The sequence below is a fragment of the Pedobacter superstes genome (assembly GCF_037622515.1).
In the GTDB taxonomy this organism is placed as follows: domain Bacteria; phylum Bacteroidota; class Bacteroidia; order Sphingobacteriales; family Sphingobacteriaceae; genus Paradesertivirga; species Paradesertivirga superstes.
Genome location: NZ_JBBJCN010000001.1, coordinates 1,211,100 through 1,268,770 on the forward strand (window position 1 = coordinate 1,211,100; position 57,671 = coordinate 1,268,770).

A 57,671-nucleotide genomic window follows, 5' to 3' on the forward strand; every position below is an offset into this window, starting at 1 on the left:
ATCCTAAAAATTTATCAGGATCTTCGGGACTGCGCATCCACGAACCCACATGAATCTCATAAACGGAGTAAGGACGGGTCAGCGAATTGTTCTCGTGACGATTTTGCATCCAATCCGCATCCGACCATTCATACCATGTATCCCAAACAATAGAGGCGGTACGAGGAGGCTCCTCCCATCTTAAAGCATATGGATCGGATTTCTCAAGCTCTTCACCTTCGTTAGAACGGATAAAAAACTTATACACTTCCCCGTTGCCAATATGTGGTATAAACCCTTCCCAAATACCGGAACTATCCCAACGGACAAATAACTGATGGGCTTCGCGGTTCCAGCCGTTAAAATTTCCTATTACAGAAACTGAGGCTGCATTTGGCGCCCACACAGCAAAATAAGTACCGGTGACACCCTCCACAACGGTGACATGAGAGCCTAATTTTTCATATAATTTATAGTGTTTCCCCGATCTGAATAAATGAATATCGAAATCCGTTAACTTAGAAAATACTACAACTTTATTTTCTAAAGGTTTATTTACTTCAACTGTCGATGATCTCACCGGCGCTGAAGAGGTCGCTTTTATTGACTTCGTTTTCTTTTTATTCTCCATTATTTCAGAACCTGAATCTCTTTAAAGTTTTTATTGGCTTTTATTACAACACGCTTAAGGTGATCAAAGTTTAAACTTTGATGATGTATTTCTTTGCCGTCAACTAAAACTTTTGATGGCTGGAATGGTAAACCTATAAATTTTAGTTCATATGTTTCGTATCTCGGAGTATATAATCCTTCGGAGCTTTGTTTTATTGTACAAGACAACGCGTCACCTTTAACCACAAATTTCTTTTCGGTATAAATATCCTGCTCGTAGGCGAATGTATCGCCATGATCTTCGTAGTAAAAAGAATTTATTTCAGATTCTGAATAGTAGATCTGGAACTTGATTTCATCAGGCTCAATCTCTCCTACGTACTGCATTAATGGCCATTCGGGAATAACCGAACCAGCTTTAACAAAAATTGGCATACTATCCAAAGGTGTTAACACCTCATGCTCTTTCCCTCCTTCTAAAGGTTCGTGCGACCAGTAATTGAACCATTTCCCTTTGGGAAGGTAAACCATTTTAGATTTCTGGCCAGGCTCGAATACGGGCGAGATAAGAATTTTATCTCCAAAAGTAAATTCATCTTCCCGGTTTCTGTTTAAAGGAACATCCTGTTCGAGCATCACCATCGGTCTCAAAATAGGAAAGCCATATTTATGATGTTCCCAATATGCCGAATAAATATAAGGCATCAGGCGGTAACGAAGTTCAATAAACTTACGGTTGATATCTTCATATTCTTTACCAAAGCTCCAGGGTTCCCGCTCACGGGTATCACCGGCAGAGTGCGCGCGCATGAAAGGTGAAAATACTCCGAGCTGAATCCAGCGGGTAAACAATTCACCATCAGGCTCACCTGTAAATCCGCCGATATCTGTCCCGCACATCGAAACACCAGAGATTGACAAGCGCTGACATTGTATGGAAGCAAGTTTTAGATGATCCCAGGAAGCCAGGTTATCGCCTGTCCATACTGAAGAATAACGTTGTACTCCAGCATATCCCGAACGGGTAATGGTAAACGGACGCTTATTCTTAAACAGTTTTTTCAAACCATCATAGGTGGCGCGTACCATTTGCATTCCGTAAATATTATGTGCCTTGCGGTGTGATCCCCTATGACCGTCATATTGGTGCCTCACATCGTTAGGAAAGGAGCCTGAACCAAATACTGCAGGTTCGTTCATATCATTCCAAACACCCGCTACACCGTCGTCGACAAGGCCCTTAAATAATGTACCCCACCACTCTCGTACTTCCGGATTCGTATAATCAGGAAACTGGCAGCGGCCGGGCCATACATGCCCTTCCATAAAGTAATCATCCGAGCGGCGGCAGAAATATTTCTTTTCTTTACCCTCCTTGAAGACCCAGTAGTTTTCGTCAACTTTAATTCCCGGGTCAATAATAACAACTGTCCTGAAACCATCATCCAGAAGCTCTTTGATCATCTTTTTTGGCTCAGGAAAATATTTTTTATTCCATGTGAAGCAGCGGTATCCGTCCATGTAATCAATGTCAAGATACAAAGCATCACAAGGAATCTTACGATCACGGAAATTCTTGGCAAGAGCTTTTAACTTGCTTTCGGGATAATAGCTCCAGCGGCATTGATGGTAACCCAAAGCCCATTGGGGAGGCATAGGATGGGTACCGGTTAAACTATGATAGCGTTTAACCACATCCATCATATGAGGGCCATGAATATAATAATACTGAAGTTCACCACCATCCGCCCAGAATGAAGTTTTATCAACATCCTGATGGGCAAAATCGAAATGAGTTTTGTACGTATTATCAAAGAAAATACCGTAGCTGACATCTTCCTTAACTCCCAGATAAAAGGGTATAGCCCTGTATAGTGGATCCTGATCCCTGGCAAATGAATACGTATCCGTTGCCCAGTTTGAAAAACGGCGCCCCCTGATATTAAATGATGTTGGCTTGTCTCCTAATCCATAAAATGATTCATCCGGACTACAATGTTTTGTACAATAGACATAATATCCACCGAAATCAACATTTTCTTCCCAATGCATAGTAGAATAATCGCTGTTGATTACCCTGCTGGCATTATCTTCGAATGAAATAAGGAAATCCTTCTTATCTATTATACAGGCTACAGTATTTGTCTCAACCCTGTAATATTCGTCAGCATCTTTAAAAGAGAAAACAGTTGCATGTTGCTCCAGTTTAGGAACAGCATACGAGAATTCGTCCAAAAATGTTCCGTGAGGAGCTAATTTAACCCGTATAATTTCATCGCTAACTACTCTTATCTCTACAACAGCGCTACCGTCAGAAAAGTAAAAATTATTGTCTTTCTGAGTGTATTCGACAACACTTTGCAAATACACTTTCTCTATAGGCTTAAGACCAATAATAGGGTTATTAACGTGTTGCACCCCTTCTTCTAACTGCTCAATACTAAATTCCGGCAACCCTGGTAACTCCGGTAAAGGCTCTTTCTCTTCTGTCATTCAATTCCAATAAACACGCTGACAATCTATAGCATCGATGATATTATCAGCATTATACATATACTCCCTTCACGAACGGCTATAGACGTTCTTAGTATAAAAGGCTAGTCAATAATATCTTGTAATTTGCAATAATACAAAATACCAACTCTAAAATAGGAAAAATGTTTAAACACCAGTTCAATAATATATAAATAAAAAAAGACATTTCCGCTATAATCAATTTGATTGACTGAAGTTTTTAACTATTATTATATTTCTATAATATGAAAATAGTTAAAGCACTGCTCAGTATAGCGTTTTCTATAACACTTTTGGTGTTGCTTAATATAAAACTGGGCTCGGTTCCTCCACTTGGAAAATTTTTAAGTCCCTTTTTTGGATTCTGGCAAAATGCGGAAAGACAAGATCTTCAGAATGCTGTTTTACACCTTAAAGAACTAAAAAGTAAGGTTCAAATTTCATATGACGAACATCAGGTTCCTCATATTTTTGCCGGTAATGAATATGATCTTTATTTCGCCCAGGGGTATGTAACTGCAAAGGACCGTTTATGGCAGCTTGATTTTCAAACACGCTTTGCGGCAGGAACATTATCAGAAGTTATAGGTAAAAAAGCTTTGGAACTGGATAAATACCAGAGGCGTTTAGGAATGGGTTACGGAGCCGAAAACATGGTAAAGGAACTGGAAAAATATCCCCGGATAAAAGCCATGACCCAGGCATATGCTGATGGCATAAACGCTTATATTTCAACTTTAAATAGTGAGAAATACCCTATAGAATTTAAGATTTTAGATTACAAGCCAATAAAATGGACAATTTTAAATACTGCATTGCTGTTAAAATTAATGTCGGCCACATTAGCAGGTGGCTCCGATGAATTTTATATGAGTAACGCCCTGAGAAAATTTGGCCCAGAGGTAATGAATGATTTGTTTCCGGATTATCCGTTTAGAGATGAAACAATTATTCCTAGAGACACAAAATGGGATTTTAAAGCTGATATCCAAGCTGAGCACTCTGCTCCTGTGCCGGCTAACACAACTATTGCTACCCCTCAGAAAAATGAAGGTATTGGAAGTAATAACTGGGCAGTTTCGGGAAGTAAAACAGCGAGCGGATATCCTTTACTTGCAAACGATCCGCATCTAAATTTAACTCTGCCGGCAATATGGTATCAAACGCAATTAATTGGCCCCGGAATAAATGTTTATGGTGTTTCAATTCCAGGAGCCCCCGGCATAGTAATCGGATTTAACCAGAAAGTAGCATGGGGAGTTACCAATGTTGGGGCCGATGTTCTGGACTGGTATCGGATAAAATTTAAAGACAAGCAGTATAAGCACTACTGGCACAACAATGAGTGGAAAACTGTTAAAAAAAGGATTGAAACCATCCACGTACGGGGACATAAAACAATATCCGATACGGTTTTATATACTCACCACGGACCGGTAGTATATCTGCACAGACCAGATTTCATCAAAGCCAATAATGTTCCCGAAGGTTATGCTCTTCGATGGATAGCGCATGATCCATCAGCAGACATTGCTACTTTTTATTATTTAAACCGTGCAGAAAATTATGAAGATTATCGTAAGGCGCTAAGTTACTATACCGCCCCTGCACAAAACTTTGTATTTGCAAGTGTCGATAACGACATATCCTTAACAGCAGCCGGTTATTTCCCCAGAAAAAACAAAGGGAATGGTAAGTTTTTATTAGATGGAACAAATGCAGGGGAAGACTGGCAGTCAAGGATTCCGTTTGAGCAAAACCCTTCGGTTAAAAATCCTACCAGAGGGTTTGTTAGCTCGGCAAATCAAAATCCGGCAAACAAATCTTATCCTTATTATTTAAACTGGGAATTTGCCGGTTATGAACGCGGGAACAGAATTAACACCCGCCTTTCTAAAATGGAAAAGGTAAATATAGATAGTATGCGAAATCTGCAGACCGACAACTACAGTGTTCTGGCAAAAGACGTTTTACCCACAATGCTGAGCCTTGTAAAGAAAGGAAGACTTAATGCGAGTGAAAGAGAGGCTTTTAATCTTATCCAAAAATGGGAATATAAATTTGATCCAAACGAAATTGCTGCGAGTATTTTTGAGATCTGGCAAAAGGATATTTATAACAAAATCTGGGCGGATGAATTCACCAATCTAAACTCTCCCATGCGGTTTCCTAACCGCGACAGAACTGTACATCTTTTTTTAGAGGAACCTGATTCAAAATGGTTCGATAATATCACCACCCCTAAAAAAGAAACTCGTGAAGATATTGTTAATGCTGCTTTTAAATTTACGATTGATAGTTTGGAAGGAAAATTTGGTCATCTTGGCAAAAGCTGGGAATGGGCAAATGTAAAACATAGCAATGTTCCTCATCTCGCCAAAATAGCGGGGTTCGGTTCCCGCCTCTTATATAATGGTGGTTCCAAAACATCTGTAAACGCATTAAATGAAAGTCACGGGCCATCCTGGCGAATGGTTGTGTCGTTAGGTAAAGTGACCAAAGGTTATGGGGTCTTTCCCGGAGGACAGTCAGGGAATCCAGGAAGTTTTTATTATGATGATCTTTTGAACACCTGGACCAGTGGTGAACTAAATGAATTACTATTTTTACGCTCTGCAACAAAAAAAAACAGTAGAATTAAAGGCCATTTAACACTTACCCATTAATAAACCAATACGGGTTTAATGGCGACCCTAAAGAATGTATGATAGTATTACCCATTTTTTTAGCCGCTTTAATATTACAGCTTTTTCTGCCCTGGTGGATAATCGGCATAGTTTCCTTTACAATTGCCGGCTGGCAGGCTAAAAATGGGAACGAAGCCTTTACAGGTGGCTTTATCGCAATTTTTCTGTTATGGATAATGATGAGTCTATGGAAGAGTCTTCCCAACGATAATATTTTGGCGAACCGGGTCGGGCAAATGTTAATGTTACCAGACTGGCCCTTTAACTGGCTAATTGTTCTGTTGTTAACTGCTATTCTCGGGGGGCTCGTTTCCGGATTCTCAGCCCTATCGGGATTTTTTGCCCGAGAAGCTTTTATAAAAAGAAGAGCCAGACACTAATCTGATTATCTTTGACTGTGACAACAATCAATCCGCAAGAAATTTTTAATATAAAATCTGAAGCAGACTTCTCGAAGCTAGCCCTCGATATCTTTCATTATCAGGCGACAGAAAATGAAGTATATTCTGAGTTTGTAAGAACTCTCAGAATTGACCACGGTAAAATTACTGAATTTAGCAATGTTCCTTTTTTACCTGTAGAGTTCTATAAATCGCATAGTATTCAATGTGGTTCGGAAAAACCTGAGATTATCTTTTCAAGCTCCGGCACCACCGGAACGATACAAAGTAAACACCCTGTAAAAGCTCTATCAATTTACGAAGGCAGTTACAGAAAAGGGTTTGATTATTTTTATGGCAATATAAGCGAATATACTTTTCTTGCCTTGCTGCCATCTTACCAGGAACGTAACGGATCTTCATTAATATATATGGTCGATGATTTGATTAAAGAAAGCCGCAATCCGGATAGCGGGTATTTTCTTTATAATCATGATGATCTGCATTCGGTTTTGCTCCGCCTAAAAGCGGAAAAGAAAAAAACCATTTTGATTGGAGTAACTTATGCCCTGCTCGATTTTATTGAAGCCCACTCCGTTGATTTTCCTGACCTGATAATAATGGAAACCGGCGGAATGAAGGGAAAACGTAAGGAAATGATCAGGGAAGAACTGCATGAAAAACTTTGTAAAGGCTTTGGAGTTCCTTTTATTCATTCAGAATATGGAATGACAGAACTTCTTTCGCAAGGATATTCAACAGGTGAAGGAAGGTTTAATTGCCCTCCATGGATGAGGGTATACATAAGAGACACAAACGACCCTTTCTCCCTATTAGAGGCCGAAAAAACCGGAGGTATTAATGTAATCGATTTAGCTAATCTTCACTCCTGCTCATTTCTTTCAACCCAGGATCTGGGTAAAAAACATAGAGATGGAAGCTTTGAGATTCTTGGGCGGTTCGATAACAGTGACATTCGCGGATGCAATCTCTTAATTCAATAGCCATTATATATTTCGCTGGGTTTTTGATTTTTCCTAATTTCAGCCCTTCATATACAGCAAATGCTTAAATTCATTAAAAACAACTCTACTAAACTGCTTCTTGCCCTTTATATTATTTTACCCTTAGCGGCAGCCCTAAAGCAGTATTTAAATGGGAGTTTTAACAATTATTTAATTTTCAAATACACGTTTATTAATACAACTAATGGACAGGGCCTTTTCCAGGAGCAGCCGCAATATTTCTTTGATTCCAATCATTACGGCCCTTTTTTCGCGTTGATTTTCGCACCATTTGCTATGCTTCCAGACTTTCTGGGGATTCCAGTATGGGCCTTATTCGTCTCATTAACGTTGTACTATGCAATCAGAAAGCTCCCGGTTTCGGAGTATCAGCAAAACCTCATTTTATTAATCTGTTCGCATGAGCTTTTAACTTCATTGTTCAATCTTCAGAGCAATGCTTTTATTGCCGCCCTGATCATACTTACGTTTGTATTCTCCCTTAAGCACAATGAAATACTATCAGGTTTATTAATCGCCATAGGGTTTTTAATTAAGCTTTATGGTATTGTTGGCTTCGCATTTATCCTCTTTGCGACAAATAAGGTAAAATACATCGCATCCTTTTTAATATTTACCGTTTTGCTGGCTTTGCTGCCAGCTTTGATCTCCTCTGTTCCCTTTCAAATCCAGGGTTACCACGACTGGTATATATCTTTAAGTACTAAGAATAGCTTAAACCTGGGATCTGTAATGCAAAACATTTCAGTAATTGGGCTTATTCAAAAAAATATAAATGCCGATGCGAGCACTCGTAATATTTTACTATGCGGATTACTGATGATGCTTGCCCAGGTTTTGGTTAACTATAAACGATTTAATAATACCCGCTTTCAACTTCTGTTATTATCTTCAGTTTTACTTTTTACGGTGTTATTTTCAACAGGCTCTGAGTCTGCTACCTATATTATTGCGTTCCCGGGAGTAGCTATCTGGTATGTAACTAAAGAAAAGAAAACCTATTGGGATCATTTTTTACTTGCATTTGCTATCATCCTTACCAGTTTTTCTCCTTCAGACTTGTTCCCCCCAGATGCCAGAACCTTTGTACGGGAATACAAGTTAAAGGCCCTACCTTGTTTTTTAATCTGGTTAGAAATTCTTCGCGAAAGTTATTTTGACAAACCTAAGGCTGCAGTTAATGACTAAAACAATCTCTGTAATAATTCCCGCCTACAATGAAGAACCAAATCTTCCTGTAGTAACAGAACGGCTCTATTCTCTATTTCAAAACTCATCATACAAATTAGAGCTTATTTTTATAAATGATGGAAGCAAGGACAATAGTCTTGAAGTTCTGAAACAACTGTCTCAGCAATATCCCGATTTTTATTTTATCGATTTTTCGCGAAATTTCGGGCAGCAGAATGCTTTACGTGCAGGTTATGATTTTGCCAGCGGCGATGCTGTAATCTGTATGGATGCAGATCTTCAGAATCCGCCGGAGGTGGTGAAAGAGCTGGTACATAAATGGGAGGAGGGCTACGAAGTGGTTATCTGCAAACGCAGGGATGCCACGCAAAACGCCGGCGTATTTAAAGAGAATACATCCAGATTATTCTACAGGATAATGAGCTTCCTTACAAATATTTCAATTGAACCGAACTCGCCCGATTTTAGATTAATTGACAAAAAGCTGGTTAATGTAATTAAAGACCTTACCGAGCAGGATATTTTTTTCAGAGGATTAATTTCATGGATGGGCTTTAGAAAAGCAGTTATTGAATACGACCATGATGTACGTTTATTTGGAGACACCAAGTATTCCTTAAAGAAGATGATTAAACTGGCTTCATCAGGACTTACCAGTTTTAGCGTGAAACCTCTGCATCTGGCAATTTACCTGGGCTTAATCATTTCGAGCCTGTCTATCTTATATATCCCTTATGCTCTATACAGCTATTACAGCGGAGCGGCGATATCAGGATGGGCTTCACTAATTGTAACTATTTCCTTTTTTGGAGGATTACAGCTCTTGATTTTAGGAGTTATCGGATTGTACCTTGGCAAACTTTTTATGCAATCGAAACAGCGGCCTGAATATATTGTAAGGGAAACAAATTTGAAATAGGATACTCGTTGAAATATTTCCCACATGGTGGCGGGAAATATTCTTTTAATCTATTCAGCAATCAGCAGGAAATAATTCTTCTTTCCTTTTTGGGCAATTAAGTATTTTTCTCTTATCAGTTTATCAGAACCTATAACAGCTGCCGGGTCGGCCAGTTTTTCGCGATTCAGCGAAACCCCGCCACCAAGTATCATTTTTTTAGCCTCTCCTTTTGAAGCAAACACCTGCGATTTATCCGCCAGCAGATCCGTCACACTCAAGCCCTGACTTAATTCGGTTTTTGATATCCGGAATTGCGACACCCCTTCAAAAACCTCCAAAACCTCATCGTCACTTAACTGATTCAGGAAATCAACCGAACCTGTTCCGAATAAAAATTCAGAGGTTTTTAAAGCGGTTTGCAAAGCTTCTTCAGAATGAGTTCGTATGGTAATCTCTTCAGCTAAAGCTTTCTGAAGAATACGTAAATGCGGGGCAGCGTTGTGCTCCACTTCTAAAGCTTCAATTTCTTGTTTTCCCTTTAAGGAAAAAATCCGGATCCAGCTTTTTGCGTCTATATCTGTAGTGTTAAGCCAAAACTGATAAAATTTATATGGCGATGTTTTTTTACTATCGAGCCAGATGGCGCCGCTTTCTGTTTTACCAAACTTTGTTCCGTCGGCCTTCTTGATGAGCTGGGTAGTTATAGCATAGGCCGTGCCTGAATCTTTACGCCGGATAAGCTCTGTACCTGTAACGATGTTCCCCCATTGATCAGATCCTCCCATTTGTATCAGGCATTTCTTGTTTTTCCAAAGCCAGTAAAAATCATAGCCCTGAACCAGCTGGTAGCTAAATTCGGTAAAAGACATACCAGTTTCTCCTTCAAGACGCTTCCTTACAGAATCTTTAGCCATCATGTAATTGACGGTAAGATGCTTTCCCACATCACGGATAAAATCAAGGAATGTGAAACTTTGAAACCAATCGTAATTGTTCACCATTTCGGCGCTGTTCTCCCCAGCTTTAAAGTTAAGGAACTTTTTCAGCTGATTCTCAAGGCAGGTTACATTATGTGCTAAAACATCCTCAGAAAGCAGGTTACGTTCGGATGATTTTCCCGACGGATCACCCACCATACCGGTTGCACCTCCTACCAGAGCATAAGGTTTATGGCCCGCACGCTGAAAATGAATGAGAGTCATGATTTGAGTTAAATGACCAACATGAAGAGAATCGGCAGTAGGATCGAACCCGATATAACCAGCAGTCATACCTTTTTTCAATTCTTCTTCAGTTCCGGGCATGATATCATGCAACATACCTCTCCAGCGTAATTCTTCTACAAAATTCATGTTAGTTGTTTAGTGCCGCAAAGATAGAAGAATTGAGAAATTAAAAACTGCCTTTAGACAGGGATGTTGTTTTACTATGCCAGAAATTGAAATCATACAAAATGATATACTCTCTGATAAGATTTACCGGTTGGAACTGATCAGGTTACAAAAAACCAAAGACGGAAAAACCGAAACCCAGGAGCGCGAAGTATATTTCCGGCCGGATAGCGCCGCGATTCTTTTATTCGACCCTGAACGAAAAACGGTTTTATTAACTAAACAGTTCCGCCTGCCTGTTCATTTGATAGGCAAAAAAGATCTTCTGGTAGAAGCATGTGCAGGAATTCTTGACCAGGGGGAGTTACCCGAACATGCAATTATAAGAGAAGTTGAAGAAGAAACAGGATACAGAATCTCTGAGATCAGAAAGATTGCTGAAGGATTTATGACACCTGCATCGGTAACGGAATATGTTTATTTTTTTACAGGGAAGTACTCTCCGGAAATGAAAGTAAGTGAAGGAGGGGGAAAAGCAGAGGAAGGGGAAGATATCCGGTTAATCGAGATTCCCGCAGCTGAAGCGAGAGAACTGGTATTGGCCGGCAAAATTTATGATGTAAAAACAATTGTGCTTCTTCAACATGCCATCATTCAAAATTTAATCTAATTCCGTATATTGTATCCCACACATTATTCTCTTGATAATGGAATAATTCAGGAGGCTTATGAATTTTTTATCGCATTTCTATTTTGACAGATTCACCTCAGACCCCCAACAGGTGATGGGAATAGTATTACCTGATTTGTTAAAGAATGCGAGAAAAGAGTGGAATATTCGTCCTGAAAAGCATGAAGAGTTTTATATTAACACTGACCTCAAAAATATTTACACCGGATGGAAGCGTCATATTCTGGTAGATAAATATTTTCATTCTTCAGAATTCTTTATTGAACATACCCACAAAATCCGAACGGCAATAGAACCTTTTCTAATAACCTCACCCGCCCGTTCTTTTTTTGTAGCCCATATAGCCCTTGAGTTAATGCTCGACAGCCTTCTGCTAAATGAAAACCTCTTGAATACCTCCAGCTTTTATTCGCATCTTGAGAATACCAATAAAGAGGCTTTATCCAGTTTCTTTCAAATTAATAATCTACTCGAAAAACAGATCTTTTTCAATTTTCTGAGTGAATTTATTGACGCAAAGTATTTAAATACTTATAGCGCACCACATAAACTGGTCTATGCTATTAACAGAATTTGTATGCGGATCTGGGACCACCCCTTTAATGAGACTCAAAAACTTCAACTGACTTCTGTATTAATCGATTATCAGGAAATATTACAGGATAAATACCTGGAAATCTTCAATGATATCGAGAAATTATTAACAGAAAGTCTGTCAACAACCTAGTTTTTTTGAAATAGTTTACTCTGTATATCTAACCTTAATCACTACCTTTTTCACAACATCATATCCATCAACTTTAATGCTTGGACGGTGAACATCCGTTGGAAAAAATATGTACATGGTTCCAGGTTCGGCAACATAGAATTTACCAGCAGCGATATAATTCGCCACATCCCTGGCGGGGTCATATGGTTTAGTAACCGTAGCTTTTGAAAGGTCTGCTACCCCCATTCTTTCTTTTCCTCTAACGATGTATTGAACATCTATCATTTTACGATGAGATTCCCAGTTAGTTTGCTCATAGGGCTTGTCCGGACCTTCGGTTACTGAAACAAAAACGCTGTCTCCTTCAATAGGATATTTACCCGGAGCTAGTTTCTCCAAATCCGTATCTTTTAAATAGGCAAAAGCTTTATCCCAACGTGCTTTATTCTTTTTGTACTGGGTTTCAAATTCGACTTTATTTATATCGCTGTATGGCATTAAATTTAAGCCATTATACCACTGGCCTTGCTTAAACCATGAAGAAGAAGATTTTCTGGAGGCGCAGCCAGCTAAGAATATAATACTGCTTAATAAAACGATGAGCTGAATTCTAAAAGAGTGTTTTAACATGATTTTAAGTTTATTTGGCAAGATAAATATTTCATCAGGAATGGCAACCCTGCAGAAGTTAAATGGCAAAAATCTTATCTTCGTTCCATGTCGCTTTTTGAAATTAAAGAACAGATGGATGCGCTGGTTAAAGAGTTAAATCAGCACAATTATAATTATTACGTATTAGCTCAGCCTACCATTACTGATTTCGAATTCGATATCAAGCTGAAAGAGCTTGAGGCGCTGGAAAAGCAATACCCCGAATTTCAGGACGAAAACTCTCCAACCCAGCTTGTAGGCGGCGATATTACCAAAAAATTTGAGACTGTAAGGCATAAGTGGCCAATGCTCTCTTTGGGTAACACCTATAATGAACAGGATCTTAGAGATTTCGATGAGCGCATCCGCAAAGCCATAGGCAACGACTTTAACTATGTATGTGAACTCAAATTTGATGGATTATCAATAAATCTCACTTACGAAAACGGAAAACTTTTACGGGCGGTGACGCGGGGAGATGGCACCAAGGGAGATGATGTAACTACAAACATCAAAACAATACAACGCATACCAAAGACCCTCAAAGGTTCTGGTTACCCGGAAAGTTTTGATATTCGCGGCGAGGTATTTATGCACCGTGCAGCTTTTGAGCGATTAAACCATGAGCGCATGGAAAAAGGCGAGGTACCGTATGCCAACCCAAGAAATTTCGCATCGGGAACTGTTAAATTACAGGATTCCGGGGAAGTTGCCAAACGTCCGCTCGACTGCTTCTTATATTTTCTATACACCGATAAAAAACTTTTTAACACGCATTGGGAAAGCCTGCAAACAGTTAGTCAATGGGGTTTTCATATTTGTGAGCATAATAAACTTGTCAAAAATATTGATGAAGTTTTGGATTTCATTCACTACTGGCAGGAAAAACGATTTGGCTTAAGCTATGATATTGATGGAATTGTAATTAAAGTAAACAACTATACCCAACAACAGGAATTGGGTTTTACCGCAAAATCACCACGCTGGGCGATTTCATACAAATACAAAGCTGAAGAAGTTGAAACGATATTAGAAAGTGTAAGTTATCAGGTAGGGAGAACCGGTGCTGTAACTCCGGTGGCAAATTTAAAACCAGTTTTATTGGCTGGCACCACTGTGAAACGCGCCACCCTGCACAATGCGAACGAAATTTCAAGGCTTGATTTGCATCAGGGAGATACCGTATTGGTTGAAAAAGGCGGAGAGATTATCCCTAAAATAATCTCTGTCAATACGATTAAAAGAGCCGGGAATGCCGAAAAGGTTGAATATATAAAGACTTGTCCTGAATGTGGAAGTGATTTGATTCGAAAAGAAGGGGAAGCCGTACATTATTGCCCCAATGATGAAAATTGCCCTCCTCAAATAGTGGGTAAGATGCAGCATTTTATAAGCCGCAAAGCGATGAATATTGACGGCCTGGGCCACGAAACCATTGAGACACTATATAGAAAGGGATTATTAGAACATATCAGCGACCTGTATATCCTGCATGAGAAAATCGATGAACTGCGACATATGGATCGTTTTGGGGAAAAGTCGATCAGTAACATGCTGGAAGGCATTGAAAGGTCAAAGCAAATGCCTTTTGACAAAGTATTATTTGGATTAGGAATTCGCTATGTAGGTGAAACCGTGGCAAGAAAGATTGCGAAACATTTCAAAAACCTTGACAGTTTAATGAGTGCTTCATATGAGGAGCTGCTTTCTGTAGAAGAAATCGGAAGCAGGATAGCGGAAAGCCTGATAGATTATTTTAAAGATCCGAGGCATCTGGACCAACTTGAAAAATTAAAGGCTGCCGGACTGCAATTTAAAACTGAAGAAAAGGAAATAAGCTTAGCCAGCAATAAACTAAGCGGAAAGACATTCATTATTTCCGGAGTTTTTGAAAAGTACAGCAGGGATGAACTTACAGAAATAATCCAGTCAAATGGAGGGAAAATACTAAGCAGCATTTCATCAAAACTGAATTATTTAGTCGCCGGAGAGAATATGGGGCCATCCAAATTGGAGAAAGCCCAGAAGTTAAATATCCCCATAATATCAGATGAGGAGCTTCTTTTACTAATAATCGAGTAATCTGAAAATTCAGTCGTGTAAATTCATAAATCCATCATAAATTAGCAGGCTATTTGGTTTCATTAAAAAGCTTAATTTAAATACATTAAAAGCTCTTTATAAACCTCCAATACAAAAAACAGAATGAATAAATTTCATGGAACAGGTGTAGCTATGGTTACTCCGTTCAACACAGACGGTTCAGTAGATTTAGAAGGGCTAAAAAGATTAATCAATTTTCAGCTTGATGGCGGTGTACAATACCTGGTATCATTGGGTACAACAGGTGAAGCATCAACGCTAAGTAAGGAAGAGAAGAAGTCTGTTTGGGAATTTACCAAAGAAACAGTAGCAGGGCGGGTGCCTTTGGTTGCCGGAATTGGAGGAAACAGTACATCAGAAGTAATTCAAGCGCTGGAAGACTTTGATAGCGCCGGATACGACGCTATTCTTTCTGTAAGTCCTTATTATAACAGACCTACTCAGGAAGGGATTTACCAGCATTATAAAGCAATCGCAGAAGCAACACCTCTTCCTGTAATTTTATATAATGTACCTGCCCGAACAGGAAGCAATATGACGGCCGAAACAACACTCAGACTCGCTCATGACTTTAAGAATTTTATCGGGGTTAAAGAAGCGGCCGGTAATTTCGACCAGTTCAATAAAATCTTAAGAGATAAACCTGAAGATTTTCTATTCATATCGGGCGACGACGGAGTTTCTTTACCTTTAATTTCTATGGGGGCTGTTGGAATAATTTCTGTTGTAGCAAACGCAATTCCTGCGATTTTTTCTAAAATGATCGGCTTGTGCCTTGAGGGGAAATTTAAGGAGGCGCAAGTTTTGCATTATAAAATTCTGGAGTTCACGAACTCCTTATTTCTGGAAGGAAATCCGGGAGGAGTTAAAGATGCACTCAAGCATCTTGGCATATGCGGAGACACGTTAAGGCTGCCTCTTGTAAATGTCGGCCAAAGCTTATCTGCAACGATAAAGCAGGAACTGGAAAAACTTAAATAAAAAAACCCCGGTTGTAAAACAGCCGGGGTTTTTACTTCTATAAAAGAACAATTACTTAGCAGTATTTTTAGATTCTTGAATCTCTAAACGGATAGCTTGAGCAAGATTTTTTATGTCTTGTAAGCCTTTTCTAACACGAGTTCCAGCAGCGCTGTTTCCTTTGTTATAGAATTTGTCTGCATCACCTTCGAGGCCAGTGATCAAGTCTTTCAGTTCGGTAAATCTTTCGAATTTTGCCATTGTTAAATAAGTTTAGTTTTAATGAGTTAATATTTTTTTATAAGCTATAAGCGAATGTAAAGGGTTTTTCCATAAAAAAAAACTATTTGAAAAATAAAAAACGCCTTTTTGAGTGTTTTTATCCACATTTTCAACATTCCTAACAGATATTCAGCCAAACTTAACTAAAATGACATAATTTATATTATAGCAACATTTCAGCTACGATGCAGATTACCGAATCGTTAAGAAAGCCCGTTTTTATCTTTGTAAAAGCCCTTTTGCAATCTCTCACCAACTTCTGTAAACGCCTCTAAAGTACGATGAACATCTTCGTGCGTGTGCATAGCAGTAGGGATAATCCGAAGCTCCATTAAACCTTTAGGAATAACAGGATAAACCACAATCGAGCAAAAGATTCCATAATTCTCACGGAGATCCATTGTAATTGCTGTAGCCTCCGGCAATTCGCCTTTCAAAAATACCGGTGTTACCATAGTATTGGTAAGCCCCAGGTTAAAACCTCGTTCGCGTAAACCATTCTGCAGAGTACGGGCGATATCCCATAATTTCTCACGTAACTCGGGCTTGGTTTTTAGCAGCTCCAAACGTTTCCGTAAACCAACAACCATCGGCATAGGCAAAGCTTTTGCAAATGTCTGCGAACGCATATTATAACGCAGGTAATTAGTTATTTCTTCTGTAGATGCAACAAAAGCTCCAATACCCGCCATGGATTTTGCAAAGGTTCCAAAATAAATATCAATTCCCTCAATGCAATCCTGTGCTTCGTGTGTTCCGGCACCGGTATTACCCATTGTACCAAATCCATGCGCATCGTCTATCAGCAATCGAAACTTAAAGTCTTTTTTTAAATCTACAATTTCTTTTAGTTTTCCCTGCGCACCCGACATTCCAAACACGCCTTCGGTAATTACAAGAATCCCTCCTCCAGTTTGTTCGACTAACTTGCTCGCTCTCTCCAATTGCTTCCTGCAGCTTTCGATGTCGTTGTGCTGGTACACATAGCGTTTACCCATGTGCAATCTCACTCCATCAATAATACAGGCATGAGATTCACCGTCATATACAATCACATCGTTCCTGTCTACCATGGTATCGATTATTGACACCATACCCTGATACCCGAAATTCAATAAAAAGGCATCCTGAAAACCCGTAAACTCGGCAAGTTCCTTTTCTAAAGCTTCATGATGATTTGAATTACCCGACATCATGCGCGCACCCATTGGATAAGCCAGGCCAAATTCTGCTGCCGCCTGCGCATCAGCTTCACGAACTTCCGGATGATTTGCTAAACCAAGATAATTGTTTAAACTCCACACCAAATGATCTTTCCCACGGAATTTCATATGAGGAGCAATTTCACCTTCCAATTTTGGAAAAGCAAAATAGCCATGCGCCATTTTCTGGTGCTGGCCCAACGGCCCCATATTTTTAGATATTTTATCAAATAAATCCAATTTATTGTGTTTTTAGTGATTTAAAATAAAGCAGCGAATTTAGCCTTTTAATAGCTTATTAGCAATTTGAATGCGACAATTCAAAATTATATCCCATAATATGTTATTCGGTCAATATAGGAGATAAAAGCAACCAGATATATGATTTGTATCCGGGCAAAAAAAAAGCCCTTATCATTTTCTGATAAAGGCTAAAATCTATTAAAAATTCCTAATCTACATTATCATGGAGAAATGAATTATTGGGTCTGATTTCTGTTATCCCCTCTTCGTTTGAAAGCGTGAAACGGGATACCTGTGATTCTGATGAATGAGGCACTTGTTGCAAGGCCATTTGTTTGCGTTTGTATGCAGGCTCATTTTCAAGTTCCTGTAAACCGTTAGCTGTACGAAGCTTCATACTCAGATCTTTCAGACGCAAGATGCGTTCTCTTGATTTACGTAACTGCTCTTCTATAGATTCATCGGTTTTATGCTCATCAGGATTATATGCCTGAGGTTCAGGCTCAGGAAGCCTGATTTCTTCTGCTGGCTTGCTCGCTTCAACTACAGGTTCATTAAAATGAAACTCCGACTCTTCTACCTTAAAACCAAACTCAAACCTTGGCTCCTCGGATACTTCAGGTTCTTCTTCCTGTAAAGTATGACGAATATATTGTGTTTCTGTAGATCTTATCTCCTCATTGGCTTTTTCCTTCTGATTGAAGAATCCTGCAAATAAGTCGGGTTGAACCTCAGCAGATTTCATTACCATTTCCTGTTCTTTCAATTCAGGCTCCTGGGGAGGAATGAAAGAGTTCACTGCATTTACCGGAGTCACCATTGGTGCATTTTCAGGTGTCAGTAAAGAAACTTTACGAACCTGGCTTTTTTCAACCGCACGTTCTTCCTGAGTTTGAAATCCTGTTGCAATTATAGTGACAGACAATTTCTCTCCAAGTTCTTCATCAACGCAATTACCCCAAATTAAATCAGCTGCAAGTCCGGCTTCCTGTTGAATATAGTCAGTAATAATACTAACCTCATCCATAGAAACCTCTTTCGAACCGGAACTGATATTTAAAAGAATATAACGCGCACCTTCTATCTCATTGTCTTTCAATAATGGAGAAGCCAATGCACCTTCAACAGCTCTGTGAGCACGATTTTCACCTTCAGCAGAATAACTCCCCATGATAGCTACACCACTGCTATTCATAACAGTGCGCACATCCTTAAAGTCAACGTTTATGTAACCCGGAATTGTAATAATTTCGGCTATTCCCTTAGCTGCTGTGGTTAAGATATTATCCGCCTGGGCAAACGCCGCGCTTAAAGTTAAGTTTCCGAAAATCTCACGTAAGCGATCGTTAGAGATGACCAGGTAAGAGTCTACATATTTTTTAAACTCTTCCAAACCATCTTCCGCTTGCATTTTTCTGCGTTTTCCTTCAAAAGAAAATGGAGTGGTAATAATTCCAACAGTTAAAATATCCAGCTCTTTTGCGGCTTTGGCAATTATCGGACTAGCGCCTGTACCCGTACCACCACCCATGCCGGCTGTAATGAACAACATTTTCGTGTTGCTGCCTAACATTCGCTTGATATCTTCAATATTTTCTATAGCGGAATTCTTTCCTACTTCAGGTATCGAACCGGCTCCCATTCCTTCTGTAAGACTTGCGCCTAATTGAACCTTATTAGGAATAGGGCTCAATTCTAATGCTTGTGCATCAGTATTACAGATAATGAAATCCACTCCTGTTATTCCCTGCCTGTACATGTGGTTAACAGCATTTCCACCGCCACCACCAACACCAATTACTTTGATAATCGATGACTTTTCTTTTAACATTTCAAACTGCATATCGCTATTAATCAGTTTAGTAGATTTTGAATTAATTAACTATTCCTTCTTGTAATATTAAATATTTTTCAACAGACGTTTTCCACAATTGTTAATTATGTGGAAAACTCGCCAATTGTTGAAAACTACTTTATATAATCTTCGTCTTTGATATCATCCTTAATAAACTTGGCCCCTGTCTGAAGCAATTTATCAAACAAGCCAAACGATTTTTTACTTTTTTCCACTAAAGGCTTCTGCGCGAGAACACCAGGCTGCTTAACGGCCTCCATCAACTCCTCCCCTTTATGAATTCCTTTTATCAATAGGCCTATACCAGTCGCATACATCGGACTTTTTAAATCGTCGTATACATTTTTAGGCAGGACTTCATTTTTGGCCAGATGTTCGTTCGGGTAACCGATACGGCAATCAAGACCTGTAACGTATTCTACCAATTGCGACAAATGTTTAAGCTGTGCGCCGCCACCTGTAATTACGATCCCTGCAATAAGCTTCTTTTCATATCCGGAAGACTTTATCTCATAATAAATATGTTCGATAATTTCTTCCATTCTTGCCTGGATAACATAGGCCAGATTTTTAACTGAAATTTCTTTCGGCTCCCTGCCGCGTAATCCCGGAACGCAAATTATTTCGTTCTCTTTATTTTCATCAGCCAGCGCAGAACCGAAACGGGTTTTTAGTAATTCTGCCTGGTTCCGCATTACGGAACAACCTTCGCGAATGTCTTCAGTAACACTATTTCCGCCAAATGGGATAACAGCTGTATGACGAATAATTCCTTCATGAAAAATTGCCAGATCAGTGGTTCCACCACCTATATCTACCAGCACTACTCCTGCCTCTTTCTCTTCGTCGCTTAAAACAGATTCTGAGGATGCCAAAGGCTCAAGAATCAATTCCTGAGTTTCCAAGTTTGCATTTCCTACACATTTAAGGATATTTTTAACAGCACTAACATGACCTGAAATAATATGGAAATTTGCTTCAAGACGTACTCCCGCCATACCGATCGGATCTTTGATACCAGGCTCATTATCTACAGTAAATTCCTGAGGAAGGACATGGATAATCTCTTCTCCAGGAGGCATAACCAGCTTGTACATATCTTCAATAAGCTTGTCAATATCCTTACGCTGGATCTCATTATTTAAGTCTTTCCGGGTTAAAATCCCACGATGCTGGAGACTTTTTATATGCTGCCCTGCTATGCCCACGTTAACAATTTTAACATCGACATTAGATTGGGAACTCGCTTCATCAACAGCAGCCAGAATTCCCTGAACTGTTTTCTGAATATTTGATACAACACCACGCGTCACACCAGCCGATTCGGCTTTCCCTATCCCTAATATTTCTATTTTACGCTGACCATTTCTGCGGCCAACAATCACGCAGATCTTTGTAGTGCCTATATCTAAGCCTACAACAATGGGTGACCCTTTTGATAATGTAGAAGTATCTTTTTCCATATTTAACGTGTTAGTATTTTACTGTATCCTGAATATTGTTAAGAGCATCATGGTTAATTTTTTGCAAAAGCCTGGTAACTGGTACAATTAAAGTGCTGTCAATTACATTCTTTACGCAAACAACCTGATTTGTATATTTAATATTTATAGTTTTATAAGTGTCCCAACCTACTGCCGGAAGCGCCGTTTTATAAAAAGCCAAAAGGTTTCCCATCTTGATTTTCAGTGAATCGGCATTACCCAGTATAATTTTATGATTTCCGACACGCGGAACCATTTCTATTTCACTTTTCTGATTGACATACAATTGCTCTATCTGTTCCCGCCATAAGGTATCACCCTCAATGTAAAGAGCTGTTTTATAAAGATCTCTGGCCAGGTTTGTCCGCAGCGTATCTACCCTATTACCAAATGGTTCCAAAATGTATCCGTTAGCAACCAGCACGTGCGCTGTAAAATTGGAAGATGTCGGCATTTTCAACCCTTTTTCATCAATGTAAAAATCCTGGCTGGTTAAGTTCAGAATCCTTAAAACGGGCTCCCGCTGACGAATCTTAATATTTATAATACCGTTCATGTCAGCAAAAACTTTTGCTTCTTCGATATAAGGATTCGCTTTCAGTGAATTCTCGATATAATGTATGTCTATTTTATGCAAACTAAATCCAAGCAAAGATCCCGGGTTCTTTGACAGCATTTCGTCAATGTCGGCCCGTTCGATAAAACTATTTACCTCGGGGATAATTACGTTTACATTAACACATTTAATCTCGCTTTTCTTAATTTCAATAAAACTCATAAGCGTTACCAGGCCCCCCAGGCTTATCAGCCAGAGAAATCCGTATAATACCGCTTTCCAATTTATTTTTTTAAGCATTAGCAAGTATATTTTTTAATGGCTGAACCAGAGTATCAATATCACCCGCACCTACGGTCAATAATAATTCAGGTTTGTCCTTCTTAATAATTTCAATGGCCTCATCCATTCCGCAAATCTGTGCAGACGAGGAAGTCATCTTCTTTAAAATAATTTCCGAACTGACGCCTTCAATTGGCAATTCCCTTGCAGGATAAATATTCAGAAGTAAAAGCTCATCAGCCATTCCAAGCACTTCAGCGAATCCGTCAGCAAAATCGCGGGTACGTGTAAAAAGATGAGGCTGAAACAGCACGGTTAGTTTCTTGTCAGGATATAAAGATTTCACCGCTGTTATGCATGCTCTCAGCTCTTCCGGATGATGAGCATAATCATCGATAAATATAGTTTTGTCGCTCTTTAAGATATACTCGAACCGGCGTTTAACTCCTGTAAATTCTTTTAAGGCGACTTTAATTTTATCGGGATTGATACCTAATAAAAGACCAGCCTGTATTGCACCTACAGCGTTTTCCACGTTATGTAATCCAGGAAGACCAAGCTCAATGTTTTTAATTTTTACATCACTTGAATTGAAATCAAAAAAGAAAGTCCCTTTTTTAATAAATACATTCTCTGCAAATACGTCTGCGTTGCCTTTAGCTGAATATGTCACCCCGCCTTCAAGTTCAAGACCTCTCTTATGAATTAACGTGCCCCCATTCTTTAGTTGCGATGCAAAGAGCTTAAATGACTCCTTAACAGACGCATCATTACCATAAATATCTAAATGGTCTGCATCCATAGAAGTAATTATTGCAATATCGGGGTGCAAGGTCAGGAAAGAGCGATCGTACTCATCCGCCTCAACTACCATTACATTATTGTCGCCAAACAATATATTGGTATTATAATTGGAGGCGATCCCGCCAAGAAAGGCTGTGCAATCGTATCCTGTATGCTTAAGAATATGAGCCACCATACTTGAAGTGGTAGTTTTACCATGTGTGCCGGCTACGGCGATAGTAAACATCTCTTTGCTGATAATACCCAGAACCTGCGACCGCTTTTTCAAATCAAAGCCTTCGTTTTTGAAGTAATTTAATATCTCAGAATCTTTAGGGATTGCAGGTGTAAAAATAACCAGAACAGCTTCGGTGTTTACACAAAAATCAGCCGGAATTTCAACGGCTTCATCTGAATAAGTTATACGGATACCTTCATCAGCAAGTGTATTTGTTAAATCGGTCTGAGTTCGATCATAGCCGGCCACATCGCATCCCCTTTTATGGAAATAACGTGCCAGGCCGCTCATGCCGATTCCTCCGATCCCTACTAAGTATACTTTTTTGATGTTAGATAATTCCATAATTGTTGAGGTTAAAGCTGAAAGCTCAAAGGTGAAAGGGATTATGCAAGCCTTAAACCTTATCGCCTTACCTTAGGCCTTTCTCCTTTCCGGCTATTTTTAAAACTTCTTTTGCTATTATTTCATCAGCATCAGGCAAAGCCATCCTGCTGATGTTATTTCCTAAATCAATTAATTTTTGATCGTTTTCTAAAAGGCTTAATGCTGCATCTACGAGTCCCCGCTCGGCATTCATATCGGCAATTAAAATTGCCGCGTTGTTTTTAACTAATGCAGCAGCGTTTTTCGTCTGATGATCCTCTGCTACGTTTGGTGAAGGCACCATGATAACTGGTTTGCCTATTACACATAATTCGGCGATAGTTCCTGCCCCGGCCCTGGAAACTATTACATCTGCCGCAGCATAAGCAAGGTCCATACTATTTAAAAATTCGGTTATTCGAATACTTGAATGTATTTTCTCCCCAACCTGCTCCATGATTGAGGTATAATAATACTTTCCAGTTTGCCAGATTAACTGAACATCAGCAGATATCAGTTTATCAAGGCCTGCCAGCATGCTTTTATTTAAAGTTCCGGCGCCTAAACTCCCCCCTATAACGAGCATTGTCTTCTTTGTGGCAGATAAACCAAATGATGCCAACCCTTGTTCCCGTTTACCCGCAATACTAACCGACTCCCGTCTTATAGGATTTCCAGTTAACATTAATTTATCAGCCGGAAAGAACTTATCCATTCCTTCAAAGGCAACACATATTTTTTGCGCTTTGGCGCCTAACTTCTTATTAGTGACTCCGGCATAGGAGTTTTGTTCCTGGATCAAGTAAGGAACATTCATCTGCCCGGCAGCGTACAGCAAGGGTCCGGAAGCATAGCCACCGACTCCAACTACCACATCGGGCCTGAAAGATTTAATTACCGACCGGGCCTTCCATAAACTTTTTAAGATTTTCAAAGGCAACAGTATATTCTTCCATAAGGCTTTGCGCTGAAAACCCTGAATATCTAATCCTATTATTTTGTAACCGGCAGCTGGAACTTTCTCCATTTCCATTCTGCCATTAGCGCCCACAAAAAGCACTTCAATAGCAGGGTCTATGCGTTTTAATGCATTAGCTATCGAAACAGCAGGAAATATATGTCCTCCCGTTCCTCCTCCGCTTATGATTACTTTTATTGACATGTTTTCTATTTAATGAATGAGTGAGTGAATAAATGAGTGAATGAGTGATTATGGTTATTCCTTCATTCTATCATTCAATCCTTCTATCATTCAGTCCTTCTATCATTCTCCTTTAAATTTCGCCTACTATTACTTTCTCTTCATTATTACCCAAACCGTCTTTCTCGCGTTTCTTTTCTTCTACGTCTCTGCTAACACTTAAAATAATTCCAAAGGCAATGCTTGTAAATAGCATGGATGTTCCTCCCATACTAACTAATGGAAGCGGAACCCCGGTAACCGGGCCCAGTCCTACTGCTACAGCCATATTTGCAAATGCCTGAATGGTCAAACTAAAACTTAATCCAGCGGCAAGCAATGCACCAAATGCTTTGGGGCTTGCTGTTACAATCAAAATACATCGATACAAAAAGACCAGATAAATTATCACCAGTACCACACCTCCGAATAAACCGTATTCTTCAATAATTAAAGCATATACAAAGTCGGAATATGGATGAGGCAGAAAGTTTCTTTGAGTACTATTTCCCGGTCCTTTTCCAATTATACCCCCGGTAGCGATTGCAATTTTTGCCTGGTTAGCCTGAAATGACTTATCCGAATTTGCCTGTTCCGGGTGCAAGAAAACGTTAATACGTGATTTATATGTTTCTCTTCTGGGTCCAAGAAAAACCACCCCCGCCAATAATATTAAACCAGCCAAACAAACAATCGAGATTTGCTTTATACTGATCCGGCCGATGATGAGCAGTAAAATACTAACTCCAAACAGCATTAAAGCGGTTGAAAGGTTTGCAAGAGCAATTAAAATGAATACTGCGCAAACTGAACCCATAATAGGAAGGAAAGCCTTTTTTACATCCTTTATATTTTCCTGCTTACGTGTAAGCATTCTCGCCAAAAAAGTAATTAAAGCCAGCTTAGCCATGTCAGATGTTTGGAAAGTCTGGGTAGTAAAGGGAATGGTTACCCACCTGCTGGCATCATTAATGGTATTTCCAAAAATCAATGTATAAAACAGAAGAGGTATGGTTATAACCATTAACAATTTAGAAATGCCTGCATAATAACGGTAATCGAGCAAATGCGAAAAATACATTAGGGCAATACCGCCAACTATAAAAATCAAATGCTTCATCAATATACTTTCGGCTCCAACCCCTCGCTTGTACGCAAGAGTTCCGGTAGCACTATAAACTGCAAGCAGAGACCATACTGAGAGTAAAATTACAATCAGCCAGATCCAGCGGTCGCCTTTAGTTTTATTTAGTATAGCGTTGAACATTCTTTTTAAAGTCAAAAATTAAAAGTCAAAAACTACCCGACTTCATCTGCACATCCCCGTCATTTGCACATCTGCACATCCTTGTCATTTGCCCATTATTTAAAGTTCCCTTATTGCTGCTTTAAACTGGTTCCCCCGATCTTCATAATTTCGGAACAAATCAAAACTGGCGCATGCCGGAGAAAGTAAAACAGTATCACCTTTAGTTGCTAAATGATAGGCTATCTGCACCGCTTCTGATGCCGAAAATGTATTTACAATTACATCCACATCATCTTCAAAAGCGTCATGGATTCTTTTATTGTCTTTACCAAGACACACAATCGCCTTCACCTTGCTTCTCACCAGGTCGCGCAACATGCTATAATCGTTTCCTTTATCAACTCCTCCCAGAATAAGTACAACATCTGTGGTCATACTTTCAAGGGCATACCAGGTTGAATTAATATTGGTTGCTTTAGAATCATTTATAAAATCAATGCCCGAAATTTTCCCTGCATGCTCCAGACGGTGCTCGATATTCTTATAACTTCCCATACTTTCACGGATGGTATCGTTACGAAGTTCAAGTACTTTAGCCAAAATACCTGAGGCCATGGAGTTATAGATATTGTGTTTGCCCTGTAAGGCAAGTTCTGTGATCGACATAGTGAATGTAGGTTGATTATTATTCAGGTTTATAATTAGTTCGTTGTCTTTTAAATAAGCGCCATTGCTTACCTCTTTCTGAATTGAAAAAGGATAAGACCTGGCATAAACTTTATGGCGTTCTAAGCCCTTTACTATTTCAGCATCATCTGCACAGTAAATAAAAACATCATTTTCAGTTTGATTTTGAAGAATGCGAAACTTGGAGTCGGCATAATTCTCCATTTTATAGTCGTACCTGTCAAGATGATCAGGCGTAATATTTAAGAGGACTGCAATATCGGCCTTAAATCCGCTCATATCATCCAGCATAAAACTACTTATCTCCAGCACGTACCAATCAAATGTTTCAGCAGCTACCTGGCGGGCAAAGCTCTTACCTATATTTCCGGCTACACCAACGTTCAGACCAGCATTCTTAAGAATGTGGTAGCTGAGCATGGTAGTAGTTGACTTGCCATTTGATCCGGTAATACAAATAGTTTTAGCATCTGAATATCTGTCCGCAAATTCAATTTCTGAAATTACCGATATCCCCTTAGACCTAATTGCCTTTATAATCGGGGCTTTCTCAGGAATACCCGGACTTTTTATGATTTCTCCTGCTCTTAAAATAATCTCTTCGGTATGCATTCCTTCTTCGTAAGGAATTTTCAAATCATCCAGTTCGTGCTTAAAAATCTCGGGTATTTCCCCTGAATCAGAAACAAAAACCTCGAAGCCCTGCTTCCTGGCCAGAAGTGCAGCACCTGTTCCGCTTTCGCCTGCGCCTAAAATCACTATGTATTTCTTCTCTTCCATTATCGAAGCTTTAGAGTGACAATAGTTAAGATTGCCAGGAATATCCCGATGATCCAGAACCGGGTGACAATTTTAGATTCGTGATAACCTCTTTTCTGGTAATGATGATGCAGGGGCGACATCAGAAAAATCCGTCGACCTTCTCCAAATTTTCTTTTGGTGTATTTAAAGTAAGAGACCTGCATAATAACCGATATATTTTCCACCAGAAACACTCCGCATAAAATAGGGATCAGCAGCTCTTTGCGGATCATTATAGAAAAAACCGCTATAATTCCACCTATAGCCAAACTTCCGGTATCGCCCATAAATACTTGCGCTGGATAAGAATTGTACCAGAGAAAGCCTACGCAGGCACCTAAAAAAGCTCCGGCAAAAATCACCAGTTCACTCGAATTTGGAATATAAATAATATTCAGATATTCGGCCATAATGGTATTACCTGAAACATAGGCCAGAATTGCTAGTGTAGCCGCTATAATTGCTGAGGTCCCAGTTGCAAGCCCGTCTATCCCATCGGTGATGTTGGCTCCATTTGATACAGCGGTAATAATAACTATTACAAAAAGCAGGAATACAACAAGTGCATATTTCTCATAACCCTCGCCCAGAAACTTAAGCACTTTGGCATAATCAAACTCATTGTTTTTATAGAAGGGAATGTTTGTTTTAGTTGACTTTAAGTTTTGCGTAAAATAATACTGATCTCCCTTTTGGTGAACTTCCAATGGTGCGACATTAGTGGTTGGAAGTTTAACCTGCTGACGAACAACAATATTTGGATGAAAATACATTGTCCATCCAACAATCAGCGCTAAAATCACCTGACCCAGGATTTTAAACTTTCCGGCCAGGCCTTCTTTGTCTTTTTTAAATACTTTAATATAATCGTCAACAAAACCAATAACGCCCAGCCAAACTGTAGTAATAAGCATCAATATGATGTACACATTATCAAGTTGAGCTAATAATAAAGTTGGAACTAAAATACCCAGAAGAATTATTAAACCTCCCATGGTAGGAGTTCCCTGCTTTTGCATCTGCCCCTCTAAACCTAGATTCCTGACAGTTTCTCCTACTTGTTTTGCACGGAGAACTTTTATCAGTGTATTACCATAGATCGTAGTAACCAACAGAGAGATTATAACCGACATGGCTGTACGAAAAGAGATATACTGGAACACCCCCGCTCCGGGGATGTCAAATTCTCTGTCTAACCAAGTGAATAAATAATATAGCATTAGCTAAGCTGATTTAATAATTCCGTCAATATTTTTTTATCGTCAAAAGGATATTTTACTCCTTTAATCTCCTGGTATTTTTCATGCCCCTTTCCCGCCACAACAATTATATCCCCGGGTCTGGCCAAATGACAGGCAGTACGTATAGCTTCTTTTCTGTCAACAATTGTTAAAGCCTTTCTCCGGTTGTTAGGCATCACTCCGGCATCCATATCCCTAAGAATTTGCTCAGGCTCTTCAGTACGGGGATTATCAGATGTCAAAATAACTTTATCACTCCAATCGCAGGCTACCTGGGCCATAACAGGACGCTTGGATTTATCCCTGTCGCCGCCACACCCCAGCACAGTAATAACTTGTTCTGTCCCCTTCCGGATATTTTGAATAGTGCTCAATACATTTTGTACAGCATCAGGAGTATGTGCATAATCAATTACTCCAATTATTCCGTTTGGCGATGTGATGTAATCGAAACGCCCCTCCGCACCCTGCAAGCGACTTAAAACCGTTAGTACTTTTAAAGTATCCTGCTCAAGAAGTATCGCGGTACCATAAACAGCCAAAAGGTTATATGCATTGAAGCTTCCAACCATTTTAAACCAAACCTCTGCAGAATCTATGTTTAGCAACAATCCGCTGAACTGATTTTCAACAATCTTTGCTTTAAAGTCAGCTGCAGTTTTAAGTGCATACGTCTTTTTATGTGCTGCTGTATTTTGGAGCATCACCTTACCATTCTTATCATCAACATTCACCAGGGCAAAGGCAGATTTATTGAGTCCGTCAAAAAAGCCTTTTTTGGCCTTTAAATAGGCATCGAATGTTTTATGAAAGTCTAAATGATCGTGGGTTAAATTGGTAAATACACCACCAGTAAATTCCAGCCCCTCTATCCTGTGCTGAGCAACAGCATGAGAACTTACTTCCATAAAGCAATAGTCACATCCCATATCGACCATATCCGCAAGCAACTTATTTAAAGCGATGGGGTCCGGAGTGGTATGGGTTGATGGAACAATAGTAGTATGAATATGATTCTGAACCGTAGAAATGAGGCCTGTTTTATATCCCAGTTCCTCAAATAACTGATACAATAAAGTAGCTACAGTAGTTTTTCCATTGGTTCCAGTTATACCAACAAGCTTCAAATTTTTTGAGGGATTATCATAAAAATTTGAAGCAATTAAACCTAAAGCCTGGGCCGAGTCTTTGGTTTGAATATAGGTTACATCCGCTACGATATGTTCAGGAAATTCTTCACAAACCACAGAACTTGCACCTAAACCTATTGCCTTATCAATAAAAATATGGCCATCTGTATGAGTTCCGCTTACAGCAACAAACAAAGATCCGGATTTAATCTGACGTGAATCAAAGCAAACAGACTGCACACCTATCTCAGCAGAGCCTTTTTGACTCAGAACCGATACTCCAATTAATAGTTCCTTTAAATTCTTCATCATTCAAGTTCAATTGTAATTGGATACCCCTTTACAACTCTGCCTCCTGCCTGCAGTGATTGATTTACCACCCTGCCGCTCCCTTTAACTACAGGCTTCAAACCTGCATTACTTAACAAAAAAACCGCGTCTTTCAATCCCATTCCCGAAACGTCAGGAACTTGCCTGGAATTGAACTTCACTTCTTTAATTGCGATACCATTGTTGGTATCAACAACATTTACAAATTCGCTGTTTGCAGCAAACAAGGCTTTAATTCCCAAAGACTTATATACCTGCTGTGTCGATTTTTTATAACCTCCTTTTGAAACCGGCATTTTAGTATTACCTACTAATTTAGCCGATTCTACCGGACTGTACATTTCAATGTCATTGGCAAAAACCTTATCCGCTATTTCCCGAAAAGGGGGACCAGCCACCTGCGCACCATAGTATCCGTTTTTAGGATCATTGATCACCACGATTAAAGAATATTTCGGATGATCTGCGGGGAAATACCCGCAAAAAGATGCCTGGTATTGTTTTTTTGCCCTATATCCTCTATTTCCATCAGCAACCTGGGCAGTACCTGTTTTACCAGCAACTTTATAGAACGGATTATGAATTATTCCTTTACCTGTTCCCTCAGTAATTACTCCTTCAAGCATAGCTTGTATTTTACTCAAAGTTTCATCCGAACAAATTTTCTCGTTAATAACCCGGGCTTTAAACTGCTCGACAGTACTTCCCAACCTTCTGATTTCTCTTACAAAAATTGGCGAAACATATTTACCGTTGTTTGCTATAGCATTGTAAAACGAAAGCATTTTCAAAGGAGTAAGCTGCATTTCATACCCGTATGCCATTTGTGGCAGAGTCATATTTTTGTTCCAGCTACGATTTTCAGGATTTTTAATCACCGGAGTGGCCTCTCCCGGAATCTGGAGCTCCATTTTCTCGTTAAGGCCCCATCTATACAAATGATCCGTAAATTTTGACTGATTTTCTTTATACGCTGTATTAACTAATTGTGCAATCGCTGCGTTTGAAGATTCCTCAAATGCCTTTTTAACAGTAACAACACCAATACTTCCATGAGAATCTTTAATCAGGTGCCCCCGTATTTTATAGGTTCCGGTTCCAACTAGTGTGTTGGTATCCACCTTCTCATCCTCAAGGAGAGCCATATAGGAGGCTACTTTAAAAGTCGAACCAGGATCCTGATTACCTGCAATAGCATAATTAAACGTTTCCTTGTATTCGGAAGGAGCCACTTTCGTAAAGTTTGCAATCGCCCTGATCTCTCCGGTTCCAACCTCCATCAAAATTACACATCCGTGATCTGCGTCGCTTTTAATCAGTTGTTTACGTAATGCGCTCTGCGCCACGTCCTGCATATTAATATCGATAGTGGAAATTATATCTGCTCCCTCTTTTGGAGCAATTTCTATATCTTTATTTATAGGAATCCATGTGCCACCGGCAATACGTTGCATTAACCTTCTGCCACTTTCTCCATCTATGTAAGAACTATACGCCCCTTCAAGCCCCACAGGTTTTACATTTTCATTTTTATAACCGATGGTTCTTTTCGCCAAAGTTTTAAAAGGAAAAATTCGCTTGTTCTGCTGAACAACGATTAGGCCTCCCTTATATCTACCCATATTAAAAATGGGAAACTTACGCACCACCGAAAGCTCCTGATGAGAAACCCTGCGCCTTAACAACTGATATCTGGCATTATCCCGTCTTGCTTCACGAAGCATTTTTGAATATTCACGTCTGCTTTTATCTCCAAAATAGGTCGACAGCTTTTCAGCAAGCGAATCTACTTTACTTAAAAATATCTCATCTTTTTCAATACCACCCGCCAGCATATCCATCCTCAACTCATATTCAGGGACTGAAGTCGCCAAAAGGCTTCCGTCTACCGAATAAATATTTCCTCGCACGGCTTCCACGTTTACATATTTGGTCGACAAACTATCTGCCATTGCCCTCCATTTTTTACCCTCGGTAAATTGTAAATGGAAAAGCTTGAAGAGAACCGCAAAAGCAAGCAATACAATCAGCCCGAAAGCGATGTAAACCCTTAACAATATGTCAGTTCTTATATTCATAGCTACATTTTGCCCCTCAGTAAGAGAGGAACTAAACTTATTTTATTTATCGTCTACCTTAATTATAATCTTTTTTGGAGGCTCAACCTGCTCTTTTAAACCCAAAGTATCTACCTGCTTTGCCACCTCTGTTTGTGTACTTTTAAGCATCAAATCGGCTTTTAATGTTTTAAAATCCCAGCTCAATTCCTTAACCTCTTTACTCAATTTATCAATCCCTCTTATAGTTTTTTCTGCAAAATGCCGGTTAGCGATATAAATCATTGCCAGCATGGCTAAAAAAATTAAAAATGGCATCATCTGAGTGGCAGACTCTTTAGAAACAACCCCTTCGGTAAGAAAGGTTGTAAGAAAATTCTTAGGTAGCTCGGCCTTTTTTAACTCCGGCTCGGGCCCCTTTTCCTCTTCCTCCTCTATCTGCTCTCTAAAACGATTAGTCACTTTCTTAAATTCAAAAGTTAAAATTCAAAAACCAAAAAGCTGCCGCTCAAATACTCCCCGTTAATCAGCATAACTAATAACCCGACAGATTGCAGAACTACAACTTTACCGCTACCCTAAGTTTAGCACTTCGCGCCCGGCTATTTTGTTTGATCTCTTCCTCAGTTGCAGTTATCGCCTTACGCGTCACCGCCTCCAGAGGCTTCAATACATTTCCAAAAAAATCTTTTTCCACTTCCCCTCTAAACTTTCCTTTTGCAATAAAATTCTTTACCAACCTGTCTTCAAGAGAATGATAAGACATCACCACCAGACGCCCGCCCACAGCAAGCACATCAGCCGCCTGCAACAGAAAGTCCTGGAGCGCTTCAAGCTCCTGGTTCACCTCTATCCTTAAAGCCTGAAAAACCTGAGCCAGATACTTATTCTCTTTCCCTTTCGGGATGAGTTTATTAATAGCTTCCTTTAATCCGGAAATTGTTTCAATAGGTTGATTTAGCCTGGCAGTAACGATGGTTTTTGCCAGAGACTTTGCATTTTGAATTTCACCGTAGATGCCGAAAATTCGATGCAAATCTTCTTCGGAGTAAAAATTAACCACTTCCTTTGCTGTAAGGGACGAGGATTGATCCATCCTCATATCCAGATCGGCATCAAAACGTGTAGAAAACCCCCGCTCTGGCCGATCGAACTGATGCGATGAAACACCCAGATCGGCCAGAACACCATCCACAGGAATTGCGGCGTGCAGACGGCAATTGTTTTTCAAAAAGCGGAAGTTCTGATCTATAAAGGTTAACCGATCATCGTTGGGAATATTCGCCTTAGCGTCAGCATCCTGATCGAATGCAAGAAGCCGCCCTTTGGCGCTTAAAAATTTTAATATCTCTTTTGAATGGCCGCCACCCCCAAAGGTTACATCCACATACACTCCGTCAGGCTTGATCGCCAGACCTTCCATACACTCGGCAAGCATTACAGGATTATGATATTCAGACATCAGACCTCCTTCCTAAACCCCCCATAACCTCTTCAGCGAGGTTCGAGAAATTATCAGGCTCATTGTCTAATTGGGCATCATAAGTATCTTTGGCCCATACTTCAATTTTATTAAACTGCGAAGCGAGCACAACATCGGCCCCCATTCCAGCATATTCCAATAAAGATTTGGGAAGCAAAATTCTTCCCGCAGCATCCAGCGAAAGCTCTGTAGCCCCCCTTGTGAAATATCGTATAAACTCCCTTGTCTTCTTTTCGTACTGATTCAACTTACTCAAATCCTCCACAATCGTATCCCACTCCTTCCTTGTATAAATCACCAAATGCTTCTCAAATCCCCGGTTCACCACCAAACCTTCCCGCTCAGCCTCAGGCATTTGCTTACGCAAACCAGCCGGAAGCATAAGCCTTCCCTTGGCATCTAGTTTACATTCAAATTCGCCCAAGAAGTGAGACATTCAGTTTTACGGTTTTTATGTAGAGTAAAAGTAAATACTTTTCCCACCTTTTACCACATATTACCACAAAAAGTTTTCAACAGGTTTATTTTTCCCACCCAGACGGGAAAACAGTAAAAAAAGAAGGCCCGTTTCTGTTGGAACGGGCCTTCTTTTTTTACTGAATCAGAATAAATTTATTCGTTAATCGCCTTAACTCCAGGCAATTCTTTCCCTTCCATATATTCCAGCAAGGCACCACCGCCGGTTGAAACATAACTTACATTTTCTTCGAATCCAAACTTTGCAACGGCAGCTGCAGAATCTCCGCCCCCAATAAGTGAAAACGCACCGTTTTCTGTTGCCTCAACTACCGCTTCAGCCACAGCTTTCGTTCCGGCTTCAAATTTTTGCATTTCAAACACACCCATCGGACCATTCCATAAAATGGTTTTTGATGATGCTACTACTTCTTTGTATTGCTTAACGGCAGCAGGACCAATATCCAACCCCATCCAGCCATCTTTTATATTATCATTATTAGCAGCATCCGTATTGGCATCCGGAGAAAATGCATCAGCAATTACAGAATCGGTTGGCAGAACCAGGTTAACCCCTTTGCTTTTTGCTTTTTCAATAAGTTCAAGAGCCAGGTCTAATTTATCGGCTTCCACTAAAGAATTTCCAATATTTCCTCCCTTAGCTTTAGCAAAAGTATAGGCCATACCCCCACCGATAAGCAGGTTATCCACTTTATCAAGCAATTTCTCAATAAGAAGGATTTTATCAGACACTTTTGCACCGCCCATAATTGCTGTAAAAGGTCTTTCCGGATTATTCAGTACTTTTTCAGCATTTGCCAGTTCACCCGCCATCAGATAGCCGAAATATTTAGCATCCGGAAAAAACTGAGCGATAACCGCTGTTGATGCGTGAGCTCTGTGAGCTGTGCCAAATGCATCATTTACGTACACGTCTCCCAGCTTGCTTAATTTTTCAGCGAATGCCTTATCGCCTTTTTCCTCTTCTTTGTAGAAGCGAAGATTTTCAAGCAACAAAACCTCGCCGCTCTTCAAAGCTGCCGCTTTCTCTGAAGCCTGAGCTCCGATACAATCGTCAGCGAATTGAACTTCACGATTAAGTACATTTGACAGGTGACCTACAAGATGCTTTAGCGAATACTTATCAGTAGGACCATCCTTTGGTCTGCCTAAATGCGACATTAGAATTACCGATCCGCCATCTTTTAATATTTTAGTGATCGTGGGTAAAGCTCCCTGAATACGATTATCGTCGGTTATATTGAAATTCTCATCAAGAGGCACATTAAAGTCAACACGAATAAGTGCTTTCTTTCCGGAGAAGTTTAAATTATCGATAGTTTTCATCTGAATATATTTATTTTTTAGTGGCTGTGAAGCTTGCATGAGCTTATTCATACCGGTTTGTGAGCGGTAAGCTCATGCAGGTTTCATCAGAATAATTATTTAATCAATTAAAGCGAACATGAATTGTTCAACACATATTCGCAGGGCGGTAAAACTACATAGTTTTGAATTAAAATAAAAGTGTAATAATCACACTAAGATGCAATGGCAATCAAATAAAAAACCAGTTATTTGTTGTAAAAACATTAAGATTATCGTTTATCAGATAATTCTTTAGAAACATCTGAGACCTTTAGCTGATTAATTTTCTCTACCAGATCTGCCAGTCTGCTGGAGTAACCGTATTCGTTATCATACCAGCCTACAACTTTTGTAATGCTCCCTACCACTGAGGTTAGCAATGAATCGAATACACATGAATGTGAATTATCTATAATATCAACCGAGACAATGGGATCTTCGGTGTATTGCACAATATTTTTAAAAATGGTATCAGAAGCTATCTTAAATGCGGTATTAATCTCCTCTACCGTTGGTTGTTTTCTTAAAGTACAGGTAAAATCTGTTAAAGACCCGTTTAATACTGGCACCCTTATACCGGCACCGCCAAGCCTTCCTTCCAGCGCTGGGAAAATACTGGTAATAGCTTTGGCAGCACCTGTTGTGGTTGGAATAATTGATGCAGAGGCAGCTCTGGCTCTCCGCAGATCTTTATGCGGACCATCATGAAGGTTCTGATCTCCGGTCATGGAATGAACCGTAGTTATATACCCGTTTACAATTCCCCAATTATCTTCAAGCACCTTTATCATCGGGGCTATGTTATTTGTAGTACAAGAGGCATTTGACAATACTTTCTCCGAAAAATCAATATCTCCGTCATTAACCCCCAGAACAACCGTAGGCACCTCTTTATCCGACGAAGGCGCAGAAACCAAAACCTGCTTCGCTCCAGCCCCGATATGCAATAAAGCTTTTTCCCTGCTGATAAATTTACCGGTAGATTCAATCACGAGATCAACATCAAGGTCAAGCCATGGTAATTTAGAAGGATCTGATTCTGAAAAAACCGGAACAGACCGTTTATTAATTATAAGTTCCTTATCCCCTGCACTTACGGAAAATTTAGCAGATCCGTGAATAGAATCGTATTTTACTAAATGAGCCAGGGTGTGAGCATCACTCAAATCGTTAATAGCTACAACTTCAATATTTTCACGCTGCAGAAGTATCCGAAACACCGTTCGTCCAATTCTTCCGAAACCATTAATTGCTATTCTCATGTGTTTAAAAAAAATACAAAGTTAACGGAATTTTAATTAGTGCCCGCTGAGAGAAACCAGACTAATAAATTATTTATCCATTTAGCTGCTTAAAGATCACCCGAATAAAAGAACATCTCAGTGATAAAATTTGCATGCCGAAAGTGCGGATATGAATAAGAGCTTTTGAAAAAAATAGAAAAGTATTATTTATGAACAGAAACATGAGTCAGCTGCAGAAACCATTTTAAGTCTGAAAAGTTATATAAATAAAAAGCCATGACAAATAACCAGAGTGATAAAGCAGAAAAGTTTGAGCCCAAAGATTCTAAACAAAAAGGCATAAAACATCCGCAGGATGATAATGAGGCAGTTGTAAAACCTGAAGATAAGACCTATAAGAAGGAAGAAGGCGATTTTGGAAATATCTCAAAATACAAAGAGGAGCGAGATCAACCTGTTTTGCCCGTAAAGGACGCGCCCAATGAATAGTTCGGCAAAATTTCACAAAAGGATGTCAGAAGAGTCCCGTCCTATAGATCATTGCTGATCAGACTTATTTTAAATCTGCATTTATTGCTTTCCATAGCATATCCTTCAGTTCCATAATATTTTTTTGAGCAACAGAAGAAATAAAAACATAAGGAACATCAGGCATATCCTTTTTTATTTCTTCTGTTAACTCATCATCAAGCATATCCGACTTGCTGATGGCAAGCACTCGTGGCTTATGCATTAATTCTGGATTATATTCTTCCAGTTCATTTAAAAGAATATCGTATTCTTCTTTTATTGTCCTGCTGGTATCAGCCGGTATTAAAAATAACAATACAGAGTTACGTTCGATATGTCGGAGGAAACGGAGACCTAAGCCTTTACCCTTTGAGGCACCTTCAATAATTCCGGGAATATCTGCCATAACAAACGAGCGGTTATCGCGATAAGCAACAATACCCAAATTAGGAATGAGAGTGGTGAACGGATAATCCGCAATTTCAGGCTTCGCTGCTGACACCACCGAGAGCAATGTTGACTTGCCAGAATTCGGGAAACCTACTAAACCAACATCTGCCAACACTTTTAACTCAAGAATCATCCATTCTTCTTTCCCTTCTTCTCCGGGTTGAGCGAAGCGGGGAGTCTGAAGTGTAGGCGTTTTAAAATGCCAGTTACCCAGACCGCCACGGCCTCCGGGAGTTAATATTCTCGTTTCGCCGTCTTTTGTGATTTCAAATAGGGTTATCCCGGTTTCAGAGTCTTTTGCAATAGTTCCCAGGGGAACCTCCAGAATCTCATCTTTTCCATTTTTTCCGCTTTTTAAGCCACTGCCCCCATTTCCACCGTCAACTGCTATAACATGCTTACGGTATTTCAAATGAAGCAATGTCCAGATATGCGTGCTTCCTTTTAAGATGATATGCCCCCCTCTGCCTCCGTCGCCTCCATCAGGACCACCCGTTGCTGTGAATTTATCGCGGTGCAAATGGGTAGAGCCAGAACCGCCTTTACCCGAGCGGCAGCAGATCTTTACGTAATCGACGAAGTTGGAACCTTGAGACATAATTATTTAAGATTAAGATACAAGAATCAAAATTCAAGTAAGCTTATTAATATTTTTATACAAAAATAGCGGACTGATGTTTAAGAACAGTCCGCTATGCTATAATTTAATGCGATTTAGTATGTATCCGTAACCGCGGAAATGCCATCGAAAATCTCATCGATATTTCCGATACCGTTAATACTAACATATTTTCCCTGAGATTTGTAGTAATTAGCTACAGGCGCTGTTTTGGAATTATATTCTTCAATACGTTTTCTGATAATTTCAGGATTTGCATCATCCGGACGACCAGAATCCTTCCCCCTGTTCAGTAACCTTTTTTCCAGTTCCTCATCATTAACCTCAAGAGCTACCATTCCTGAAATCGTAGTATCTTTAGAAGTTAAAAGCTTATCTAAAGCTTCTGCCTGAGCTACTGTTCGCGGAAATCCGTCAAAAATAAAGCCTTTAGCATCTTTATTTGCATCCAGCTTATTGCTGATCATTCCGATCACGACTTCATCAGGAACCAAAATCCCCTGATCCATCAGCTTTTTTGCTTCAAGACCAAGTTGAGTTCCATTTGTAATTTCATTTCTCAAAATATCTCCTGTTGAAAGGTGTACTAAGTTATACTTTTCAATAAGTTTTTGAGATTGAGTTCCTTTACCGGCGCCCGGAGGGCCAAACAAGACAAGATTTAACATCTGATTCGCGTTAAAATTTAAAAAGCCTTTCCGTAAATGCTTCGAAAAGGCTTTAGAATGATTGTGGACCTGAAGGGAGTCGAACCCCTAACCTCCTGATCCGTAGTCAGGTGCTCTATCCAATTAAGCTACAGGTCCATTTTGAATGGTCTGCAAAGATAGAAGTTCTTTTTAAAACTCAGACAAATTTTTCATTATTCTGTTAATCCCTTCAAATTAAGCCATTAAGGCTGTTTTCCCTTAGCTGGATTAGGTTTTGCAATAGAATCACGCATATCCGTATCCGATTTCAGGTTCTGCATTTTATAATAATCCATAATTCCAAGGTTTCCTGAACGGAAGGCATCCGCCATTGCCAGAGGCAACTGTGCTTCAGCTTCAATAACCTTTGCCCTTGCCTCCTGTGCTTTTGCCCTCATTTCCTGTTCATTTGCTACAGCCATTGCTCTGCGCTCTTCAGCACGTGCATTAGCAACTTTTAAATCGGCTTCTGCCTGATCAGTTTGAAGTTTTGCTCCAATATTTTCACCGATATCAATATCAGCAATATCTATCGACAGAATTTCAAATGCTGTGCCGCTATCCAATCCTTTATCCAATACCGTCTTTGATATCCTGTCGGGATTCTCAAGAACTTCTTTGTGATTCACTGCCGAACCGATAGTTGTAACAATACCTTCGCCTACACGGGCAAGAATAGTTTCCTCGCCTGCACCACCAACCAGCTGGTTAATATTAGCACGAACAGTTACCCTGGCTTTAGCTATTAATTGAATTCCATCTTTGGCCACTGCTGCAACCGGGGGAGTATTAATAACCCGTGGGTTAACAGATAGCTGCACCGCATCAAAAACGTCCCTGCCTGCCAGATCTATAGCGGTAGCTAATTTAAAGTCAAGAGGAATATTGGCTTTATCAGCCGATATTAATGCCTTTATTACGCTGTTCACGTTTCCTCCGGCAAGGTAGTGGGTCTCAATATCATTTGAGGTTAAGTTTAATCCTGCCTTTGTTGAAGTAATCATTGCACTTACAACCAGCGAAGGAGAAACTTTTCTTAGTCGCATTAAAAACAGATTGAGTAAACTTACTCTTACACCGGAAAGCTGTGCGGTGAACCACAGATTAATGGGCAGAATATAGAAGAATACAAATAAGGCGATTATTGATCCGACGACCATTAAAAGCAAGGAAAAATTAGGATCCATATGATATATGTCTTTAAAGTTAATTCACGAATATAGAGTTTAATTAATAAGTATTCTGGTTCGAATAATTACAGGCAGCAAATTTCAGGATCTATGATTTTTGAAAATATTTAAACCAGTTATCGCTACAATTTTTGTAGTTGCCTATCCAGTACTTCCAGGCCTTCAAAAAAGGAATGAGGGTTATAACCCAGAACACGTATTGCTTTATCCAGCACAAAACCTGTTTTTAATGGTCTTTTCGCTTCCTGATTTAATGATTCAGAGGATACAGGTACTATCAGGGATTTATCAAGCTTCCAGAAATCAGCTACTTTCAGAACCAGGTCATGTATAGTCATCATGTCTTTGCCGGAAATATGAAAAATCCCGTAAGCTCCTTTTTCGGCGCTTAACAAACACGCTTCAGCTAAATCCAGGGCCAGAGTTGGCATTCTCCATTGATCGTTGACCACATTTATTGTTTCACCATTTTCCAATGCCGACTTAGCCCATAAAACAATATTAGATCGGCTCATATTTGCAGTCACGCCATACACCAGGATCGTTCTTAAAATAGACCACCTGCAGGATGAAGCCTGAATCACTCTTTCCGCTTCAGCCTTACTTTCACCGTAATAGCTTATAGGATGAGGTGTATCATTCTCATAATATGGCCCCGATAAGCCATCGAATACGAAATCTGTGGACAAATGAATGAGGTGAATATTTCTGGCCTCACAAATTTCAACCAGGTTTTTGACAGCATCAACGTTCAATGCACTGCACGCATCTCTTTTTAAATGACAAACATCAACATTCGTCACTGCCGCAGTATTAATAATGACGTCAGGCCTGAATGCGGGCACAACATTTAATACCTCGTCTTTCTTTGAAATATCCAGATCGGCGTAGTGATAATCTCCTGATCCAATATACCGGTTTTCCCCCTTTGAGCTGGCAATCAGGCTACCCCTGTTCGTTGAGGTAATCAGATGAGTTAAAGTTTGCCCCAGTAAACCGTTACTGCCAGTTACAAGAATTTTAAGCATAGAGCAAACTAAGAAAAGATTGTAAAGTAAAAAAGGCGAATTAAAAATCCGCCTCTATTATACTATTACTGAATTATCAATTACACGTCTCGCCTTGTGCTTCCGCTTCGGGTGATAGCAATAATAATGATGATAAAAACGGCCACTCCAACAACCCAAACCCAGGGTTGAGCATACCAGCCGCCCCCACCGCCATCGCCGCCGGCGTTAATATCCACATCAACTTTCTCGGGCACAGTAGTCTGTGCTAATGCTGGAAAACCCGCCAGAATACTCAGCGTAGCTATAAAAGCAGAAAACCAAATTTCAGCCTTAGCCAACTTTTTAAAAGAATTTAAGTTTTTCATAATGTATGTTTATTAATTTATAATCACCATCAGCTTAATCTGATGATTATTGGTTAAATTGATTAAGAACTATAACAACCGTTTTAAAAAACAGTTTTATCTGATCACAAACCCTGTTCGGATTCTACATCTCTTTTACCATAACTTTTAAAAATCAATCCGACAACCAAAATTAAAATAGCGGCCACAATGGCCCAGAGCCATGGCTGAGCATACCAGGCCGAATTATTCGGGACGCCGTTAGGATCGTTCTCTATGCTCTGTAAATATGCTGATGATTGTTCTGCCGGTGATGACTTCTCCGGATGTTGATTAGGATTATTACCTGCCTGTGCCACTACTATTAATGAAAACAAAACGAACGTAATGGTACTGATAAGTGTAACCAGTTTGAATTGTGCCTGTGCTATTACCTTTTTCATAATTTTTCACATTTACTTATATTATTTTAACAAGTGCAAACTCACACAGTTTGCATAAAAAGCACTATTAAAAAAATTATTGAAAATCTTTTACTCAAGTCATTTGAAATACGGGTTTAAAGCGTATTTTTGCAGACCGAAAAAGCGACCTGTTAAATCGCTTAATTACTTGATTAATAAAAATTTTTACGAAAAAATTTTATGCCAAACACTGGAAAAATAGCGCAAATCATCGGCCCGGTAGTTGACGTTAGCTTCGCTGAAGAAGCCAAACTTCCAAGAATCTACGATGCACTACAAATTGTAAAGCCAAACGGACAAGTAATTGTTCTCGAGGTGCAACAGCATCTTGGTGAGGACCGTGTACGTGCAATTGCCATGGATTCTACCGACGGACTTGTACGCGGAATGGAAGTAGTTGATACTGCAGAGCCGATTAAGATGCCTATCGGTGAAAATATTAAAGGCAGAGTATTTAATGTGGTAGGAGATGCTATCGATGGTATTCCAAACCTTGATAAGTCTAATGGACGCCCTATTCACAATACTGCTCCACGATTCGAAGATCTTTCAACGGAAACTGAAGTTCTTTTTACCGGAATTAAAGTTATCGACTTACTTGAGCCTTATGCAAAAGGGGGTAAAATTGGATTATTCGGTGGTGCCGGAGTAGGTAAAACCGTATTAATCCAGGAACTCATCAACAATATCGCAAAAGGTCACGGTGGTCTTTCAGTATTTGCGGGTGTAGGTGAACGTACCCGTGAGGGAAATGATTTACTTCGTGAAATGCTTGAATCCGGCATCATTAAATATGGTGAAGAATTTATGCATGGAATGGAAAAAGGTGAATGGAACCTTGATAAAATCGACACAGAGGAATTAAAAGAATCTAAAGCTACGTTTGTTTTCGGACAAATGAACGAGCCTCCAGGTGCACGTGCACGTGTAGCATTATCAGGATTAACCATTGCAGAATATTTCCGCGATGGAGACGGTACTGGTCAGGGACGTGATATCTTATTCTTTATTGACAATATCTTCCGTTTCACACAGGCTGGATCTGAAGTATCTGCCCTATTAGGCCGTATGCCTTCTGCGGTAGGTTACCAGCCAACACTGGCAACAGAAATGGGTTTGATGCAAGAGCGTATCACCTCAACCAAACGAGGATCAATTACATCTGTACAAGCAGTTTATGTGCCTGCGGATGATTTAACTGACCCTGCTCCGGCAACAACATTTGCCCACTTAGATGCTACAACTGTATTGTCACGTAAAATTGCAGAATTAGGTATCTATCCTGCGGTTGACCCTCTTGACTCTACTTCACGTATTCTTAGCGCTGCAGTTTTAGGAGACGAGCATTACAACTGCGCACAACGCGTAAAAGAAACATTACAACGCTACAAAGAACTTCAGGATATTATAGCCATCTTAGGTATGGACGAGCTTTCTGAAGAAGATAAATTAGTTGTGGCCCGTGCACGTCGAGTTCAGCGTTTCTTATCACAGCCTTTCCATGTTGCTGAGCAATTTACCGGATTAAAAGGTGTATTGGTGGACATCAGAGAAACCATCAAAGGCTTCAATATGATTATGGATGGTGAAGTGGACGAATATCCTGAAGCAGCATTCAACCTTGTTGGAACAATCGAAGACGCAATTGAAAAAGGCAAGAAAATTTTAGCTGAAGCAAACGCGTAATTGCAGATATGAGACATTAGATATGAGATGAGAGACAAGAGGTAGAAATATCGCACGTCTCACATCTCACATCTCAAATCTAACCCCATGATATTAGAAATCTTAACACCCGATAAAAAAGTATACGAAGGAGAGGTTAGCTCGGTAACAGTTCCGGGAACGGCTGGCTCTTTTGAAATACTTAATAACCACGCCCCAATAATATCTACTCTCGAAGATGGTAAAGTTATCATCAGGAGTGGAGGAAAAGGTGAAGAGCGCTTTGTAATTAAAGGAGGCGTGATAGAAGTTAATAACAATAAAATAATTTTACTGGCCGAAGGCGTGGTAAGCTAAAGCTTTCATCCTTGTACATAAATAAAAGGTCAGTTGATTATTCAGCTGACCTTTATTTATATCCGCCATTATTAAAATATGAAACCTCTCTCTCCTGGCCGATCTTTGCAAAGAAGGTTAAGATCTGCTGAACAACCGCTGAAATTTACTTTAGATATCATACCCATTTTATCATTTATCTTTTGGTAAAATTCAATTTCAGGAAGAATTTCCCAACAAAACTCATTGGACAGAATCACTTATACCGAATACCGAAATCATAATTAGTATACGAGTGCAATATTATTGTACCATATTTGAGCTATATTTAAGAATAATATTTCGAATTAGGTAATAATTAAAAATATAATTCTTTTTTAGTTTTTTTCACATATGCTATTGACTGAAAAGAAGCAAGTCCTTACCTTAAGAAAATAATTAAAGTACCTTAAAACGTAAACTCACATAGCTATTAATTTATTAGTGGCCCAGATAAAAAATATCTCAATGAATTCATCATTTACGAAAGAAGAAATCGAATTAAATCCCTACAGTAAAGTACTTACACAGGACCCCACCCAGCCCGCAGCTCAGGCGATGCTTTATGGTATCGGCCTAACCGATGAGGATATGCAAAAAGCTCAGGTTGGAATCGTGAGTATGGGCTATGATGGTAACACTTGCAACATGCACCTTAATGATTTAGCAAAACTTGTTAAAGAGGGTGTCTGGCAGGAAGATTTAGTGGGATTAATATTTCACACGATTGGTGTAAGTGACGGAATGAGCAACGGAACCGAGGGAATGCGTTATTCTCTGGTTAGCCGTGATATCATTGCCGACTCAATTGAGGCTGTTTGCGGTGCGCAATATTATGATTCAATAATTGCGTTACCGGGATGTGATAAAAACATGCCGGGGTCTGTAATGGCCATGGGCAGGTTAAATCGCCCTTCTATTATGGTTTATGGTGGGACTATTGCTCCAGGTCATTATAAGGGTGAAGATTTAAATATAGTATCTGCTTTCGAAGCTTTGGGTAAAAAGATGGCAGGCGAAATGAATGACATAGATTTTAAGGAAATCATTAAAAATGCTTGTCCAAGTGCCGGAGCCTGTGGGGGTATCTATACAGCCAACACAATGGCGGCTGCTATTGAAGCGCTTGGAATGAGCTTGCCATATTCTTCTTCCAGTCCTGCATTAAGTCCGGAGAAAAAGCAGGAATGCCTTGACGCTGGTAAAGCAATCAAAATTTTGATGGAACGTGATATTAAACCAAAAGATATCATGACCAGGAAAGCCTTTGAAAATGCCATTGTTACGATCATGATCCTGGGCGGGTCAACAAATGCTGTTTTGCACTTTTTAGCTATCGCGAAAAGTGTGGATGTAGACTTAACACAAGACGATTTCCAGGAAATAAGCAACCGTATTCCTGTATTGGCAGACATGAAGCCAAGCGGAAAATACATGATGGAAGATCTTCATAACATCGGAGGAGTACCTGCGGTGATGAAATACGCCTTGCAGCAAGGCTGGCTACATGGCGATTGCTTAACCTGCACCGGTAAAACACTCGCTGAAAACCTTGCTGATATTCCGGAACTGGACTTCGACGCACAAAAAATAATACTGCCGAAAGAAAACCCAATAAAAGCAACGGGTCATTTACAGATTATCTACGGAAATCTTGCTAAGGGTGGTAGTGTTGCTAAAATTACCGGAAAAGAAGGCCAACGATTTGAAGGAACTGCACGCGTATTCGATGGTGAGTTCGCCTTAATTGAAGGCATTCAATCGCACCGGGTTAAAAAAGGTGACGTTGTAGTAATCAGAAATGTAGGCCCTAAAGGCGCCCCGGGAATGCCGGAGATGTTGAAACCCACTTCGGCGTTAATTGGAGTAGGACTCGGCAAAAGCGTTGCACTAATCACTGACGGCCGCTTTAGCGGAGGTACCCACGGATTTGTAGTTGGACACATCACTCCGGAAGCTTTTGAAGGCGGACTTATAGGATTGGTTAAAGACAACGACATCATTGAAATAGATGCGATTAGCCGCGTTATGACGCTAAAAGTCTCCGAAGAAGAAATAGCTCAGAGAAAAGCTGCGTGGATACAGCCAGAATTGAGAGCAAAAAAAGGACTTCTCTACAAATATGCAAAGCAGGTTAGCTCAGCAGCTGAAGGCTGCGTAACCGATCTTTAAAAAAAGAAAAAGTAGGGGTCAATAATTAAGATAAATTAAGGTGCAGACTGTAAATGTCTGAATCTCACGTTTAATACCTAATAAGATGGATACAGCACAACAGGAATTACCAGCAAAAGAACCCAATACAACCGTCGAAATGAGTGGTTCTGTTGCTTTGCTGGAAGGATTGATAGCGGAAGGCGTAGATACTATTTTTGGATATCCTGGTGGAGCCATCATGCCTATATATGATGCCTTGTATGACTACATGGATAAAATTAATCACATCCTGGTTCGTCATGAGCAGGGCGGAATTCATGCAGGCCAGGGTTATGCCCGTTCGTCTGGCAAAGTTGGGGTGGTGTTCGCAACCAGCGGCCCCGGTGCAACTAACCTGGTAACAGGTTTGGCCGATGCCCAGATCGACAGTACTCCATTGGTATGTATCACCGGTCAGGTATTTGCTCATTTATTAGGAACTGATGCGTTCCAGGAAACTGATGTCATTAACATCACCACGCCAATAACCAAATGGAACTACCAGGTAACTGATGCTACAGAGATCCCTGAAGTTTTAGCTAAAGCATTTTATATCGCGAAAAGCGGAAGACCAGGTCCTGTATTAATTGATATTACCAAAAATGCCCAGATTCAAAAGTTTGATTTTGCAGGATATGTAAAATGCGACCACATACGCAGTTACCGTCCAAGACCCTTTGTTCGTAAAGAGTATGTAGAGGAAGCTGCAAGTCTGATCAACCAGGCAAAAAAACCTTTCATACTTTGGGGACAGGGCGTATTATTGGGCAGGGCTGAGCAGGAATTTAAAACATTTATCGAGAAATCGGGCATCCCATCAGCATGGACGATATTAGGTGCAGGTGCAATTCCTACAGACCATCCCTTAAATGTTGGGATGCTGGGAATGCATGGTAATTACGGACCAAACGTACTTACTAATGAGTGTGATGTTTTAATTGCTATAGGTATGCGTTTTGATGACCGGGTAACCGGCCGATTGGACAAATATGCGAAACAGGCAAAAATCATTCACTTAGATATTGATCCTGCCGAAATTGATAAGAACATCAAAGTAAATATTCCGGTTTGGGGCGATTGTAAAGAAACGCTTCCCCTATTAACCGAACTTGTTCAAGCCAGAGAGCATACCGAATGGGTGGAAAAATTCCGGGATTATACCAGAAAAGAAGTTGAAGCTGTTATCAAAGACGAGCTTTTTCCTACCTCTGATGAGCTAACTATGGGTGAAGTTATTCAGATTATAAATGAACTAACTAAGGGTGAAGCTATTATTGTGACCGATGTTGGCCAGCATCAAATGGTTGCCTGCCGTTATGCAAAGTTTAACAAAACCCGCAGTAATATAACAAGTGGTGGATTAGGAACGATGGGCTTCGCTCTGCCTGCTGCAATTGGAGCAAAATATGGCACTCCGGACCGGGAAGTTATTGCAGTAATTGGAGATGGCGGCATCCAAATGAATATCCAGGAATTAGGAACCATTATGCAATTTGGTGTGGATGTTAAGATCCTTATTCTAAATAATCAGTTTTTAGGAATGGTACGTCAATGGCAGCAACTGTTTAACGACAAGCGTTATTCTTTTGTAAATATCACAAGTCCTGATTACGTTAAAGTAGCTGATGCTTACAGAATTCCGGGTGAGAGCGTGAATACCCGCGAAGCTCTTAAAACTGCAATTACTACAATGCTTGATCATAAAGGGGCTTATCTGCTGGAGGTTATGGTAACTAAAGAAAATAACGTTTTCCCGATGGTACCACAAGGTTGCAGCGTTAGCGAAATCAGATTAAAATAAGGAGTAAGCTTACAGGTGAAAGGAAAGCGTAATGCATCCCTTTCTATAAAATATACCATTATGAGCACAGAAGAAAAAATCGAAAAGCAGGAATATAACATCACGGTTTACACGGAGAACCAAATTGGTTTACTTACACGTATCGCAATTATTTTTAGCCGTCGTAAAATAAATATAGAAAGTTTGAATACCTCTCCTTCTGAAATCGAGAGTATTCACAGGTTCAATATCGTGATAACGGAAACTGAAGATGTTGTTCGTAAGGTTTGTCGCCAAATCGAAAAGCAGGTAGAGGTTCTTAAGGTATATTTCAATACTAATGAAGATGTAATCTGGCAAGAAATGGCCCTTTATAAGGTCCCAACAGAAGAAATCGCAGAAAAAGCATTGGTAGAAAGACTTTTAAGAGAAAACGGTGCCCGGGTCGTTGTTATCCGCACAGATTACACAGTTTTTGAAACTACAGGCCACCGTGAAGAAACCGACACTCTTATCACAAAGCTTCAACCCTACGGTTTAATTGAATTTGTTCGAAGTGCACGAATTGCGATCATAAAAGACAGTGAAGGATTTAACCGGAAACTTCGCGAATTTGAACGCAGAGACCCCGGTCACGAAGTTATTGAAAATGAATACCTGAACAAGGGTGCAAAAGTTTTCACCATGTAATATTCGTTTTAGAATTAATCACGGGCTTGAAAAGCTATTTCAGATAATTGCACTAAATTAGCGCCGATTTTGAAATACCCGGTCTAAAAGCATCGACCAGGCTCAGAATAACAGACTCATTAAAGAATACAAGAAAACATATCACCGAAACTAAATAGAAATCAAGCAATAAAAAATGGCAAATTATTTTAATACACTACCCCTTAGAGAACAATTAAACCAACTGGGTGTATGCGAATTCATGAACAGTTCTGAATTTTCTGATGGAGTAAACACGTTAAAAGGGAAAAAAATTGTAATCGTAGGTTGCGGCGCTCAAGGCCTAAATCAAGGTTTAAACTTAAGAGATAGTGGCTTAGATGTTAGTTATGCATTGCGTAAAGAGGCTATCGAAGGAAAAAGAGATTCGTGGAAAAATGCTTCTGGTAACAACTTCACGGTTGGCACATATGAAGAATTACTTCCAACTGCCGACTTAGTTATCAACCTTACTCCTGATAAACAGCACACCTCGGTTGTTAATGCTGTTATGCCATTGATGAAACAGGGTGCTACTTTATCATATTCTCATGGTTTTAATATCGTTGAAGAAGGCATGCAAATCCGTAAAGATCTTACCGTTATTATGGTTGCTCCAAAATCACCGGGCAGCGAAGTAAGATCTGAGTATGTTAGAGGATTTGGTGTACCCACTCTAATTGCAGTTCACCCTGAAAACGATCCTCAAGGTAAAGGTTTAGCAGAAGCAAAAGCATATTGCGTTGGAACAGGTGGTCACAAAGCAGGAGTATTAAGATCATCTTTCGTAGCTGAAGTAAAATCAGATTTGATGGGTGAGCAGACTATCCTTTGCGGTTTATTACAAACAGGCTCTATCCTTTCTTTCGATAAAATGGTTGAAAAAGGAATTGATCCGGGATATGCTTCTAAATTGGTTCAATACGGTGTTGAGGTAATTACCGAGGCCTTAAAACATGGCGGTGTATCGGGTATGATGGATCGCTTAAGTAATGTTGCTAAGATCAAAGCTTTCGAAATTTCGGAAGAATTAAAAGACATAATGCGTCCTTTATTCCAAAAGCATCAGGATGATATTATGAGTGGTGAATTTAGTCGCATCATGATGGAAGATTGGGCTAACGGCGATAAAAATTTATTAGCATGGAGAGCCGAAACAGGTGAAACTGCTTTTGAAAAGACTCCGGCAGGTGATGTTAAAATTACTGAACAAGAATATTTCGATAACTACCTTTTAATGGTTGCTTTTGTAAGAGCTGGTGTTGAATTAGCTTTCGAAACTATGGTTGAAGCGGGCATCAAACCAGAATCTGCTTACTACGAGTCGCTACACGAAACTCCCCTTATCGCTAATACTATCGCACGAAAAAAATTATTCGAAATGAACCGGGTGATTTCTGATACTGCTGAGTATGGCTGTTATTTATTCGATCAGGCTTGTAAGCCACTACTGGCTGATTTCATGAAAAAAGTTGACACTAGTTTAGTTGGCAAAAACTTCAATGAAGGAAAAGATGGATCTGTTGATAACATGCAATTAGTAGCTATTAATGAGACTTTACGCAACCACCAGGTGGAAATTGTAGGCACAACATTGCGTAAAGCGATGACTGCAATGAAAGCGATTAAAACAGCCTAAAAACCAGGAAGCCTTAGGCGTTTATCATCTCGACACAGGAGAGGTCTTAACGACAGAAAATAGCAAATGTTAAGATTTCTCCTAAGCTCGAAATGAAAATTAACTGCCCCGTCAGAAGGATAAAAACAACCGCAACAACCGAATAATGTCAGAGCCATTGGTCCAGATTCAAAACTTAAACCTGCAATATCAACACAAATTGATATTAAGGGATTTGAATTGGGTCATAAATCGTGGTGAAAACTGGTTACTTAGTGGACCTAGCGGAAGTGGAAAAACTTCTTTGGCCAAAATTATAGCCGGTTTGGAGAGTGCAGTTGGAGATATAGAGGTTAACTTCATTTCAGGAAGTAATTTACCTGCCAAATCACTTTATGTTGAAAGCTGGTACCAGTTTAAAAACGTCGAGGGGGTTGCGAATTTCTATTATCAGCAACGTTATACTAGTCAGCAGGCCAAGGAAACCCTTACTGTAAATGCTGACCTAGCAGGCTTTGGTAAAGAAAATAATCTTGAGCTTAATGATGTCGAAAACCTTGTAAATGCTTTAGGCTTTTCAACTTTAAAAAACTCACAATTAATCGAATTATCCAGCGGGGAGCATAAAAAGCTGCAATTAATCAAAGCTCTGTGGTTAAAACCGCAGTTGTTACTCATAGACCAGCCATATACGGGATTAGACGCCGTTTCGCGTCGGAACTTAAACGTTTTATTGGATCACGTTTCAGCAGAAGGAGTACAATTAATTTTGATTTGTAACGACGCGAATATTGAATTACCAAAATATATCAATCGTTTTGCAGAAATTAAAGAAGGCACATTAGTACAATTTCATTCGAGAGAATCGATATCTGTTTTGCCTGAAAGACAATCAGGAGAACTCCCCGATTTCTTGAAGAAATCACCCGCTTATACGGCCGACACTATCGTCAAAATGCTGGAGATAAACGTAAGTTATGGTGAAAAGCAGGTTTTAAAAAATATTAACTGGGAAGTTAAAGCTGGAGAAAAATGGCTTTTACAAGGCCCTAATGGTTCAGGGAAATCAACGTTGTTAAGTTTGATAAATGGCGATCATCCGCAATCTTACGCCAACACGCTGTATTTATTTGGAAACAAAAGAGGAAGCGGCGAAAGCGTTTGGGATATCAAACAACACATCGGCTTAATTTCGCCTGAGTTCCATTGGTATTTTGATGCATCATCAACTGTATGGCAAAGTATTGCGTCAGGTTTTTATGATACGGTAGGATTATTCAAACACTTGCCTTATTCAAAAAGCACTCAGGTTGATGAATTACTTTATTTTTTCGACTTAACGGAGCATAAAAACGATTTGCTAAATACGCTTCCTCTGGGAAAACAGAGATTGGTTTTATTAGCAAGAACGATTATCAAAAATCCGGAACTATTAATACTTGATGAGCCTTGCCAGGGCTTAGATCAACAACAAACACAATATTTTAACCACCTGGTGGATAGATTGTGTAGTAATGGGATGACTTTAATTTATGTCGGGCATTTCGAATCAGCCTTGCCCGGTTGCTTAGAAAAAAGAATCCTCTTAGAGAAAGGCGAAGTAAAGGCTGTGGAAACGATATTAGAATTTGTATAGCATAATGAAAGAAGAACGTTATAGTCTAAACCGGGGATGGGTTTTCATTTATGCTAACACAAATAAACAAAATGCCCCAAAATTTTCATCCCCCAAATTAACATCAATACGCTAAAATCATGTTACACGATCCAAACCGCATATTCATATTTGACACCACGCTTCGTGATGGAGAACAGGTACCCGGTTCACAGCTTACAACACCAGAAAAAATAATTATTGGAGAAGCTCTCCAGTCATTAGGTGTTGATGTTATTGAAGCAGGATTTCCTATTTCAAGTCCCGGTGATTTTAAAAGTGTGGTTGAGCTGTCAAAAGTAGTTCGCGACCCTATAATTTGCGCCTTAACCCGTGCAAATAAAGGCGACATCGATTCTGCAGCAGAAGCTTTAAAATATGCCAAATATCCTCGTATTCATACTGGTATTGGCTCATCAGACATGCATATTCAATACAAATTTAACAGCACAAGAGAAAAAATTCTTGAGCGTGCGGTTGAAGCAGTAAAATATGCAAAGAGCTTTGTGGAAGATATTGAATTTTACGCTGAAGACGCCGGAAGAGCAGATAATGTATTTCTTGCTCAAATGATCGAAGCTGTAATTTCCGCAGGTGCAACTGTAGTTAATATCCCGGATACCAACGGATATTGCTTGCCTGAACAATACGGCGCAAAAATCCGCTTTCTGAAAGAAAACGTAAAAAACATTGATCAGGCGATCATATCTGTTCATTGCCATAACGATTTGGGACTTGCAACAGCTAACAGCATTGCTGGTATTCAAAACGGTGCGCGTCAGGTAGAATGTACCATTAATGGTATTGGCGAACGTGCAGGCAATACTTCATTGGAAGAAGTTGTGATGATTTTAAAAACTCATACTTCTTTAGGGTTCCACAACAACATAAACAGCAAGCATTTATATAATTTAAGTGGCATGGTAAGCCGCATGATGCGTATGCCTGTGCAGCCTAATAAAGCAATTATCGGAAGAAACGCATTTGCTCATAGTTCAGGTATTCATCAGGATGGTGTTCTTAAGCACCGTGAAACATATGAAATTATGAACCCTGAAGATGTAGGGATTGACCAGTCTGAGATCATTCTGACTGCCCGAAGCGGAAGACATGCTTTGAAACATCATTTAGAACGCCTTGGGTATTCCATCGATCGTATCGACTTAGACCAAACCTATCAGCGATTTTTAACTATGGCTGATCAGAAAAAAGAGATTAAGGATGATGATCTTTTGAAACTGATGGGTGAAGAAGCAGAGACAAACTTCAAAAACGGGGTAACAATCAACTCCTTACAGGTAACCTGCGGCGATCAAACCGCACCACAGGCCGTAGTTAAATTAAACTATGATGGTGCCGAACATGAAGCTACTGCATCAGGAAATGGTCCGGTAAGCGCAACGATACATGCAATCGAAAAAATACTTGGCCGTGATGTTGAAATTAAAGAGTTTAACATACACTCTATCCATGGAGGCAGTGATGATGTGAGCAAGGTGGATATGCGCGTGATTCATAAGGACCAGTCATATATGGGCTATGGGTTCAGCACCGATATTGTAAGAGCATCGGCTAATGCATATTTGGATGCTTTGAATAAATTTGTATAAAGCTTTCTGACAGTAAGTCGATAGTTTACAAAAGACTGGTTCAAACAAGCAGATTCAACTATAGGAGATTTGCTTTTTAAAAATCTGAATATATAAAAATACATATACCGTTCGTTAAAGAACAGTAATACAGACAATTAATATCAACATTAAACAAAATGAGCAAGACATTATTCGAAAAGGTGTGGGATACTCACGTAGTGCGTAAGATTGAAGGCGGGCCCGACGTGTTATTTATTGACCGTCATTTAATTCATGAAGTTACAAGCCCTGTAGCTTTCTTAGGATTAAAAAGCCGTGGAATTTCAGTATTATATCCCGAACGTACATTTGCGACAGCGGATCATAATACTCCTACAATTAATCAGCATTTACCAGTTTCTGACCCGCTTTCGGCTAATCAACTAAAAGCATTAGAGACTAACTCTAACGAATACGGTATAAGCCACTGGGGGCTTGGCCATCAGAAGAATGGCATAGTACACGTAGTTGGGCCTGAATATGGTATTACTCAGCCGGGAGCTACTATTGTTTGCGGTGATTCACACACATCAACTCACGGGGCTTTTGGTGCGATTGCTTTCGGAATTGGAACCTCAGAAGTTGAAATGGTTCTGGCTGCTCAATGTATCATGCAGCAAAAACCCAAAAGCATGCGCATTAATGTAACAGGAAGTTTGGGTTATGGTGTTACACCAAAAGACGTTGCTCTTTTTATCATTTCTAAGCTCACTACCTCAGGGGCTACAGGCTATTTTGTAGAATACGCTGGTGAAGTATTCGAAAAAATGAGCATGGAAGGACGCATGACCGTTTGTAACTTAAGTATCGAAATGGGTGCCCGTGGCGGAATGATTGCACCTGACCAAACTACATTCGATTATGTTGAGGGACGCGAGTTTTCTCCAAAAGGGGCAGCATGGGATAAAGCCATGGCCTACTGGAAAACTCTGAAAACCGATGCAGAAGCGGTATTTGATAAAGAGTATACTTTTGATGGGTCATCGATCGAACCAATGATCACTTACGGAACAAACCCGGGAATGGGTATGGGAATTTCGAATTCTATCCCAGATGCAAACCAGGTTGAAGGCGGGGTGGCCACATATGAAAAATCTCTGGGCTACATGGGTTTCCATGAGGGAGAATCGATGCTTGGAAAACCGGTAGATTACGTTTTTGTAGGAAGCTGTACAAATGGAAGAATTGAAGATTTCAGAGCTTTCGCATCAGTGGTTAAAGGGAAACATAAAGCAGAAAATGTAACAGCATGGCTTGTTCCAGGCTCACATATCGTTGAAGCGCAAATTAAAGAAGAAGGTTTACTGGACATTTTAACTGAAGCAGGATTTACACTGCGTCAGCCAGGATGCTCTGCTTGTTTGGCAATGAACGATGATAAAGTACCTGCTGGAAAATATGCTGTAAGTACTTCGAACAGAAACTTTGAAGGACGACAAGGTCCGGGTGCAAGAACAATGCTGGCTAGTCCGCTTGTTGCGGCAGCGGCAGCGGTTACGGGAGTAGTTACTGATCCTAGAACTTTACTTAAAGAAGAATTGGTTTAAGAAAAAAGGAATAAAGAAGAAAGACAATAGATCGCTAAAGCGCATTGTCCTGACACTTGATACTGAATACTATATACTTAAAAATGGCTTACGATAAATTTAACATACTTACAAGCACAGGAGTTCCTCTTCCGATCGAGAATGTGGATACTGATCAGATTATACCAGCACGTTTCTTAAAAGCAACCGAGCGTGTAGGATTTGGTGATAATTTATTCCGTGACTGGAGATACAATCCGGATAATACTCCAAAAGCAGATTTCGTTCTAAACGATGCAACTTACTCAGGTAAAATTTTAGTTGGCGGGAAAAACTTCGGCTCGGGCTCATCAAGAGAACATGCTGCATGGGCTGTGTATGATTACGGCTTCAGAGCGGTAGTTTCAAGTTTCTTTGCTGATATCTTTAAAAATAATTGTTTAAATATTGGTGTTTTACCGGTTCAGGTTAGTCCTGAGTTTCTTGAAAAAATATTCAAGTCAATCTTCGCAGATCCTAAAACCGAGTTGGAGATAAATTTGCAGGAACAAACCATTACTTTGGTGCCTACCGGCGAGAAAGAACGGTTTGATATCAGCCCCTACAAAAAAGACAATATGCAGAATGGTTTTGATGATATTGACTATTTACAAAGCATGAAGGCAGAGATCCAGCAATTTGCTACACAACTGCCTTTATAATTAATCCAAAAATCTTGTAATCATCTAAATGGAAAGACGGAAATTAGAAATCATGGACACAACTCTTCGAGATGGAGAGCAAACCTCTGGTGTGTCCTTTTCCATTTCGGAGAAGCTTACAATTTCACAACTTTTACTTGAGGAACTCCATGTAGACAGAGTAGAAATTGCTTCGGCCCGTGTTTCTGAAGGTGAATTTGAAGCGGTTAAAGCCATCACAGAATGGGCTACAGCAAATGGACATATTGATGCTATAGAGGTTCTATCGTTTGTAGATAATGGCGTATCAATAGAATGGATGAAAAAAGCTGGCGTTAAGGTGCAAAACCTCTTAACCAAAGGCTCGTTGAATCATTTAATACATCAGCTGAAGAAAACACCTGAACAGCATTTTTCAGAAGTCGCCAAAGCAATTAAATCTGCCCGTGAGCAAAACATTGCAACTAATGTTTATCTTGAAGATTGGAGCAATGGCATGCGCAATTCGCCTGAATACACGATGCAATACCTTGAGTTTCTTTCAACTCAGCCCATTAAACGGATTTTATTGCCAGATACTTTGGGCATTTTAATCCCATCCGAAACGTTTAGTTACATCTCACAGCTCAAATCAAAATACCCGGATATTCATTTTGATTTCCACGCTCATAATGATTACGATCTGGGTACAGCAAATGTTCTCGAAGCTGTAAAAGCAGGAATAAATGGTCTGCATTTAACGGTAAACGGAATGGGAGAAAGAGCAGGAAACGCTCCTATGGCCAGCGCAATTGCAGTTATTAACGACTTCCTGCCAGAAATAGAAATTTCGCTTAAAGAATCTTCAATTTATAAAGTAAGTAAGCTGGTTGAAACATTTTCGGGTGTCCGAATTCCATCGAATAAACCAATTGTTGGCGAATATGTATTCACTCAAACTGCAGGCATACATGCCGATGGTGACAATAAAAATAATTTATATTTTAATGATCTGCTTCCCGAACGGTTTGGCAGGAGACGTAAATATGCTTTAGGAAAAACATCAGGCAAAGCCAACATAGAAAAGAATTTGCAGGAGCTTGGTTTGAAGTTAAATGATGCGGATTTAAAAAAGGTTACTCAAAGGGTTATCGAATTGGGCGACAAAAAGGAAACGGTAACAAAAGAGGACCTTCCGTACATTATTTCTGATGTACTTGACAGTAATCTTTATGAAGAAAAAATAAAGGTTGAATCGTATGTGTTAACACATTCTAAAGGATTAAGACCCTCAGCAACAATATCGGTTTGTATCGAAGGTGAGATATTTGAAGAACATGCTCAGGGCGACGGCCAGTTTGATGCCTTTATGAAAGCCCTTACAAAGGTTTACGTCAAGAAAGAAATGTGCTTGCCAAAACTTGTGGATTACGCCGTAAGAATAGCGCCTGGAAGTAATTCCGATGCATTATGCGAAACAGTAATTACCTGGGAAACTAACAGTAAAACTTTTAAAACCCGGGGACTGGACTCTGACCAAACGGTTTGTGCGATTAAAGCTACGCAGAAAATGTTGAACATAATATAATCCAAATACTTTACATGGTTGGTAATAACACCAGCTCAAAAAACATTAAAACAAAATCATAAATGAAATTTAATATCGCGCTTCTTGCAGGAGATGGAATTGGACCTGAAGTTATCGATCAGGCAGTAAAAGTAGTAAACGCTGTTTCAAAGAAATTTAATCATGAAATCAGCTGGACCTCTGCCCTAACCGGTGCAGCTGCAATTGATGCTGTTGGCGAACCTTATCCCGACTCCACTCATGAAGTATGTCTGGCTGCTGATGCTGTCCTATTTGGTGCTATCGGTCATCCAAAATACGATAACGACCCTAAGGCAACCGTTCGTCCTGAGCAAGGCTTACTTAAAATGCGTCAGAAATTAGGATTGTTCGCAAACGTTCGTCCAACATTCACCTTCCCTTCTTTAATTGATAACTCTCCCTTAAAAAGAGAGCGGATTGAAGGTACTGATTTAATTATTTTACGTGAATTAACAGGTGGTATTTATTTCGGAGAGCGGGGCAGAAAAGACAATGGAAACACTGCTTTTGATACCTGTACATATACAAGGGCAGAAATTCAGCGCCTTGCAAAACTCGGTTTTGAATTAGCAATGACCCGCAGCAAAAAATTATGCTGTGTTGATAAAGCGAACGTTCTGGAAAGCTCTCGTCTATGGAGAGAAACTGTTCAGGATATGGAAAAGGATTTCCCTGAAGTTGAAGTAAGCTATGAATTCGTGGATGCGGTGGCTATGCGTTTGGTAC

At 39.8% G+C, this 57,671-nt stretch carries 49 protein-coding genes and 1 tRNA gene (2 of these 50 cut by a window edge); 22 read left to right on the forward strand and 28 right to left on the reverse strand.

The annotated features are described in order from the left end of the window. Together glgB and WG906_RS05055 are read right to left on the reverse strand one after the other, a co-directional pair. Window positions 1-610, reverse strand: partial view of a 1,4-alpha-glucan branching protein GlgB gene (glgB, locus tag WG906_RS05050; protein WP_339991435.1) — the 5' end (the start) only. Its footprint begins 1,406 nt before the window's first position; the window shows 610 of its 2,016 coding nt (coding positions 1-610); its start codon is at window positions 608-610; its stop codon lies beyond the left edge, outside the window. Continuing rightward, on the reverse strand, window positions 610-3,084 hold the full coding sequence (locus tag WG906_RS05055) for a glycoside hydrolase family 31 protein (RefSeq protein ID WP_339991436.1): 2,475 nt from the start codon (window positions 3,082-3,084) through the stop codon (window positions 610-612). Before WG906_RS05055 ends, glgB begins: the two co-directional genes overlap by 1 nt. Before the next feature lie 266 nt (window positions 3,085-3,350). Between WG906_RS05055 and WG906_RS05060 the strand changes: the two genes are divergently transcribed. Genes WG906_RS05060 through WG906_RS05080 form a run of 5 tightly spaced genes read left to right on the forward strand, consistent with a single transcriptional unit; the run spans window position 3,351 to window position 9,307 of the window. Next, window positions 3,351-5,771, forward strand: a complete 2,421-nt coding sequence (locus WG906_RS05060) for a penicillin acylase family protein (protein ID WP_339991437.1) — start codon at window positions 3,351-3,353, stop codon at window positions 5,769-5,771. Between the two features lie 38 nt (window positions 5,772-5,809). After that, window positions 5,810-6,172 (forward strand): hypothetical protein, encoded by a 363-nt coding sequence (locus WG906_RS05065; protein ID WP_339991438.1) that lies wholly within the window; start codon window positions 5,810-5,812, stop codon window positions 6,170-6,172. A gap of 17 nt (window positions 6,173-6,189) precedes the next feature. Continuing rightward, window positions 6,190-7,176: a class I adenylate-forming enzyme family protein gene (locus tag WG906_RS05070; protein WP_339991519.1), complete on the forward strand. Its 987-nt coding sequence runs from the start codon at window positions 6,190-6,192 to the stop codon at window positions 7,174-7,176. A gap of 60 nt (window positions 7,177-7,236) precedes the next feature. Then, complete coding sequence (locus WG906_RS05075) at window positions 7,237-8,385, forward strand: glycosyltransferase family 87 protein (RefSeq protein WP_339991439.1); 1,149 nt, start codon at window positions 7,237-7,239, stop codon at window positions 8,383-8,385. Further along, window positions 8,378-9,307, forward strand: a complete 930-nt coding sequence (locus WG906_RS05080) for a glycosyltransferase family 2 protein (RefSeq protein ID WP_339991440.1) — start codon at window positions 8,378-8,380, stop codon at window positions 9,305-9,307. Before WG906_RS05075 ends, WG906_RS05080 begins: the two co-directional genes overlap by 8 nt. A 50-nt stretch (window positions 9,308-9,357) precedes the next feature. On the opposite strand, the gene tyrS is transcribed toward WG906_RS05080, so the two are convergent. Beyond that, on the reverse strand, window positions 9,358-10,641 hold the full coding sequence (tyrS, locus tag WG906_RS05085) for a tyrosine--tRNA ligase (RefSeq protein WP_339991441.1): 1,284 nt from the start codon (window positions 10,639-10,641) through the stop codon (window positions 9,358-9,360). A 76-nt stretch (window positions 10,642-10,717) separates the two neighbouring features. Between tyrS and WG906_RS05090 the strand changes: the two genes are divergently transcribed. Both WG906_RS05090 and WG906_RS05095 read left to right on the forward strand, forming a co-directional pair. Continuing rightward, a complete protein-coding gene (locus tag WG906_RS05090; RefSeq protein ID WP_339991442.1) occupies window positions 10,718-11,290 on the forward strand; it encodes an NUDIX domain-containing protein in 573 nt (190 codons plus the stop codon). 58 nt (window positions 11,291-11,348) lie between these two features. Then, on the forward strand, window positions 11,349-12,038 hold the full coding sequence (locus WG906_RS05095; RefSeq protein ID WP_339991443.1) for a hypothetical protein: 690 nt from the start codon (window positions 11,349-11,351) through the stop codon (window positions 12,036-12,038). 15 nt (window positions 12,039-12,053) lie between these two features. On the opposite strand, the gene WG906_RS05100 is transcribed toward WG906_RS05095, so the two are convergent. Then, on the reverse strand, window positions 12,054-12,650 hold the full coding sequence (locus WG906_RS05100; protein ID WP_339991444.1) for a NanQ anomerase/TabA/YiaL family protein: 597 nt from the start codon (window positions 12,648-12,650) through the stop codon (window positions 12,054-12,056). 87 nt (window positions 12,651-12,737) lie between these two features. On the opposite strand from WG906_RS05100, the gene ligA reads away from it, so the two are divergent. Further along, the gene (gene ligA, locus WG906_RS05105; protein WP_339991445.1) at window positions 12,738-14,753 is read left to right on the forward strand and encodes an NAD-dependent DNA ligase LigA; all 2,016 of its coding nucleotides are present in this window, start codon (window positions 12,738-12,740) and stop codon (window positions 14,751-14,753) included. 123 nt (window positions 14,754-14,876) lie between these two features. Further along, window positions 14,877-15,755, forward strand: a complete 879-nt coding sequence (dapA, locus tag WG906_RS05110; RefSeq protein WP_339991446.1) for a 4-hydroxy-tetrahydrodipicolinate synthase — start codon at window positions 14,877-14,879, stop codon at window positions 15,753-15,755. A 51-nt stretch (window positions 15,756-15,806) separates the two neighbouring features. On the opposite strand, the gene WG906_RS05115 is transcribed toward dapA, so the two are convergent. From WG906_RS05115 to gap, 17 genes are all read right to left on the reverse strand, one after another. Next, on the reverse strand, window positions 15,807-15,995 hold the full coding sequence (locus WG906_RS05115) for a histone H1 (RefSeq protein ID WP_339991447.1): 189 nt from the start codon (window positions 15,993-15,995) through the stop codon (window positions 15,807-15,809). A 224-nt stretch (window positions 15,996-16,219) separates the two neighbouring features. Further along, window positions 16,220-17,458, reverse strand: a complete 1,239-nt coding sequence (locus WG906_RS05120; protein WP_339991448.1) for an aminotransferase class I/II-fold pyridoxal phosphate-dependent enzyme — start codon at window positions 17,456-17,458, stop codon at window positions 16,220-16,222. A gap of 211 nt (window positions 17,459-17,669) precedes the next feature. After that, a complete protein-coding gene (ftsZ, locus tag WG906_RS05125; protein WP_339991449.1) occupies window positions 17,670-19,304 on the reverse strand; it encodes a cell division protein FtsZ in 1,635 nt (544 codons plus the stop codon). A gap of 125 nt (window positions 19,305-19,429) precedes the next feature. Further along, window positions 19,430-20,779 carry a cell division protein FtsA gene (ftsA, locus tag WG906_RS05130; RefSeq protein WP_339991450.1) on the reverse strand — a complete coding sequence of 450 codons (1,350 nt, stop codon included), beginning with the start codon at window positions 20,777-20,779 and terminating at the stop codon, window positions 19,430-19,432. Window positions 20,780-20,789: 10 nt separating this feature from the next. Then, a complete protein-coding gene (locus tag WG906_RS05135) occupies window positions 20,790-21,656 on the reverse strand; it encodes a cell division protein FtsQ/DivIB (protein ID WP_339991451.1) in 867 nt (288 codons plus the stop codon). After that, on the reverse strand, window positions 21,649-23,004 hold the full coding sequence (murC, locus tag WG906_RS05140) for a UDP-N-acetylmuramate--L-alanine ligase (protein ID WP_339991452.1): 1,356 nt from the start codon (window positions 23,002-23,004) through the stop codon (window positions 21,649-21,651). Before murC ends, WG906_RS05135 begins: the two co-directional genes overlap by 8 nt. Before the next feature lie 67 nt (window positions 23,005-23,071). After that, a complete protein-coding gene (gene murG / locus WG906_RS05145) occupies window positions 23,072-24,187 on the reverse strand; it encodes an undecaprenyldiphospho-muramoylpentapeptide beta-N-acetylglucosaminyltransferase (RefSeq protein ID WP_339991453.1) in 1,116 nt (371 codons plus the stop codon). A 112-nt stretch (window positions 24,188-24,299) separates the two neighbouring features. Beyond that, window positions 24,300-25,472: an FtsW/RodA/SpoVE family cell cycle protein gene (locus WG906_RS05150; protein ID WP_339991454.1), complete on the reverse strand. Its 1,173-nt coding sequence runs from the start codon at window positions 25,470-25,472 to the stop codon at window positions 24,300-24,302. A gap of 99 nt (window positions 25,473-25,571) precedes the next feature. After that, on the reverse strand, window positions 25,572-26,921 hold the full coding sequence (gene murD / locus WG906_RS05155) for a UDP-N-acetylmuramoyl-L-alanine--D-glutamate ligase (protein ID WP_339991455.1): 1,350 nt from the start codon (window positions 26,919-26,921) through the stop codon (window positions 25,572-25,574). Continuing rightward, window positions 26,921-28,162 (reverse strand): phospho-N-acetylmuramoyl-pentapeptide-transferase, encoded by a 1,242-nt coding sequence (gene mraY, locus WG906_RS05160; RefSeq protein WP_339991456.1) that lies wholly within the window; start codon window positions 28,160-28,162, stop codon window positions 26,921-26,923. Before mraY ends, murD begins: the two co-directional genes overlap by 1 nt. Then, window positions 28,162-29,622, reverse strand: a complete 1,461-nt coding sequence (locus WG906_RS05165) for a UDP-N-acetylmuramoyl-L-alanyl-D-glutamate--2,6-diaminopimelate ligase (RefSeq protein WP_339991520.1) — start codon at window positions 29,620-29,622, stop codon at window positions 28,162-28,164. The genes mraY and WG906_RS05165 overlap by 1 nt, the downstream gene beginning before the upstream one ends. Beyond that, window positions 29,622-31,721 (reverse strand): penicillin-binding protein, encoded by a 2,100-nt coding sequence (locus WG906_RS05170; RefSeq protein ID WP_339991457.1) that lies wholly within the window; start codon window positions 31,719-31,721, stop codon window positions 29,622-29,624. Before WG906_RS05170 ends, WG906_RS05165 begins: the two co-directional genes overlap by 1 nt. A gap of 42 nt (window positions 31,722-31,763) precedes the next feature. After that, on the reverse strand, window positions 31,764-32,162 hold the full coding sequence (locus tag WG906_RS05175) for an FtsL-like putative cell division protein (RefSeq protein ID WP_339991458.1): 399 nt from the start codon (window positions 32,160-32,162) through the stop codon (window positions 31,764-31,766). Window positions 32,163-32,259: 97 nt separating this feature from the next. Further along, window positions 32,260-33,162 (reverse strand): 16S rRNA (cytosine(1402)-N(4))-methyltransferase RsmH, encoded by a 903-nt coding sequence (gene rsmH / locus WG906_RS05180; RefSeq protein ID WP_431844451.1) that lies wholly within the window; start codon window positions 33,160-33,162, stop codon window positions 32,260-32,262. Next, on the reverse strand, window positions 33,155-33,619 hold the full coding sequence (gene mraZ, locus WG906_RS05185) for a division/cell wall cluster transcriptional repressor MraZ (RefSeq protein ID WP_339991459.1): 465 nt from the start codon (window positions 33,617-33,619) through the stop codon (window positions 33,155-33,157). Before mraZ ends, rsmH begins: the two co-directional genes overlap by 8 nt. Window positions 33,620-33,795: 176 nt before the next feature. Further along, window positions 33,796-34,986 carry a phosphoglycerate kinase gene (locus WG906_RS05190; RefSeq protein WP_339991460.1) on the reverse strand — a complete coding sequence of 397 codons (1,191 nt, stop codon included), beginning with the start codon at window positions 34,984-34,986 and terminating at the stop codon, window positions 33,796-33,798. Window positions 34,987-35,237: 251 nt separating this feature from the next. After that, window positions 35,238-36,269: a type I glyceraldehyde-3-phosphate dehydrogenase gene (gene gap / locus WG906_RS05195; RefSeq protein WP_339991461.1), complete on the reverse strand. Its 1,032-nt coding sequence runs from the start codon at window positions 36,267-36,269 to the stop codon at window positions 35,238-35,240. 258 nt (window positions 36,270-36,527) lie between these two features. Between gap and WG906_RS05200 the strand changes: the two genes are divergently transcribed. Continuing rightward, window positions 36,528-36,740, forward strand: a complete 213-nt coding sequence (locus tag WG906_RS05200; RefSeq protein WP_339991462.1) for a hypothetical protein — start codon at window positions 36,528-36,530, stop codon at window positions 36,738-36,740. A 64-nt stretch (window positions 36,741-36,804) separates the two neighbouring features. Here the strand turns inward: WG906_RS05200 and obgE are convergent, their stop codons facing one another. From obgE to WG906_RS05235, 7 genes are all read right to left on the reverse strand, one after another. Then, window positions 36,805-37,809: a GTPase ObgE gene (gene obgE / locus WG906_RS05205; protein WP_339991463.1), complete on the reverse strand. Its 1,005-nt coding sequence runs from the start codon at window positions 37,807-37,809 to the stop codon at window positions 36,805-36,807. 116 nt (window positions 37,810-37,925) lie between these two features. After that, window positions 37,926-38,498 carry an adenylate kinase gene (locus tag WG906_RS05210; protein WP_339991464.1) on the reverse strand — a complete coding sequence of 191 codons (573 nt, stop codon included), beginning with the start codon at window positions 38,496-38,498 and terminating at the stop codon, window positions 37,926-37,928. A gap of 64 nt (window positions 38,499-38,562) precedes the next feature. Further along, a tRNA-Arg gene (locus WG906_RS05215) sits at window positions 38,563-38,636 on the reverse strand. 86 nt (window positions 38,637-38,722) lie between these two features. Continuing rightward, window positions 38,723-39,706, reverse strand: a complete 984-nt coding sequence (gene floA / locus WG906_RS05220; protein ID WP_339991465.1) for a flotillin-like protein FloA — start codon at window positions 39,704-39,706, stop codon at window positions 38,723-38,725. A 125-nt stretch (window positions 39,707-39,831) separates the two neighbouring features. After that, window positions 39,832-40,737 (reverse strand): SDR family oxidoreductase, encoded by a 906-nt coding sequence (locus WG906_RS05225; protein ID WP_339991466.1) that lies wholly within the window; start codon window positions 40,735-40,737, stop codon window positions 39,832-39,834. Between the two features lie 80 nt (window positions 40,738-40,817). Further along, window positions 40,818-41,084 carry a hypothetical protein gene (locus WG906_RS05230; protein ID WP_339991467.1) on the reverse strand — a complete coding sequence of 89 codons (267 nt, stop codon included), beginning with the start codon at window positions 41,082-41,084 and terminating at the stop codon, window positions 40,818-40,820. Window positions 41,085-41,188: 104 nt separating this feature from the next. Then, complete coding sequence (locus tag WG906_RS05235) at window positions 41,189-41,506, reverse strand: hypothetical protein (RefSeq protein WP_339991468.1); 318 nt, start codon at window positions 41,504-41,506, stop codon at window positions 41,189-41,191. 201 nt (window positions 41,507-41,707) lie between these two features. Here WG906_RS05235 and atpD point away from each other — a divergent pair, with 201 nt between their 5' ends. The 12 genes from atpD to leuB all read left to right on the forward strand — a co-directional run. After that, a complete protein-coding gene (gene atpD / locus WG906_RS05240; RefSeq protein WP_339991469.1) occupies window positions 41,708-43,213 on the forward strand; it encodes a F0F1 ATP synthase subunit beta in 1,506 nt (501 codons plus the stop codon). An 87-nt stretch (window positions 43,214-43,300) separates the two neighbouring features. Further along, on the forward strand, window positions 43,301-43,549 hold the full coding sequence (gene atpC / locus WG906_RS05245) for an ATP synthase F1 subunit epsilon (protein ID WP_339991470.1): 249 nt from the start codon (window positions 43,301-43,303) through the stop codon (window positions 43,547-43,549). Window positions 43,550-44,035: 486 nt separating this feature from the next. After that, the gene (ilvD, locus tag WG906_RS05250) at window positions 44,036-45,739 is read left to right on the forward strand and encodes a dihydroxy-acid dehydratase (protein ID WP_339991471.1); all 1,704 of its coding nucleotides are present in this window, start codon (window positions 44,036-44,038) and stop codon (window positions 45,737-45,739) included. Between the two features lie 85 nt (window positions 45,740-45,824). Beyond that, the gene (gene ilvB, locus WG906_RS05255; protein ID WP_339991472.1) at window positions 45,825-47,561 is read left to right on the forward strand and encodes a biosynthetic-type acetolactate synthase large subunit; all 1,737 of its coding nucleotides are present in this window, start codon (window positions 45,825-45,827) and stop codon (window positions 47,559-47,561) included. Window positions 47,562-47,621: 60 nt separating this feature from the next. Beyond that, window positions 47,622-48,230 carry an acetolactate synthase small subunit gene (gene ilvN, locus WG906_RS05260; RefSeq protein WP_339991473.1) on the forward strand — a complete coding sequence of 203 codons (609 nt, stop codon included), beginning with the start codon at window positions 47,622-47,624 and terminating at the stop codon, window positions 48,228-48,230. A gap of 175 nt (window positions 48,231-48,405) precedes the next feature. Beyond that, entirely contained in the window at window positions 48,406-49,887 is a 1,482-nt protein-coding gene (gene ilvC / locus WG906_RS05265; RefSeq protein ID WP_339991474.1) for a ketol-acid reductoisomerase, read from the forward strand. 145 nt (window positions 49,888-50,032) lie between these two features. Next, the gene (locus tag WG906_RS05270) at window positions 50,033-51,502 is read left to right on the forward strand and encodes an ATP-binding cassette domain-containing protein (protein WP_431844452.1); all 1,470 of its coding nucleotides are present in this window, start codon (window positions 50,033-50,035) and stop codon (window positions 51,500-51,502) included. Window positions 51,503-51,621: 119 nt separating this feature from the next. After that, the gene (locus WG906_RS05275) at window positions 51,622-53,130 is read left to right on the forward strand and encodes a 2-isopropylmalate synthase (RefSeq protein ID WP_339991476.1); all 1,509 of its coding nucleotides are present in this window, start codon (window positions 51,622-51,624) and stop codon (window positions 53,128-53,130) included. A gap of 158 nt (window positions 53,131-53,288) precedes the next feature. Next, window positions 53,289-54,698: a 3-isopropylmalate dehydratase large subunit gene (leuC, locus tag WG906_RS05280; RefSeq protein WP_339991477.1), complete on the forward strand. Its 1,410-nt coding sequence runs from the start codon at window positions 53,289-53,291 to the stop codon at window positions 54,696-54,698. A gap of 83 nt (window positions 54,699-54,781) precedes the next feature. Further along, window positions 54,782-55,378, forward strand: coding sequence for a 3-isopropylmalate dehydratase small subunit (gene leuD, locus WG906_RS05285; protein WP_339991478.1), 597 nt, complete (start codon window positions 54,782-54,784; stop codon window positions 55,376-55,378). 28 nt (window positions 55,379-55,406) lie between these two features. Next, window positions 55,407-56,924, forward strand: coding sequence for an alpha-isopropylmalate synthase regulatory domain-containing protein (locus tag WG906_RS05290; RefSeq protein ID WP_339991479.1), 1,518 nt, complete (start codon window positions 55,407-55,409; stop codon window positions 56,922-56,924). A 62-nt stretch (window positions 56,925-56,986) separates the two neighbouring features. Next, window positions 56,987-57,671: the 5' portion of a 3-isopropylmalate dehydrogenase gene (leuB, locus tag WG906_RS05295; RefSeq protein WP_339991480.1), read on the forward strand. It continues 377 nt past the right edge of the window; the window shows 685 of its 1,062 coding nt (coding positions 1-685); its start codon is at window positions 56,987-56,989; its stop codon lies off the right edge, out of view.

Coding starts and splice junctions, on each gene's coding strand:
- WG906_RS05055 (WP_339991436.1), bottom strand. CDS start 3,084: ATGACAGAAGAGAAAGAGCCTTTACCGGAGTTACCAGGGTTGCCGGAA.
- WG906_RS05060 (WP_339991437.1), top strand. CDS start 3,351: ATGAAAATAGTTAAAGCACTGCTCAGTATAGCGTTTTCTATAACACTT.
- WG906_RS05065 (WP_339991438.1), top strand. CDS start 5,810: ATGATAGTATTACCCATTTTTTTAGCCGCTTTAATATTACAGCTTTTT.
- WG906_RS05075 (WP_339991439.1), top strand. CDS start 7,237: ATGCTTAAATTCATTAAAAACAACTCTACTAAACTGCTTCTTGCCCTT.
- WG906_RS05080 (WP_339991440.1), top strand. CDS start 8,378: ATGACTAAAACAATCTCTGTAATAATTCCCGCCTACAATGAAGAACCA.
- tyrS (WP_339991441.1), bottom strand. CDS start 10,641: ATGAATTTTGTAGAAGAATTACGCTGGAGAGGTATGTTGCATGATATC.
- WG906_RS05090 (WP_339991442.1), top strand. CDS start 10,718: ATGCCAGAAATTGAAATCATACAAAATGATATACTCTCTGATAAGATT.
- WG906_RS05095 (WP_339991443.1), top strand. CDS start 11,349: ATGAATTTTTTATCGCATTTCTATTTTGACAGATTCACCTCAGACCCC.
- WG906_RS05100 (WP_339991444.1), bottom strand. CDS start 12,650: ATGTTAAAACACTCTTTTAGAATTCAGCTCATCGTTTTATTAAGCAGT.
- ligA (WP_339991445.1), top strand. CDS start 12,738: ATGTCGCTTTTTGAAATTAAAGAACAGATGGATGCGCTGGTTAAAGAG.
- dapA (WP_339991446.1), top strand. CDS start 14,877: ATGAATAAATTTCATGGAACAGGTGTAGCTATGGTTACTCCGTTCAAC.
- WG906_RS05115 (WP_339991447.1), bottom strand. CDS start 15,995: ATGGCAAAATTCGAAAGATTTACCGAACTGAAAGACTTGATCACTGGC.
- ftsZ (WP_339991449.1), bottom strand. CDS start 19,304: ATGCAGTTTGAAATGTTAAAAGAAAAGTCATCGATTATCAAAGTAATT.
- ftsA (WP_339991450.1), bottom strand. CDS start 20,779: ATGGAAAAAGATACTTCTACATTATCAAAAGGGTCACCCATTGTTGTA.
- WG906_RS05135 (WP_339991451.1), bottom strand. CDS start 21,656: ATGCTTAAAAAAATAAATTGGAAAGCGGTATTATACGGATTTCTCTGG.
- murC (WP_339991452.1), bottom strand. CDS start 23,004: ATGGAATTATCTAACATCAAAAAAGTATACTTAGTAGGGATCGGAGGA.
- murG (WP_339991453.1), bottom strand. CDS start 24,187: ATGTCAATAAAAGTAATCATAAGCGGAGGAGGAACGGGAGGACATATA.
- WG906_RS05150 (WP_339991454.1), bottom strand. CDS start 25,472: ATGTTCAACGCTATACTAAATAAAACTAAAGGCGACCGCTGGATCTGG.
- murD (WP_339991455.1), bottom strand. CDS start 26,921: ATGGAAGAGAAGAAATACATAGTGATTTTAGGCGCAGGCGAAAGCGGA.
- mraY (WP_339991456.1), bottom strand. CDS start 28,162: ATGCTATATTATTTATTCACTTGGTTAGACAGAGAATTTGACATCCCC.
- WG906_RS05165 (WP_339991520.1), bottom strand. CDS start 29,622: ATGAAGAATTTAAAGGAACTATTAATTGGAGTATCGGTTCTGAGTCAA.
- WG906_RS05170 (WP_339991457.1), bottom strand. CDS start 31,721: ATGAATATAAGAACTGACATATTGTTAAGGGTTTACATCGCTTTCGGG.
- rsmH (WP_431844451.1), bottom strand. CDS start 33,162: ATGTCTGAATATCATAATCCTGTAATGCTTGCCGAGTGTATGGAAGGT.
- mraZ (WP_339991459.1), bottom strand. CDS start 33,619: ATGTCTCACTTCTTGGGCGAATTTGAATGTAAACTAGATGCCAAGGGA.
- WG906_RS05190 (WP_339991460.1), bottom strand. CDS start 34,986: ATGAAAACTATCGATAATTTAAACTTCTCCGGAAAGAAAGCACTTATT.
- gap (WP_339991461.1), bottom strand. CDS start 36,269: ATGAGAATAGCAATTAATGGTTTCGGAAGAATTGGACGAACGGTGTTT.
- WG906_RS05200 (WP_339991462.1), top strand. CDS start 36,528: ATGACAAATAACCAGAGTGATAAAGCAGAAAAGTTTGAGCCCAAAGAT.
- obgE (WP_339991463.1), bottom strand. CDS start 37,809: ATGTCTCAAGGTTCCAACTTCGTCGATTACGTAAAGATCTGCTGCCGC.
- WG906_RS05210 (WP_339991464.1), bottom strand. CDS start 38,498: ATGTTAAATCTTGTCTTGTTTGGCCCTCCGGGCGCCGGTAAAGGAACT.
- floA (WP_339991465.1), bottom strand. CDS start 39,706: ATGGATCCTAATTTTTCCTTGCTTTTAATGGTCGTCGGATCAATAATC.
- WG906_RS05225 (WP_339991466.1), bottom strand. CDS start 40,737: ATGCTTAAAATTCTTGTAACTGGCAGTAACGGTTTACTGGGGCAAACT.
- WG906_RS05230 (WP_339991467.1), bottom strand. CDS start 41,084: ATGAAAAACTTAAATTCTTTTAAAAAGTTGGCTAAGGCTGAAATTTGG.
- WG906_RS05235 (WP_339991468.1), bottom strand. CDS start 41,506: ATGAAAAAGGTAATAGCACAGGCACAATTCAAACTGGTTACACTTATC.
- atpD (WP_339991469.1), top strand. CDS start 41,708: ATGCCAAACACTGGAAAAATAGCGCAAATCATCGGCCCGGTAGTTGAC.
- atpC (WP_339991470.1), top strand. CDS start 43,301: ATGATATTAGAAATCTTAACACCCGATAAAAAAGTATACGAAGGAGAG.
- ilvD (WP_339991471.1), top strand. CDS start 44,036: ATGAATTCATCATTTACGAAAGAAGAAATCGAATTAAATCCCTACAGT.
- ilvB (WP_339991472.1), top strand. CDS start 45,825: ATGGATACAGCACAACAGGAATTACCAGCAAAAGAACCCAATACAACC.
- ilvN (WP_339991473.1), top strand. CDS start 47,622: ATGAGCACAGAAGAAAAAATCGAAAAGCAGGAATATAACATCACGGTT.
- ilvC (WP_339991474.1), top strand. CDS start 48,406: ATGGCAAATTATTTTAATACACTACCCCTTAGAGAACAATTAAACCAA.
- WG906_RS05270 (WP_431844452.1), top strand. CDS start 50,033: ATGTCAGAGCCATTGGTCCAGATTCAAAACTTAAACCTGCAATATCAA.
- WG906_RS05275 (WP_339991476.1), top strand. CDS start 51,622: ATGTTACACGATCCAAACCGCATATTCATATTTGACACCACGCTTCGT.
- leuC (WP_339991477.1), top strand. CDS start 53,289: ATGAGCAAGACATTATTCGAAAAGGTGTGGGATACTCACGTAGTGCGT.
- leuD (WP_339991478.1), top strand. CDS start 54,782: ATGGCTTACGATAAATTTAACATACTTACAAGCACAGGAGTTCCTCTT.
- WG906_RS05290 (WP_339991479.1), top strand. CDS start 55,407: ATGGAAAGACGGAAATTAGAAATCATGGACACAACTCTTCGAGATGGA.